Source organism: Enterobacter sp. NFIX58 (assembly GCF_900110475.1).
GTDB classification, from domain to species: domain Bacteria; phylum Pseudomonadota; class Gammaproteobacteria; order Enterobacterales; family Enterobacteriaceae; genus Enterobacter; species Enterobacter quasiroggenkampii.
Genome location: NZ_FODW01000008.1, coordinates 57672 through 104746, shown reverse-complemented (window position 1 = coordinate 104746; position 47075 = coordinate 57672). Strand labels below are relative to the sequence as shown.

Genomic DNA, 47075 nt, shown 5'->3' with positions numbered 1-47075 from the left:
CCGCTCGACTTGCATGTGTTAGGCCTGCCGCCAGCGTTCAATCTGAGCCATGATCAAACTCTTCAATTTAAGTTTGATGCTCGTGAATTAAACTTCGTAATGAATTACGTATGTTCACTCAGAGACTTGGTATTCATTTTTCGTCCGAGGACGTTAAGAATCCATGTCACTTTGAGTGCCCACACAGATTGTCTGATAAATTGTTAAAGAGCAGTGCAACGCGGCTTTCGCTCACCGTTGCGAGGTCCCGTATATTACGTTTTCCTCATACAGAGTCAAGTGATTATTTTCGCTTTTCTCTGTTGGCGTTCATCTCTGAACCCCGCTAACCCGGCGGCCTGTAAGCCGTTGTTCCGTGTCAGTGGAGGCGCATTATAGGGAGTTCTCAGACGTTGACAACCCCTCTTTTAAAAAAAACTTTCAACCGTCTCTTTTTTGCTCAAAACCGTGCTATAGCGCCAGTTTTTCGAGCGTTTCAAAGCCATAACGGCGTAAAACGGGTAAAAGTTGTTCAGTTTCTTTTGTTAACGCCATACAAAACGCGATATTCGCATCGGTAGATTTCGCATCCGGGGCTTCATGCTCCAGCAACCATGCCGTACGACGGGCAATAGCCGCTCCGGAATCCACCAGACGCGTCCCCTCCGGCAGTACCTCTAATAGCTCTTCCAGGAGTAGCGGGAAGTGGGTACAGCCCAGCACAACGGTATCCGGGGGTTCGGGCATCCTCAGCCACGGACGAAGAATACGACGCAGCTCGTCGAGTGATACCGACTTGCCATGCAGCTTCGCTTCCGCCATCTCCACCAGCTCAGCCGAACCGAGCATCGCAATCTGGCATTCATTAGCGAAACGGTCGATCAGCTCGCGGGTATAAGGACGCTTTACCGTGCCTCGCGTGGCCAGCAAGCCCACAATGCCGTTCGCTGTCAGACGCGCGGCAGGCTTTATTGCAGGAACGACGCCCACAACCGGGAACTGGAATTTTTCACGCAGGGCGGGAAGAGAAACAGTGCTCGCCGTGTTACACGCGATGACGGCCAGCGCAAGGGGATAGCGCTTTTGTACCGCAGTGACGATTTCCACCACGCGCTCGACAATAAAATCTTCGCTCTTTTCCCCGTACGGGAAAGCGACGTTATCGAAAGCGTAGATGTAATGGAGATCCGGCAGGAGATGCCGAATCTCATCATAGACCGAAAGCCCACCGACGCCGGAATCAAACACCAGCACGGTGGGACGCGGATTAGAAGGTGTAGCTGCCAGACAAGGTGTATTCCCGTCCTGCAGTTTGGTAGCCATAAACTGTCTCGTAATCTTTATCGAACAGGTTGGCTATTTTACCACGAACTGTAAGGTGTGAGGTGACAGGATACGAAACTGCGACATCCCACAGGCTTACACCGCCCATTTTTACTTTCTCAGACGGGTAAGTACCAAAGTCAGTGTCGTAACGCGTACCGAGATAGTGATAAGTCAGGCTCCAGTCGAAATCATAGATCTGCGTGTCGAGCTGATATTTCACCTGCTGCTTAGCACGACGGTCCAGAAGTTCGTTGGTTGCGGCATTGCGGGCATCCACGTAGTCGTAGCCTACAGTATGCGTCAACGGCCCCGTGTCAAACGATGCTGTCGCTTCCACACCTTTAATGCGTGCTTTACCGACGTTGTAATATTGCTGGAGATTATTATCGAAGTCGATGAGATTATCAACGTCATTACGGTAGCCGGATACGCGCCAGCTCACGCCTGCCGTCAGGCCTTCAAACGCACCTTCCCACTGTTTGCTCTCTTCTGGATCAAGATGGTCATTGCCATAGAAACCATAGAGTTGACCCAGATTCGGTGCTTTATAGGCCGTACCATAAGAAGCAACGAAGCGGTAACCCTCCACGAACTCCCAGGCCGCACTGCTTTGCCAGGTGCCATGACGACCGAACTGAGAGTTGTCATCGCTGCGAACCGCTCCTTCCAGGGTGAAGTCACCAAACTGCTGCAGCCCGGTCAGGTAGACGCCGGTGTTACGCAGGTCGTAGCCGTTGGTCACGTAGTTTGTACCCGGCTCGGTGCTCTGCTTCTGCCAGTCAACGCCCGCGCCAATGTTCCCTTGGCCAACATCAACGGAGTTGAGCCACTGGACATTGTACTGCTTGATTTCATCCAGCGTGGCTGTCGAATCGTAGCGGCCTAAATTCGGGTCGTAGTTATAGTCCTTGCTGTGGCTATAGCTGGTGAGCAGCTGTGAATGGAAGATGTCATCATTGAAGCGCAATCCTGCATCCCAGGTCTGACTATAAAGCTGGCGGGTATCGACCAGTACGTCAGGGGTAAATGAGCTGTAGTAACCGTCGTAGGCAGTACGGTTGCTGTAGCCAAAGCCGCGAACAAAACCGCTCCACTGGTCTGAGAATGCGTGATCCAGTGCGCCGTAGAGCGTTTTATTCATAAAGCCGTCGCGATCGGTCTGGGCAAGGCCACCATTGTTGCCGTCCGCAACCACATCAAACCCTTTGGTATAGGTGTAATCACCCGCAAGCGTGACGCGTGTGCTGTCGCCCAGTGTTTGCTGAGTACTGCCACCATAATTCTGGTAGCCGTGCGAGCCTACGCCAGCATTCAGCGTGGTACCGTCCTTCGCGCGAGTGGTAATAATGTTTACGACGCCGCCGATCGCGTCTGAGCCGTATACCGCCGAACGCGGTCCACGAACATATTCGATTCGCTGTACCAGGGAGATTGGGAACTGGCTGAGATCGGACGACCCCGTGACGCCCGCCTGGTTAAGGCGGATCCCATCAACAAGGATCAGGACGTGGCTGGAGTTGGTGCCACGGATAAAGAGAGAAGAGAGTTGCCCCATCCCGCCATTTTGCGCCGTATCCACGCCGGGCAGGCGACGCATAACATCCAGGAGCGAGGTTGACTGCCAACGGTCAATATCGGCACGCGTAACAACCGTGTTTGCAGCCAGAATAGTTTTTTCAGGTTGTTCAAAACGATTTGCCGTCACCACCAACGAGTCTGCGCTATCCTGCGCCCAGCCCGAAAATGCCGTGACGGACAACGCCGTCAACAGCGATACTTTTTTAATCATTGTTAAAGCATCCACAATATAAGAAGGATGCCGCAGGCCTCATCGATAGCACGCGATGATGAAACCAAATGCGACGTGATCCCGGCAGGTCTTCGGGCTAGGTGGCTATATAAGGATGAAGACTTCCCATTTTCACAGTGTCTACAACGCTCATCCCGCCAGTCTTTACCGCTGCGCGTCAGCTCCAGATTTACACTGGATTCCCTTTTCACTCTCAGGAGACCGGAAACAGAATGCTACAATTAGACACGTATGGATGTCCAGACAGCTATTGGCCATTAAATCTGGACATCCCCTGAACAATCCCTACAATCGCCGCGTAATTCTTTATCACTCAGGACGCATCATGACCCCAGAACACCTCCCGACAGAACAGTACGACGCGCAGCTGGCAGAGAAAGTTGTCCGCCTGCAAAGTATGATGACGCCTTTCAACGCGCCCGTTCCCGAGGTGTTCCGCTCTCCTGTCAGCCACTACCGCATGCGTGCCGAGTTTCGCATCTGGCACGACGGTGACGACCTGTACCACATCATTTTCGATCAGCAGACGAAGTCCCGTATCCGCGTGGACAGCTTCCCGGCAGCGAGTGAGCTCATTAACCAATTAATGACGCTGATAATGGACGGCGTGCGTAACAACCCGGTACTGCGTAACAAGCTTTTCCAGATTGACTACCTGACCACGCAAAGCAATCAGGCGATTGTCTCCCTGCTGTACCACAAAGTCCTGAACGACGAGTGGCGCGAGCAAGCAGAAGCGCTGCGCGATGCGCTGCGTGCGCAGAACATCAACGTTCACCTGATTGGCCGCGCGACAAAAACCAAAATCATGCTGGATCAGGACTACATCGACGAGCGTCTGCCGGTGGCGGGTAAAGAGATGGTGTATCGTCAGGTCGAGAACAGCTTCACCCAGCCGAACGCTGCAATGAACGTGCAAATGCTGGAGTGGGCGCTGAAGGCGACGGAAGGATCAACGGGCGATCTGCTTGAGCTCTACTGCGGTAACGGCAACTTCTCGCTGGCGCTGGCGCGTAACTTCGATCGCGTCCTGGCAACGGAAATCGCCAAACCGTCGGTTGCCGCCGCGCAGTACAACATTGCCGCCAACCATATCGACAACGTGCAGATCATTCGTATGGCCGCAGAAGAGTTCACGCAGGCGATGAACGGCGTTCGCCAGTTTAACCGTCTGGAAGGCATCGATCTGAAGAGCTACCAGTGTGAGACGATTTTTGTCGACCCGCCGCGCAGTGGCCTGGACAGCGAAACCGAGAAGATGGTGCAGGCCTACCCGCGTATTTTGTACATCTCCTGTAATCCGGAGACGCTGTGCAAGAACCTGGAAACGTTAGGCCAGACGCACAAGGTTGAACGTCTGGCGCTGTTCGATCAGTTCCCGTATACGCACCATATGGAGTGCGGTGTACTGCTCACGGCGAAGTAATGTGGCCTTGTAGGGCAGGTAAGCGAAGCGCCACCTGCCAAAAAAGCCGGATGGCGCTTCGCTTATCCGGCCTACAATGACAAAAACCTTTACTCCGGTAACTGGCTTTTACGGCTACGCATGCGCGAGCCAATCCAGAACACCAGCGCCACAGACAGTACCGCAGGGAAGAAGTTAGAGCCGATATCCGGATACTCCGCGCGCACCACCGTGCTGTACAGCAATACGCCCAGAATAAAGCAGGCGGCGGCCAGCCCCGGTAACCCCACCGGCATGGTGCGGTTCAGGTAGCGTTGATGCAGGCAGTACACCGTCAGCACCAGCGCAATCAGCGGGAAAATCGAAAACGGCACGATGGAGCTAAAAATAGCGGCGAACGTACCATTAATGGATAAGCCAGCGATCAATGCCAGCAACAGCGTCCCTTTATCCTGACCTGACTGTTTCATTACTCACCTTCACTCTTCGGTTTGATGTGCCAGTTTCTCTTGTTCACGGCGATACCAGTAGTACGCGCCTTTGGAGATCATCCTGAGCTGCAATACCAGTCGCTCTTCAAGCTGCTTGCGTTGTTCAATGCTGACATCCAGCGCTTCGGCACCTGCGCTGAAAACAATCGTCACCATCGCCTCGGCCTGTGCTTCGGTAAACGCACGCGGCATATGGTTTTCGAGTTCAAGATAGTCGGCAAGTTCCGCGATGAAGTGCTGAATTTCGCGCGCGACGGCGGCACGAAACGCCGCCGACGTGCCCGAACGCTCGCGCAGAAGCAGACGAAACGCGTTGGGGTTATTGCCGATAAATTCCATAAAGGTCGACACGGAGGTACGGATCACGCTGCCCCCTTTGGCGATACGCTGACGCGCCTGGCGCATCAGCTGGCGCAGCATCAAACCGCTCTCGTCGACCATGGTCAGGCCCAGTTCATCCACATCACGGAAGTGACGATAGAAGGACGTTGGCGCAATCCCGGCCTCACGTGCGACTTCGCGCAGGCTCAAACTGGCAAAACTTCGCTCAGCACTCAGTTGACTGAATGCGGCTTCCACCAGCGAACGCCGGGTTTTCTCTTTTTGTTGTGCTCTTACGCCCATCACGATAGTTGAATCCTTCCAAAGGCCTGATGGCACTATACCAGAGAATAAAATTAATCTGTTTGCCTGGCTTTGTGAATGATTGTTTACGTGCGGTTTGTGCTCCACTGCCGGAAAAAAGCACAACGATAATTGGGTTACTCTGGCAATGATGTTATGATTCTGTTGCTTTTATGTATAAGAACAGGTAAGCCTTGCCATGCCACATTCCTACGATTACGACGCAATAGTTATTGGTTCCGGCCCCGGCGGCGAAGGCGCTGCTATGGGTCTGGTGAAACAGGGAGCCAGAGTAGCGGTCATTGAGCGCTACCATAATGTCGGCGGCGGTTGCACCCACTGGGGCACCATCCCTTCGAAAGCCCTCCGCCACGCCGTTAGCCGCATTATCGAATTCAACCAGAACCCTCTTTACAGCGACCACTCCCGACTTCTTCGTTCCTCCTTTGCCGACATCCTGAACCACGCGGATACCGTCATTAACCAGCAGACGCGCATGCGTCAGGGGTTTTATGAGCGTAACCACTGTGAAATTTTGCAGGGCAACGCGCATTTTGTGGATGAACACACCCTGGCACTCGAATGCCACGACGGGTCGGTTGAAACCATCACCGCTGAAAAATTTGTGATTGCCTGCGGTTCACGCCCATACCATCCGGCCGACGTGGACTTCTCGCACCCGCGCGTCTACGACAGCGACTCGATTCTCAGCCTGCACCATGAACCCCGCCACGTCATTATCTATGGCGCAGGGGTCATTGGTTGCGAATATGCGTCGATCTTCCGCGGAATGGACGTCAAAGTTGACCTGATCAACACTCGCGATCGCCTGCTGGCCTTCCTCGATCAGGAGATGTCGGACTCCCTCTCCTACCACTTCTGGAACAGCGGCGTGGTCATTCGTCACAACGAAGAGTACGAGAAGATCGAAGGCTGCGACGACGGGGTGATCATGCACCTCAAGTCCGGCAAGAAGCTGAAAGCGGACTGCCTCCTGTACGCCAACGGCCGTACCGGCAACACCGATTCCCTGCAGCTGGAAAATATCGGGCTTGAAACCGACAGCCGCGGTCAGCTGAAGGTCAACAGCATGTATCAGACCGCCCTGCCGCACGTTTACGCGGTCGGCGACGTCATTGGCTATCCAAGCCTGGCCTCAGCCGCTTACGACCAGGGACGCATTGCGGCTCAGGCGCTGGTGAAAGGCGAAGCGACGGCGCATCTGATTGAAGATATCCCGACGGGCATCTACACCATCCCGGAAATCAGTTCCGTAGGTAAAACCGAGCAGCAGCTGACGTCAATGAAGGTGCCTTACGAGGTGGGTCGCGCGCAGTTTAAACATCTGGCGCGGGCGCAAATCGTGGGGATGAGCGTGGGTACGCTGAAGATTCTGTTCCATCGCGAGACGAAAGAGATCCTCGGGATTCACTGCTTTGGTGAACGCGCCGCGGAAATCATTCATATCGGCCAGGCCATCATGGAGCAGAAAGGTGGTGGTAACACCATTGAGTACTTCGTTAACACCACCTTTAACTACCCGACCATGGCGGAAGCCTATCGGGTCGCGGCACTAAACGGCCTGAACCGCCTGTTTTAACGCGCTGTCAAAATGGCCATCCATCGCACCACGGATGGCCTCTGCCAGCTGCTCATATCGGCTGCGCAGCGGTGACCCAGGGCGATAGACCAGGCCAATCGTACGACGCGGCTCTGGTTTAATGCATGGCAAGTAGACCACGCCATCACGTTTACGCTCGTGCGGTACCGCCAGCGCAGGCAGCAGCGTAATACCGCTTCCCGCCGCGACCATATTACGCAGCGTTTCCAGGCTGGTTGCGCGGAAATGGGTATCCTCATCCGCACCCGCTTCGAAGCAGAAGCCCATCGCCTGATCACGCAGGCAGTGGCCATCTTCCAGCATCAGCAGCTTTTCACCCGCCAGATCGGCCATCGGCACGCGATCGCGGTTCGCCCACGGGTGATCTTCATAGATCGCCAGCATCATTGGCTCATCGAACAGCGGCACTTCAATAAAGGCTTCACTCTCTTTTACCAGTGCCAGAATGGCGCAGTCGAGCTTGCCGCTGTCCAGTTGTGCCAACAGCTGATGGGTTTGCGCTTCGTGCAGGTACATTTCGAGTTTCGGGAACGTCTGGTGCAGCATCGGAATGATGTGCGGTAACAGGTACGGGCCAACGGTTGGGATCAGGCCAATATGCAGCGGGCCGGACATGGCCTCCCCCTGCTGGCTTGCCATTTCCTTGAGCACTTTGACCTCGCGCAGCACGGTGCGCGCCTGATCCACCAGCAGAAGACCTGCCTGTGTGAACAGAACCTTACGACTGGTGCGCTCCAGCAGCATCACGCCCAACTCGTCTTCCAGCTTGCGGATCTGGCCGCTCAGCGTGGGCTGGCTGACGTGGCAGGAATCTGCCGCGCGGCGAAAGTGACGATGCTCGGCTAACGCTACCAGGTATTCAAGATCACGAATATTCATTATTCATCCTCCGTCGCCACGATAGTTCATGGCGATAGATAGCATAGCAACGAACGATTATCCCTATCAAGCATTCTGTTGAATAATACACCACATAGACGAGGCGGCACGTGTTTGACCCTTGACGTCCCCGCACCGTCAGCGAGTTTCTCTCAAAACTCGAACAACTAAAGCCAACGTGAACTTTTGCGGACCCCGTGGTCCGCTTTTTTTTGCGTAAAAAAGCCCAACTCAGGGTTGGGCTGGGGTTTTGTAGGTCGGGTAAGGCGAAGCCGCCACCCGACGTTTCAGGCATCAAATCAGGCGGTTTTTCGCATCCGCAATCGCCTGCGTCACCTGCTTAGGCGACACGCCGCCTTTCGCCGCACGCTTATCCAGGCAGGACTGCAGCGCCAGTATTGGATACACATCATCCCCGATAACCGCGCTGAATTTCTGTAGATCGGCCAGCGCCAGATCTTCCAGCGGTTTACCCTGACGAATGGCTTCCACTACCGCTTCACCGACAATATGGTGCGCTTCACGGAACGGTACGCCCTTCGCCACCAGGTAATCCGCCAGCTCGGTCGCGTTCGCATAGCCCTGCTGCGCCGCTTCCTGACAGCGCGGACGCTTCACCTGAATGCCATCCAGCACCAGCGCGCCCATATGCAGACAGTCCAGCCAGGTGTCGAGCGCGTCGAACAGCCCTTCTTTGTCTTCCTGCATATCTTTGTTGTACGCCAGCGGCAGCCCTTTCAGGGTCATCATCATGCCGGTCAGTGCGCCCTGCACGCGGCCACATTTCCCGCGGATCAGCTCCAGCGCGTCCGGGTTTTTCTTCTGCGGCATCAGCGAAGAGCCGGACGTCACACGGTCAGACAGCTCGACGAAGCCCGCTTCGCCGGAGTTAAAGAAGATCAGATCTTCGGCAAAGCGCGACAGGTGCACCATACCGATAGACGCGTTAGAGAGCAGTTCCAGCACATGGTCACGATCGGAGACGCTATCCAGGCTGTTACGGGTAGCGGAGGCAAAGCCCAGCCAGCCTGCCAGCTGTTCACGGTCGATTTCGTAAGCGGTACCCGCCAGCGCGCCGCTGCCCAGCGGGCTGACGTCCAGACGCTTCAGGGTATCCTGCAGACGGCTTTCGTCACGCGCCAGCATCTCTACATAGGCCAGACACCAGTGCGCAAAGGTCACCGGCTGCGCGCGCTGCAGGTGGGTATAACCCGGCATCACCGCGTCCTGATTATTCTGTGCGGTCTCCACCAGCGCGGTCTGCAGCTGACGGTTAGCCGCCAGCAGTTCGCCAACGGTATCCTTACACCACAGCTTCAGATCGGTGGCGACCTGGTCGTTACGGCTCCGGCCGGTATGCAGCTTTTTACCCAGCTGGCCGACCTTGTCGATCAGTTTACCTTCCACCCAGCTGTGAATATCTTCAGCATCGCTCTGCAGAATTTGCTGCGGATCCAGACGCACTTCTTCCAGCAGATTGTTCAGCGCCTCTTCCAGCTGCAGCTGTTCCTCTGGGGTCAGCACGCCCACCGTCACCAGCGCTTTGGACCAGGCCACAGAGCCGACAATATCCTGTTCGGCCAGGCGGTAGTCGAAGCGCAAAGAGTCGTTGAACTGTTTGAACCGCTGATCCGCTGCCTGTGTAAAACGCCCACCCCAAAGTGCCATAACATGCTTCCTTAATATCTCTGAATTTCATTGCCCGGTGGCGCTGCGCTTACCGGGCCTACAAAACATTAAATCGATTACGCTAAAATACGCGTGCCAATCGGCGTGCCGTTAAACAGCGCCGGGAGCTGCTCCGCGTGACGCCAGGAGGCGATATCTACCGGGCGACCCAGCGTGCGTGCCGCATCCAGCGCGGCGTTCACTTTGACGATCATGCCGTCGGTGATGATGCCCTGCGCAATCAGCTGCTCGGCTTTCTCTGCCGTCATTTCTGCGATGCGCTGGCCTTTTCCGTCCAGAATGCCGCTCACGTCGGAGAGCAGGATCAGGTCCGCACCCAGCGTTGCCGCCAGTGCGGTTGCCGCCTGGTCAGCGTTAACGTTCATCAGCTCACCCTCTTCGGTCACGCCGATAGAGCTCACCACTGGCAGGAACCCGCCTTCCAGCAGCGTGTTAATCAGCTTAGGCGAACCCGGCTGCGCCAGTCCAACATGACCGAGCGCTTCGTCGAGCTGGGTCACTTTTACGCTGTCGCCATCGCCCAGATAGAGGCCAACGGAGGCAATGTGGTGTTTCTTCGCCCAGGACAGCAGGGTTTTGTTCGCCGTACCCGCCAGCGCACCGGTGATAATGTCAATTTGATCCGCAGGCGTCACGCGCAGGCCGTTTTTCTTGATCACCGGCAGGTTGAGCCCTTTCATCAGCTCATCCACCACGCAGCCGCCGCCGTGCACAATCACCAGTGGACGTTGGTGTGATTCGCGATAGTTCACCAGCGCGGTAAACAGACGCTCCAGCGCTTCTTCGCTGTCCAGCAGTACACCACCGAGTTTGATAATTAATGGGTTCATCATCACACCTTAAATAAGAGCCTGCGTTTCAGGGAAACCGAAACGAATATTTGCACACTGCATTGCCTGTGCGGCAGCGCCTTTCAGTAAGTTATCTTCTGCGGCCACCACGATGAGATGCTCACCCTGAACGGCAAAGCCGATATCGCAGAACGGCAGACCGACCACGTTTTTCAGCGCCGGCACGCCTTTGTCGTACAGACGTACCAGCGGTTTGTCCGCATACGCCTGCGTGAAGACCTCGCTCACCTGCTCTTTGGTCACGCCAGGCTTCAGGCGGCAGGTAATGGTTTCGAGGATCCCACGCGGGAAGCTGCCCAGGTGCGGGGTGAAAATGACGTCCACGCCCAGATGCGTCGTGATCTCAGGGTGATGACGGTGATTAAACACGCCATACGGCTGAAGGCTCACTTCGCAGAAGCTGTTAGAGATCGCCGCCTTGCGCCCTGCACCGCTCACGCCGCTGGTGGCGTTGATCACCGGCCACTGGTTCAGATCCAGCAGACCCGCGTCGATCAGCGGCTTCAGGGCAAGCTGCGCCGCCGTCGGGTAGCAGCCCGGAACGGCAATCAGATCCGCTTCTTTCAGTTTATCTGCGCTCCACTCCGCCAGGCCGTACACCGCTTTTTCAAGCAGATCAGGGTGCTGATGGGTGAAACCGTAATATTTTTCGTAGAACGCGCCGTCGTTAACGCGGAACGCGCCGGAGAGGTCGAAGACCACGCAGCCAGCCGCCAGGAACTGCGGCGCCAGGTCGTGGCTGACCTCGTGCGCGGTGGCTAAAAACACCACGTCGACGCCGTCGGTAAACTCGCTGATGTCAGACATGGGCTGCAGCGGCAGATCGACCATGCCCTTAAGCTGCGGATGCAAATCGGAAATTAACTTTCCTGCATCATTGCTTTGCGCTGACACGGTCAAAGCGGTTATGGTCATATGTGGATGGCGATTCACGTAGCTTACAAGCTCTGCGCCCGCATAACCGCTAGCGCCTACAATCAGCGTATTCAACATCGGGTTCCTTTATGCTCAACGTTAATGTATTTTTATTCACATTTATTGCATGAATATTGATACTATCACGACCTAAGGTGTGTCAACAATGAAAATGAACTTACCGCCATTTATCGAGATCTACCGCGCCCTGATTGCCACACCGTCCATCAGCGCAACGGAAGAAGCGCTGGATCAGAGCAATGAGTCTTTAATCAATCTGCTGGCGGGTTGGTTTAGCGATCTTGGGTTTAACGTTGAGGTTCAGCCCGTCCCCGGCACTCGCCACAAATTTAACCTGCTCGCCAGTACCGGAACCGGTGCGGGCGGCCTGCTGCTGGCCGGTCATACCGACACCGTGCCGTTCGACGATGGCCGCTGGACGCGCGATCCGTTCACCCTGACCGAGCACGACAACAAGCTCTACGGTCTGGGCACCGCCGACATGAAAGGCTTCTTCGCCTTTATCCTCGACGCGCTGCGTGACGTGGACGTGACGAAGCTGAAAAAACCGCTCTACATTCTGGCGACCGCTGATGAAGAGACCAGCATGGCGGGCGCGCGCTACTTCTCTGAAAACACGGCGATTCGCCCGGATTGCGCGATCATCGGCGAGCCGACGTCTCTTCAGCCGATTCGCGCGCATAAAGGCCATATCTCTACCGCCGTGCGCGTGCTCGGCCAGTCCGGCCACTCCAGCGATCCGGCGCGCGGCGTGAACGCCATTGAGCTGATGCATGATGCCATCGGCCGCATCATGGCCCTGCGTGACGATCTGAAAGCACGCTATCACTACGACGCGTTCACCGTGCCGTACCCGACGCTGAACCTCGGCAGCCTGCACGGCGGCGATGCCTCCAACCGCATCTGCGCCTGCTGCGAACTGCACATGGATATTCGCCCGCTGCCGGGCATGACCCTGAGCGATCTAGACGGCCTGCTGAATGAGGCGCTGGCCCCGGTGAGCGAACGCTGGCCGGGTCGCCTGACGGTCTCCGAACTGCATCCGCCCATCCCGGGTTACGAATGCCCGCCGGACCATCAGCTGGTTGATGTGGTAGAAAAGCTGCTCGGCCAGAAAACCGACGTGGTGAACTACTGCACCGAAGCGCCGTTTATTCAGACGCTTTGCCCGACGCTGGTTCTTGGCCCAGGCTCCATCAACCAGGCGCACCAGCCAGATGAATATCTGGAAACCCGCTTTATCAAACCCACCCGCGAACTGATTACCCAGGTTGTGCATCACTTCTGCTGGCATTAAAAACTGCCCCTCACCCTAACCCTCTCCCCTTTGGCGAGAGGGCAGGGTGAGGGGAGTAAATCCCGCGATCTTCGTCACATTTCCATAAGCATCTCTTATCTGACGCAATGCGAATTAAATTTCGTAAATTGCCCACATTTATTCGTTTGCTGAACCGTTTTCGCAGCAATTGACGACGGGGGTTTTACGTGGCTTTATAAAGGGAGATGACAAAATAATGTCCAAAAGATTTTCACATGGGCATAAACAAAAATGATGGGGTGACTGGGTTTTTATGAACGAACAATATTCCGCGTTGCGTAGTAATGTCAGTATGCTCGGCAAAGTGCTTGGAGATACCATCAAAGATGCGTTGGGGGAAAACATCCTCGACCGCGTTGAAACCATCCGCAAGCTGTCTAAATCTTCCCGTTCCGGTAACGAGGCCAGTCGTCAGGAGCTGCTCACCACCTTGCAGAACCTCTCTAATGATGAGCTGCTGCCCGTTGCGCGCGCCTTCAGCCAGTTCCTGAACCTGGCCAACACCGCTGAGCAATACCACAGCATTTCGCCAAACGGCGAAGCGGCCAGCAACCCGGAAGTCATTGCCCGCACCCTTCGTAAACTGAAAGACCAGCCCGACCTCAACGAAGCCACCATCAAAAAAGCGGTGGAGTCGCTTTCGCTGGAGCTGGTACTGACCGCTCACCCAACCGAGATTACCCGTCGCACCCTGATCCACAAAATGGTGGAAGTGAACAACTGCCTGAAGCAGCTGGATAACAAAGACATTGCCGACTATGAACGCAACCAGCTGATGCGCCGTCTGCGCCAGCTGATTGCCCAGTCCTGGCACACCGATGAAATTCGTAAGCATCGCCCAAGCCCGGTCGACGAAGCCAAATGGGGCTTTGCGGTGGTGGAAAACAGCCTGTGGGAAGGGGTACCAAACTACCTGCGCGAGCTGAACGAACAGCTGGAAGCGAACCTGGGCTACCGTCTGCCGGTTGATTTCGTGCCGGTTCGCTTCACCTCCTGGATGGGCGGCGACCGCGACGGCAACCCGAACGTTACCGCGGAAATCACCCGCCACGTCCTGCTGCTGAGCCGCTGGAAAGCGACCGACCTGTTCCTGAAAGACATTCAGGTGCTGATCTCCGAGCTGTCGATGGTTGAAGCGACGCCGGAACTGCGCGCGCTGGCCGGCGAAGAAGGCGCCAGCGAGCCGTACCGTTTCCTGATGAAAAAGCTGCGTGGTCAGCTGATGGCCACTCAGGCCTGGCTGGAAGCGCGCCTGAAAGGCCAGCGCCTGCCAAAACCAGAAGGCCTGCTCAGCCAGAACGAACAGCTCTGGGAGCCGCTTTACGCCTGTTATAAATCGCTGCAGGCCTGCGGGATGGGCATCATCGCCAACGGCGAACTGCTCGACACCCTGCGTCGCGTGAAGTGTTTTGGCGTGCCGCTGGTGCGTATCGACGTGCGTCAGGAAAGTACCCGTCATACCGAAGCGCTGGGCGAGCTGACCCGCTATCTCGGCATCGGTGACTATGAAAGCTGGTCCGAAGCCGACAAGCAGGCGTTCCTGATCCGCGAGCTGAACTCCAAGCGCCCTCTGCTGCCGCGCAACTGGGAACCAAGCAACGATACCCGCGAAGTGCTCAACACCTGTAAAGCGATCGTGGACGCACCGAAAGGATCGGTCGCTGCCTATGTGATCTCCATGGCGAAAACCCCATCCGACGTGCTGGGCGTTCACCTCCTGCTGAAAGAAGCGGGAATCGACTACGCCCTGCCGGTCGCCCCGCTGTTTGAAACTCTCGACGACCTGAACAACGCCAACGACGTGATGAGCCAGCTGCTGAACATCGACTGGTATCGCGGCTTTATTCAGGGCAAACAGATGGTCATGATCGGCTATTCCGACTCCGCGAAAGATGCGGGCGTGATGGCGGCATCCTGGGCGCAGTATCAGGCGCAGGATGCACTGATCAAAACCTGCGAAAAAGCCGGTATCGAGCTGACCCTGTTCCACGGACGCGGTGGCTCAATTGGCCGTGGCGGCGCGCCAGCGCACGCGGCGCTGCTGTCACAGCCGCCGGGAAGCCTGAAAGGCGGCCTGCGCGTGACCGAGCAGGGTGAGATGATCCGCTTCAAGTACGGCCTGCCGGAAGTGACCATCAGCAGCCTGTCGCTTTATACCAGCGCGATCCTGGAAGCCAACCTGCTGCCACCGCCGGAGCCGAAAGCCTCCTGGTGCCACATCATGGACGAGCTGTCGGCTATCTCCTGCGATCTGTACCGCGGCTACGTGCGTGAAAACAAAGATTTCGTGCCTTACTTCCGTTCAGCCACGCCTGAACAGGAGCTGGGTAAACTGCCGCTGGGCTCACGTCCTGCAAAACGTCGCCCGACCGGCGGCGTAGAGTCTCTGCGTGCAATCCCGTGGATCTTTGCCTGGACGCAGAACCGTCTGATGCTGCCCGCCTGGCTGGGTGCCGGTGCCGCACTGCAAAAAGTGGTGGAAGACGGTAAACAGAGCGAACTGGAGACCATGTGTCGCGACTGGCCGTTCTTCTCTACCCGTCTGGGAATGCTGGAGATGGTCTTCTCGAAAGCTGACCTCTGGCTGGCGGAATACTACGATCAGCGCCTGGTGAAGCCAGAGCTGTGGGCGCTGGGTAAAGAACTGCGCGAACTGCTGGAAGGCGACATCAAAGTGGTGCTGGATATCGCCAACGACTCACACCTGATGGCGGACCTGCCGTGGATTGCCGAGTCTATCCAGCTGCGTAATATCTACACCGACCCGCTGAACGTCCTGCAGGCAGAGCTGCTGCACCGTTCGCGTCTGGCGGAAGAGGAAGGGAAAGAGCCGGATCCACGCGTTGAACAGGCGCTGATGGTGACGATTGCGGGCGTTGCGGCAGGTATGCGTAACACCGGCTAATGCTTTACGCCCGGCGGCGCTGCGCTTGCACAGGCCTACGATAAGTAGGCCGGGTAAGCGTTAGCGCCACCCGGCAAATTTCGGTAGTCTCCTTATGCATTCCGATATCACCCAGATTTTGACTGACCTGGTGAACCGCACGTTACCGCTGGGTCAGATTCGTTTCTCAGCGCTGGCTGAACAGCATCCCCGAACCTCTCCCTGCCTCGGTATTATCCTTGGCACTCCCTGCGAGGCGTTTTTTTCTTTTTTTGGACAAATCACGTATCCCGCGCCTCACGCCCTGAGCATACATTTCGGTAAGCAGCAGCTTACAATCGAGTTAAAGCGTGACAATGTGCTCTTACAACAACTCCAGGTTGCCCGACGTGGTCCGCGAACGGGGGCTTTTCTTCTGCAAACGCTCAGCGAATTACAGATGCAGCCTGAGGAACAAGACACAGCAAAGCTGGTAGTTTTAAGCCTGCTCAGCCACTGCCGGGATCTGCTTGGAAGCGAAATTCACACCGACAGCCGCAGCCGGGCGCTGTTCGAAGCCGTTCGGAGCTATATCGAAGAAAATTATGCCTCTTTGTTAACTCGCGAATCCGTGGCACAGGCGTTCTACATCTCACCAAACTACCTTTCCCATCTATTCCAGAAAGTCGGCAGCGTCGGATTCAATGAATATTTAACAAAAACGCGCCTGGAACATGCGCGTCAGCTGCTGAAAGGCTACGATCTCAAAATTAAAGATATCGCCACACGCTGCGGATTTACGGACAGCAACTACTTTTGCCGTCTCTTTCGCAAGCATACCGAACGTTCCCCTTCCGAATATCGACGCCAGTACCACAGCCAGCTGATCGCCAAAAAGTAGCATTGTGATCGCTCTCTCACTTCTCTAAGGACATTACATTTGTCCAGTATTTGGCAAAATTGACCTGTATTCGCCGCGCCTGGGTGCGCCGTATCCTTTATTCACCTTTCTGACTTAAGGAAAAATAATGGAACTGTACCTGGATACCGCCAACGTGGCGGAAGTAGAACGCCTGGCGCGCATCTTTCCCATCGCGGGCGTCACCACCAACCCGAGCATCATTGCCGCCAGCCGTGAATCCATCTGGGACGTGCTGCCGCGCCTGCAACAAGCCATCGGGTCGGAAGGCACGCTGTTTGCTCAAACCATGAGCCGCGATGCCGAAGGTATGGTGGCGGAAGCCAAACGTCTGAGTAACGCCATTCCGGGCATTGTGGTGAAAATCCCGGTGACGGCTCAGGGGCTTATCGCAATTAAAGCATTGAAAAAAGAAGGGATAACCACGCTGGGCACCGCCGTTTACAGCGCGGCGCAGGGCCTGCTCGCCGCACTCGCAGGGGCGAAATATGTCGCGCCGTATGTAAACCGCGTCGACGCGCAGGGCGGTGACGGCATTCGCATGGTTCAGGAACTGCAGTCCCTGCTGGAACTGCACGCGCCGGAAAGCAAGGTGCTGGCCGCCAGCTTCAAAACGCCGCGTCAGGCGCTGGACTGTCTGTTGGCAGGATGTGAAGCAATCACGCTTCCCTTAGACGTAGCGCAACACATGCTCGGCACACCGGCGGTAGAGTCAGCCATAGAGAAGTTCGAGCAGGACTGGAAAAACGCGTTTGGTAACCTCAACCTCTAAGGGAGAACTGTTATGGACCGTATCATTCAATCGCCGGGGAAATATATCCAGGGCGCTGACGTACTGACCCGTCTCGGCGACTATCTGAAACCGCTGGCCAACCGCTGGCTGGTCGTCGGCGATAAATTTGTGCTGGGTTTTGCCGAAGAAACCCTACGACAAAGTTTTAAAAAAGCTGAACTGCATGCCGAAATCGCGCCGTTTGGCGGCGAGTGTTCACAAAATGAAATCGATCGGCTGAAAAGACTGGCCGATAGCGCCGACTGCCTGGCGGTGCTGGGTATTGGGGGCGGGAAAACGCTGGATACCGCCAAAGCGCTGGCCCACTTTATGAACGTGCCGGTCGCCATTGCGCCGACTATTGCCTCCACCGACGCGCCGTGCAGCGCCCTTTCCGTTATTTACACCGACAGCGGCGAGTTCGATCGCTACCTGATGCTGCCACACAACCCGAACATGGTCATTGTGGATACGAAAGTGGTAGCAGGTGCGCCTGCACGTCTGCTAGCCGCCGGGATTGGCGACGCGCTGGCGACCTGGTTTGAAGCACGCGCCTGCTCGCGCAGCGGTGCGACCACCATGGCCGGGGGTAAATGCACCCAGGCGGCACTGGCGCTCGCGGAGCTGTGCTACAACACGCTGGTTGAAGAGGGTGAAAAAGCGATGCTGGCGGCGGAACAGCATGTGGTGACGCCTGCGCTGGAACGCATTATCGAAGCCAACACCTATCTCAGCGGCGTCGGCTTTGAAAGCGGCGGGCTGGCGGCGGCACACGCTATTCATAACGGTATGACGGCGGTACCGGACGCGCATCACTTCTATCATGGGGAGAAAGTGGCGTTTGGTACCCTGACGCAGCTGGTGCTGGAAAATGCGCCGGTAGAAGAAATTGAAACCGTCGCGGCGCTTTGCCACAGCGTTGGGCTGCCAATCACGCTGGCACAGCTGAACATCAAAGAGGATATTCCGGCCAAAATGCGTCTGATCGCCGAAGCGTCCTGTGCGGAAGGAGAAACCATCCACAACATGCCCGGCGGCGTCACGCCGGATCAGGTCTATGCGGCACTGCTGGTGGCCGACCAGTATGGACAGCGATTCCTGCAGGAGTGGGAGTAATAAAAAAAGCCGGGTGGCGCTGCGCTTACCCGGCCTACATGGCACTTTAATTTCCAGGCCGGGTAAGGCGTAGTCGCCACCCGGCACAAGGGTTACTTCACGTCAAACCGATCCAAATCCATTACCTTCGCCCATGCGGCAACGAAGTCGCGAACGAACTTCTCATGCGCATCATCGCTGGCATAAACCTCTGCCAGCGCGCGCAGGACGGCGTTAGAACCGAAGACCAGATCGGCGCGGGTGGCGGTATATTTCACTTCACCGCTGGCGCGATCGCTTCCGGCAAACAGCTCATTGGATTCGTCGGTCGCCTTCCACTGGGTGTTCATATCCAGCAGATTCACGAAGAAATCAGTGCTCAGCACGCCCTCACGGTTGGTGAACACGCCGTTCTTGCTGCCATCAAAGTTGGCACCCAGCACGCGCAGGCCACCAATCAGCACCGTCAGCTCCGGCGCGGTCAGCGTCAGCTGCTGGGCTTTATCAACCAGCAGCGACTCCGTGGTGGACACATCCACCTGCGCACGGTAGTTGCGGAAGCCATCGGCAATCGGTTCGAGCAGGTTAAACATCTCGATATCCGTCTGATCCTGACGCGCATCCACGCGGCCCGGCGTGAACGGCACGGTGACGTACACGCCCGCCGCTTTTGCGGCCTGCTCAACGCCTACCACGCCCGCCAGGACGATGATATCGGCCAGAGAGGCTTTGTTGGTGGTGCGCTGGATAGCTTCGAGCGCCGGTAACGCGCGAACCGCCGCGGCGTTCACATCCCAGTCACGCTGAGGCGCCAGCGCCAGACGCGCGCCGTTGGCACCGCCACGTTTATCGCCGCCGCGGAAGGTCGATGCCGACGCCCAGGCCACAGAAACCAGCTCGCTGACAGACAGACCGGACGCCGCAATTTCCGCCTTCAGGCTTTCAATGTCTTCTTTGGTCGGATTGAACACCGCCTGCGGCAGCGGGTCCTGCCAAATCAGATCTTCTTTCGGCACTTCCGGGCCAAGGTAACGCGATTTTGGCCCCATATCACGGTGGGTCAGTTTGAACCACGCGCGCGCGAAGGCTTCGTTGAAGGCCTGCGGATCGTTCAGGAAACGGCGGGAAATCTTTTCGAATTCCGGGTCAAAACGCAGCGTCAGGTCGGTGACCAGCATGGTCGGCTTGCGTTTTTTCGACGGGTCGAACGGGTCGGGCATGATTTCCGGCGCATCAACGGCTTCAAACTGAATCGCCCCTGCCGGGCTGCGGGTCTGCACCCATTCGTATTTGAACAGGTTCTCGAAGAAGTAGTTGCTCCACTGCGTCGGGGTTTGTGACCAGATGACTTCCAGGCCGGAAGTAATGGCATCAGCGCCCACGCCCGTGCCGAGCGTGCTCGCCCAGCCCAGGCCCTGCGCTTCAATTGGTGAGGCTTCCGGGTCGGTACCCACGTGGGTGGCTTCACCCGCGCCGTGAGTCTTGCCGAGGGTGTGGCCGCCTGCAATCAGCGCCACGGTCTCTTCATCGTTCATGCCCATGTTGCCGAAGGTCGCGCGAATCGCTGCCGCCGCTGACAGTGGTTCACCGCTGGCGTTTGGCCCTTCCGGGTTCACGTAGATCAGGCCCATTTCGGTGGCGGCCAGAGGACGCTTCGCCAGCGCTTCCGGATCGCGGTGGGTCAGCCAGGCTTTTTCATCACCCCAGTTCACGTCCAGATCCGGTTCCCAGACGTCTTCACGCCCGGCACCGAAACCAAAGGTGCGGAAGCCCGAATTCTCCAGCGCCACGTTACCCGCGAGGATAAACAGGTCAGCCCAGGAGATTTTTTGTCCGTATTTTTTCTTGATGGGCCACAGCAGACGGCGCGCTTTATCCAGGCTCACGTTATCCGGCCAGGAGTTCAGCGGCGCAAAGCGCTGTTGACCGCGTCCAGCCCCACCGCGCCCGTCAACGGAGCGATAGGTACCCGCGCCGTGCCACGCCATGCGGATAAACAGACCCGCGTAGCTGCCCCAGTCGGCTGGCCACCACGGCTGAGAGTCGGTTAAGAGCGCTTTAAGGTCGCCTTTAAGGGCAGAGTAATCAAGTTTGCTGAATTCTTTGCGGTAGTCGAAGTCTTCACCCAGCGGGTTCGAACGATTGGAATGTTGATTAAGAAGATCGATGCGGAGTTGTTTTGGCCACCAGTCGCGGCTGCCTGTACCTGCGCCCGCGCTGTGATCGACGCCGCCCTGATGGAACGGGCATTTGCCGACTGATGCCGCTTTATTGGTCTCGTCTGACGTGCTCATCGCTATGCTCCCTTTTACAGTGTTACCGTTACGATATACGCCCTTATTGATAAGGTATAGTTGAGATAACCCACAGATTCGATAGTTAAATCCGTTTAATTTCCCATGGAAAATACATGAGTTTTGTACGTCAAAGGCAGCATTGCTGATATGGCAGGAAAATAAAACCCTTATAAATCAAAAAACCCTCCGAAGAGGGCTCTTTTTTGTTACACGCCTGGTCTAACGCCGAGCGTGTGGCATATGGCGTAACTCATCTCAGCACGGTTCAGCGTGTAGAAGTGGAAATCCTTCACCCCTTCACGACTTAAGATCTTCACCATGTCCATCGCGATGTTTGCGCCCACCAGCTTGCGTGTTTCCGGGTCATCGTCCAGCCCCTCGTACATTTTAGACATCCAAAGCGGAATACGCACATTGGTCATATCAGCAAATTTCTTCGCCTGTTTGAAGTTAGAGACCGGCAAAATACCCGGGATAATTTCAACGTCGATGCCCGCGGAAACGCAGCGGTCACGGAAGCGCAGATAGCTTTCTACATCAAAGAAGAACTGGGTAATGGCGCGGTTCGCGCCGGCATCCACCTTACGCTTGAGGTTAAGCAGATCCGCCTGGGCGCTTTTCGCTTCCGGATGAACTTCAGGATAAGCGGCAACGGAAATATCAAAGTCAGCCACGCCCTTCAACAGCCCGACCAGATCGGCGGCATACATGTCCGGCTTACCGCTGCCCGGCGGCAGATCGCCGCGCAGCGCAACAATATGCCGAATGCCGTTATTCCAGTAATCCTGGGCGATGGCACGCAGCTCGTCGCGGGTGGCGTCGATACAGGTGAGATGCGGCGCCGCTTCCAGACCGGTACGATCTTTGATGCCTTTAATGATGCTGTGGGTACGGTCACGCTCGCCGGAGTTCGCACCGTAGGTCACGGAGACAAACTTCGGTTTCAGGCTGCTGAGACGATCGATAGAACTCCACAGGGTTTGCTCCATTTCACTGGTGCGCGGCGGGAAAAATTCAAAAGAGACGTTAATCTGGCCGTTTACTTCGGCCAGGCTCTGGTTCAGTGCTTCCCGCTGGTTGGCGTGAAAAAAGCTCATACCCTACCCCTATCAATCGCGTGTCATTGTCTGTTGTGTTGTGAACTTCTATACGTTTAGACGTCCAGATGTAAAAATGACGGAAAAGCGGAGGGACGTCAATAGAAATAATCAACAATAACGGTGAGGTTTGCTCAGGGAAGATGAGGGAAATTCATGATAGGGGTGAGTGCATCAGACTGCACTCACCCTAACCCTCTCCCACAGGGAGAGGGAAATTGAGTTTTTACAGCAGCTTAGCCAGACGGTTGATGTCGGACTGGATGGCACCGGCAGTAACGTCGCGCCCGGCGCCCGGGCCGCGGATCACCAGCGGGTTATCGCGGTACCAGCGGCTTTCGATGGCGAAGACGTTATCGCACGGCAGCAGCGCCGCCAGCGGATGTTCAGGACGCACCGCCTCGACACCGACTCGCGCTTTTCCGTTGGCCTCGAAACGCGCCACGTAGCGCAGCACCAGCCCCATCTCGTTTGCGGCTTCCAGACGCTGCACCATCTGCTCGTTAAGTTCTTCGCCATTTTCAAAGAAATGGTCCACAGAACCTTCTTCACAGCCGGCAGGCACCAGCGACTCGACGCGGACGGAATCCGGTTCGATGTCATAACCGGCTTCCCGCGCCAGGATCACCAGCTTGCGCATCACGTCTTTACCGGAGAGGTCAACGCGCGGATCGGGTTCCGTTAAGCCCTGCTGCCACGCCTGATCCACCAGGTCGGTGAACGGTACGGTGCCGTCAAACTGCAGGAACAGCCAGGAGAGCGTGCCGGAGAAGATACCGCTCAGCGCCAGAATGCTGTCGCCGCTTTCAATCAGGTCGCGCACGGTGTGGTTTACCGGCAGGCCCGCACCCACGGTGGCGTTATACAGCCAGTGACGACCGGTTTTTTCAAACGCGTCGTGGATCTGGCGGTATTTGTCGGTGCTGCTTGCCCCCGCCAGCTTGTTGGCGCTGATGACGTGGAAACCATGGCTGGCGAAATCAAGATACTGATCGGCAAGCTGTTCGCTGGCGGTAACGTCCAGCACCACCAGATCGTCATACGGGTGCGCACGCATCCACAGGAACAGCGACTCTTCATCCTGCTCGACGGCTTCATCATTAAAGAAGGCAAGCGCGCGGCTGGCATCGAGTCCTTCGTAGTTCAGCAGGCTGCGGCGGCTATCCACCACGCCTGCGAGAATGAATTCGAACCCGGTACGCGCCGAAAGCGTGACCTGTTCGCGGGCAAACAGCTCCAGCCAGCGGGAACCGATGTTGCCTTTACCAAACAGCACCAGGCCGATGCGTTTTTCCGCGCGGAACAGGGAGGTATGCAGACCCTGAATCAGGCTTTCGGTTGGCCCTTTGCGCAGAACGGCCACCAGGCTAATGCCCTCTTCCGATTGCCAGGTAAATTCCACCGGCTGGCCTTTCAGCTGCTGCCAGAAGCGGTGGCAGTGCAGCGGGTTACGGGTGACGCCCGCGCCCACCATCGCCACCAGCGCCAGCCCCTGACGCAGGCGAAGCTCGCCCGGCAGACCGGCTTCATCCAGAATTTTCAGGGCGCTGTCCGCCACTTCTGCGGTATAGCAGAACTGCAGCAGCTGGCGGTCATTGTGAACACCCACGGCCAGCGGACGCACCTGGGCGCGTTTCAGGATCGTGTCGATCTCTTTATGCGCCAGCCTGAAGTCCTGGCCCGCAGGAACCTGGAATTCAATCAGGCAGATGTCGTCGTGGCTGGTGACAATACGCGCCCCGGTACCGGACGCCAGCACGCGCTCAATGCGCGTGGAGCCTTGATCCGGGGTGTAGCTGCAGCGCAGCTGGAGGTCAATATCACTGCCGGAAACCGGCTGCAGGGTGCGCGCGTGCAGCACTGGTGCGGCCAGACGCGCCAGTTCGCTGGCTTCATCCAGGCGCAGCAGCGGCAGCAGGCAGGCATCTTTTACTTTGCGCGGGTCCGCGCTGTAAACACCGGCCACGTCGCTCCAGATGGTGACGCGGGACACGCCCGCCAGCGCACCGATTTGCGTTGCCGAGTAGTCGGAGCCGTTACGGCCCAGCAGCACGGTTTCACCCGCGTTGCTGCGGCTGATAAAGCCGGTGACCACAATGCGTTTGCCCGGATGCTGCACCAGCAGCTGTTGCAGCAGCGGGTAGGACAGGCCTTCATCCACCTGTGGCTGCGCGGCGCGTTCGGCGCGCAGGAAATCACGCGCGTCGAGCCAGGCGGCGTCTACGCCCAGGTGTTGCAGAACCGCAGCCATCAGGCGCGCGGACCACACTTCACCGTGCCCCACCACTTCGGCATACACCGCATCGGTAATGCCGCTGTCCAGCAGGGCGGCCAGACGCTCAAGGTCATGCGTGAAGGCGCTGATCAGCCCGTCCGCTACGTCCGCAGGCAGCAAGCCAGCAATCAGCTCGCTCTGGTAACGACGTAAGGACTGTTGCACCTGATGCGCAGAAAGGCGATCGGTCTGGCTCAGTTTCAGCCAGCTAATCAACTGGTTGGTGGTGCTGCCCGCCGCCGAGACAACCATCATGTCACCCGGCTGTGAATATTCCGTCATGATCCCTGCGACACGCAGGTAACATTTCACATCAGCAAGACTACTACCACCAAACTTGTGCAGTTGACGACCCTTCGCCCCTGCCTGCGCTATCACACTCATGATTACCCCTTGGCTGCGATCCGGAAGCCATTTTCCAGATCGGCAATTAAATCTTCAGAATCTTCAATACCGGTTGAGATCCGCAGCAGCGTCTCAGAAATACCGGCGGCGGCACGTGCTTCGGGTGCCATTCCTGCGTGCGTCATGGTCGCGGCGTGGGAGATCAAGCTTTCAACCCCACCTAAGGATTCCGCCAGCGTAAACAATGACAGCCCGCTCAGGAAGCGACGCAGCGTTTGCTCGTCACCGTCCAGTTCAAAACTTAACATCGCGCCAAACCCTTTCTGCTGGCGCGCGGCAATCTCGTGCCCCTGATTTTCCGGCAGCGACGGGTGATACAGTTTCTTCACCAGCGGCTGGGTTTTCAGGAAGTCGACAATCGCCTGAGCATTGCGCTGCGCCACGTCCATGCGCGGCGACAGCGTGCGGATGCCGCGCAACAGCAGGTAGCTGTCGAAGGCGCCTGCGGTGACGCCAATATTATTGGCCCACCATGCCAGTTCGGTGACAACATCCGGATCTTTGGCAATCACCACGCCTGCTACCACGTCAGAATGGCCGTTCAGATATTTAGTGCATGAATGCAATACCAGATCGGCCCCCAGTGCGAGTGGGTTCTGAAGGGCCGGACTGAGGAACGTATTATCCACTACACTTATCGCTCCCGCATCCCTTGCGAGCTGACAAATTTTCGCAATATCGACAACGCGCAACAATGGATTGCTTGGACTTTCTACCAGAACCAGCTTCGGTTTCTCTGCCAGCGCCTGTTTCAACGCCTGTTCGTCGTTTTGATCGACAAACAATACGCGATAACAGCCGCGTTTCGCCAGGCTATCAAACAGGCGATAGCTGCCGCCGTAGCAATCGTGCGGCGCAACCAGCAGGTCACCTGGTTTCAGGAACACGGTGGTCACCAGGTGAATGGCGGACATCCCCGTGTTGGTTAACACAGCACCTGCGCCACCTTCCAGTTCGGCCAGCGCGCGCTGGGTCACGTCACGCGTAGGGTTGCCACGACGCGAGTAATCATGCGCGCGGGGTTCATTAAATCCGGTGAAGTTGTAAGTACTGGAAAGATGAATGGGCGGGACAACGCAGCCGTACTGCTCGTCATCATTTAATCCGCTACGCACTGCGATAGTGGCCTGTTTACGCGTCATGGTGAGGGCTTCCTGGCGAATGAGGTGAAAAGTCAGGCACCAGAGTAAACACTGAAAGTATGGACGTCAATACATCTGGACATCTAAACTTCTTTGCGTATAGATTGAGCAATGCGCAAATAGCCGTTAAAATTATATGCTTTAGTGCACGCTGCAGCGGCAATATCCGTGCCACGGTATCGTCTCTACGGTAAACTAGGCAAGATTGCGGTTCAAAACGGGTGGTTACCGGTTTTGCACCTTTAAATAAATGACTGAGAGGATTAAAGGTATCTCATGGCTGAATGGAGCGGCGAATATATCAGCCCATACGCTGAGCACGGTAAGAAGAGTGAGCAAGTAAAGAAAATTACGGTTTCCATTCCTCTGAAGGTGTTGAAGATCCTCACCGATGAACGTACGCGTCGTCAGGTGAATAACCTGCGCCACGCAACCAACAGCGAACTGCTGTGCGAAGCGTTTCTGCATGCGTTTACCGGTCAACCGTTGCCGAACGATGACGATCTGCGCAAAGAGCGTAGTGACGAAATCCCGGAAGAGGCGAAAGTAATCATGCGTGAACTGGGTATTGACCCGGAGACGTGGGAATACTAACTGCGGTGTGATCCCGCTGAGGTGACTCAGCGGGATAGTTTTAGAAGTTGTAGCCTAAACCCACGCGCAGACGCGTCTGGCGATCGTCGCTGGTGGCGGTGTTATAGCCGGAAGAGACATTGCCCACTTCGATAAACGGGATCCACGAGTCGATGTTATACGCCACGCGGAAGTTATATTCGTAATCTTCTTTTTTATTGTTATACAGGTCTTCGTTATCGGCGAATTTATAAATGCCGTTTAACTCGAACATCCAGCTATCAATATTATAACCCAGCCACACTTCCGGACGATAAACCATACGGTCATCTTTACCGTCAGCATTACGGCGAGTGTACTCCGTACGATAACGAAACGCCGTCCACCAGCTGTCATTAATATTATACTGTACGCGCAGATAAGGCTTATAGATGGCCATATCATCACCCATTTCAACGGCGACGCCCGGCTGCCATATAAAACCTTGCCAGGTAAATTGATAGCTTGCGGTATATTCGTTGCTGTTACTTTCCATATTATTAAGCGCGTCGTTAGACTGCTTGTTATCGGAGCGCGATACCGCCTCAACCGCTACGCCAAAGCCGGTGCCAAAGCGGTGTGACATGTATACACGGTCATAGTTACGCCCATCGTCGTAATACTCGTGTCGGTAATCCACATATCCCGCCTGCGCCGCGCACGATATTAACGGAAGCACAAATAAGACTTGCTTCAATTTCATAACAGTTCCCTCGAAGTAAATGCGCCCTGAAAGCCACCTTGTCGTAATGGCGAATAAGAATGTATGACGGGCGAAGTGTAATTTTACGAAACGAGAGAAACCTTTTAATTTTTGACACACTCATTAAAAGGTGGCAAAGAATTAAAGAAATGAGAGATGCAGTTCACTATCCGTTAAAGAATACATCAGACAAATATTTTAATACAATGATGCGTAATTAATTATTTTAGATAGAAATATCCAGGTGTGATTTATTCAGAAGGGATATAACAGGCACAAAAAAACCGCCCGTAGGCGGTTTTTTCTGGATGCTTATTTAGCGCCCGGGATGCTGAAACGCTTGTTGAAGCGGTCAACACGGCCACCGGTTGCAACATCACGCTGCTTACCAGTGTAGAACGGGTGGCATTTGCCGCACACGTCCAGGTTCAGATCGTGACCCACGGTAGAGCGGATCTGGATAGAGTTACCGCAAGAACAGTTTGCAGTAATCATTTCGTATTTCGGGTGAATATCTTTTTTCATGGGAGAACCTCAGTTAAGGCCGCGTCGCTCTTCCAGCCCTAACGCCAGACACCACGCGATGTTGATTGTAAGTTCTTTGGCGTAAAGTACACCAAAGGCGGCGAATCATACAGAATTTGACCAACGTATGCAAACTGATCCGCACGCCGCTTTTACTAATGTGTATACTAACGCGCCACTTTTCAAGTCAGGAAGATTCGATGCCCGTCGCTCACGTTGCCCTGCCCGTTCCGCTTCCCCGCACCTTTGACTATCTGCTGCCCGACAGCATGAACGCCAAAGCGGGCTGCCGCGTGAGCGTGCCATTTGGCAAACAGCAGCGCGTGGGGATCGTTGTCTCCGTCAGCGATAAAAGCGAACTGCCGCTTAACGAACTGAAATCGGTCGTTGAGGTGCTGGACAGCGAGCCTGTTTACTCCACCAGCACCTGGCGACTGCTGCTGTGGGCGGCAGATTATTATCATCACCCGATTGGCGACGTCCTGTTCCACGCCCTGCCAATGATGCTGCGTCAGGGCAAAAGCGCCAGCCACGCGCCGATGTGGTACTGGTTTGCCACAGAGGAAGGCCAGGCCGTCGACATCAACAGCCTGAAGCGTTCGCAGAAACAGCAGCAGGCGCTGGCGGCGCTGCGTCAGGGGAAAATCTGGCGACATCAGGTCGACGAGCTTGAGGTCAGCGAAACGGCGCTACAGGCATTGAGAAAGAAAGGGCTGAGCGACCTGGCAAGCGAAGCACCTGCCCTTTACGACTGGCGGGAAAATTTCTCCGTGTCAGGGGATCGCCTGCGTCTGAATACCGAGCAGGCCACCGCGGTAGGCGCGATTCATAGCGCCTCCGATCATTTCTCTGCCTGGCTGCTGGCGGGGGTCACCGGTTCCGGCAAGACCGAAGTTTACCTGAGCGTGCTGGAAAACGTGCTCGCGCAGGGTAAACAGGCGCTGGTGATGGTGCCGGAAATTGGCCTGACGCCGCAAACCATCGCCCGATTCCGCGAGCGCTTTAACGCGCCGGTTGAGGTTCTGCACTCCGGCCTGAACGACAGCGAGCGCCTCAGCGCCTGGCTGAAAGCGAAAAACGGCGAAGCGGCGATTGTGATTGGCACCCGTTCGTCGCTGTTCACGCCGTTTAAAAATCTTGGCGTAATCGTGATCGACGAAGAGCACGACAGCTCCTATAAACAGCAGGAAGGCTGGCGCTATCACGCCCGCGATCTGGCCGTCTACCGCGCGCACAGCGAGCAAATTCCTATTGTTTTGGGATCCGCCACACCTGCGCTGGAAACGCTGCACAACGTGCGCCAGCGTAAATACCACATGCTGCGCCTGACGCGCCGGGCGGGGAATGCCCGTCCGGCCATTCAGCACGTGCTGGATCTGAAAGGTCAGCAGGTTCAGGCGGGGCTAGCGCCTGCACTGATTACCCGCATGCGCCAGCATTTGCAGGCGGGGAATCAGGTCATTCTGTTCCTCAACCGTCGCGGGTTTGCCCCCGCCCTGCTGTGCCACGACTGCGGCTGGATTGCCGAGTGCCCGCGCTGCGATCACTACTACACCTTCCATCAGGCCCAGCGGCATTTGCGCTGCCACCACTGCGACAGCCAGCGTCCGGTGCCGCGCCAGTGCCCGTCATGTGGTTCAACGCATATTGTGCCGGTCGGTCTGGGGACGGAACAGCTGGAACAGGCGCTTGGGCCCTTCTTCCCGGACGTGCCGATTTCGCGTATCGACCGGGACACCACCAGCCGCAAAGGCGCGCTGGAACAACAGCTGGCGGAAGTGCATCGCGGTGGCGCGCGCATCCTGATTGGCACCCAGATGCTGGCCAAGGGCCACCACTTCCCGGACGTGACGCTGGTCGCTCTGCTGGACGTGGACGGCGCGCTGTTCTCGGCAGATTTCCGCTCCGCCGAGCGCTTCGCCCAGCTTTACACCCAGGTTGCCGGACGAGCAGGACGCGCCGGTAAACAGGGCGAAGTGGTGCTGCAAACGCACCACCCGGAGCACCCGCTGCTGCAAACCCTGCTGCACAAAGGCTATGACGCCTTTGCCGAGCAGGCGCTGGCGGAACGCCAGACCATGCAACTGCCGCCGTGGACCAGCCACGTCATCATCCGCGCGGAAGATCATAACAACCAGCAGGCGCCACTTTTCCTGCAGCAGTTGAGAAACCTCCTGCAGGCCAGCCCGCTGGTGGATAACCAGCTGTGGATTTTGGGCCCGGTGCCTGCCCTCGCGCCAAAACGCGGCGGTCGTTTCCGCTGGCAGATCTTGCTCCAGCACCCCTCGCGTATTCGTCTTCAGCATATCGTCAGCGGCGCGCTGGTGCTGATAAACACCTTGCCCGAAGCGCGAAAAGTGAAGTGGGTTCTGGACGTCGACCCCATCGAAGGCTGAAGCTGGATCGAAAAATTTAACGCTCCTCACACTTTTTATGAAAATTCTGTAACCGATTCCATTAACTATCTGTAAAAATGGTGATGTCAGAAGTTCGGTGTTCAGGCGAGGAGAAGACGTTGAAGTCCAGGAAAGAGGTTGCGACTGCGACCATGAAAGACGTTGCCCAGAAAGCACAGGTCTCTACGGCAACAGTATCCCGCGCATTAATGAACCCGGATAAAGTCTCCCAGGCGACCCGTAACCGGGTGGAGCAGGCTGCGCTTGAAGTGGGCTATTTTCCGCAGGCAATGGGGCGTAACGTCAAACGCAACGAGTCGCGCACCATCCTGGTGATTGTGCCGGACATCTGTGACCCTTTCTTTAGCGAGATTATCCGCGGTATTGAAGTCACCGCGGCGGAACAGGGGTATCTGGTGCTGATTGGCGACTGCGCCCACCAGAACCAGCAGGAAAAAACCTTCATCGACCTCATCATCACGAAGCAGATTGACGGCATGCTGCTGCTTGGCTCTCGCCTGCCGTTTGATGCCAGCATCGAAGAGCAGCGTAATTTACCGCCGATGGTCATGGCCAACGAGTTTGCGCCAGAGCTGGAGCTGCCGACGGTCCATATCGATAACCTTACCGCCGCGTTCAACGCCGTAAACTATCTCCAGGAGCTGGGGCATAAGCGTATTGGCTGTATCGCCGGGCCGGAAGAGATGCCGCTGTGTCACTACCGTTTGCAGGGCTACGTTCAGGCGCTGCGCCGGACCGGCGTCACCGTCGATCCGCACTACATTGCGCGCGGTGATTTTACCTTCGCTGCGGGTGGACAGGCGCTGGAGAAACTTCTGGACCTGCCTGAGCCGCCAACCGCCGTATTTTGTCACAGCGACGTGATGGCGCTGGGCGCATTATCGTATGCCAAACGCCGCGGTCTTCGCATACCGAAAGATTTATCCATCATCGGATTCGATAATATTTCGCTTTCGGAATTTTGCGATCCGCCGCTCTCAACGGTCGCTCAGCCGCGCTACCAGATCGGCCGCGAAGCGATGCTGCTTCTGCTGGATCAGCTTCACGGTCAAACAGTTAGCAGCGGATCACGGTTACTGGACTGCGAACTGATCGTCCGCGGCACGACCCAGGCATTGACTTAAAGTAAACGTCTTTCGGATACCCTTATCTGGTCAAAGCCCCGCCGCTTAAGTAACATGGCGGACTGACGAACGAATAAATACAGCGAAACGATAGTGGCACAACGAGATTATGTACGTCGCGGCCAGCCGGCACCTTCGCGACGCAAAAAGAGTAGCTCAAGAAAAAAGCAACGTAACCTGCCTGCTGTCTCGCCAGCAATGGTCGCTATTGCTGCGGCTGTAGTCGTCGCCTTTATTGGTGGCCTGTACTTTATCACGCACCATAAAAAAGAAGAGTCCGAGGCGCTTCAGGCCAGTAAAGTCGCCGGAAATGGCCTCCCTCCGAAGCCTGAAGAGCGCTGGCGCTATATCAAAGAGCTGGAGAGCCGTCAGCCTGGGGTGCGTGCGCCAACCGAACCTTCTGCGGGTGGTGAAGTGCAGAATGCGAATCAGCTGACGGATGAACAGCGTCAGCTGCTGGCACAAATGCAGGCCGATATGCGCCAGCAGCCTACGCAGCTGAACGAAGTGCCGTGGAATGAGCAGACGCCGGAACAGCGTCAGCAAACGCTGCAGCGTCGCCAGGCACAACAGCAGATTCAGCAGCAACAGCAGTGGGCGCAAACTCAGCCGGTACAGCAGCCTAAGGCACAGCCGCGGGTCACGGAACAGCCGTATCAGCAGCCGACGCGTACGGTGCAGTCTCAACCTGTCCAGCAGCAGCCTAAAACGCAGCCGCAGAAGCAGGCGGCTCAGCCGTATCAGGATCTGCTCCAGACGCCAGCGCATACCACCGCCCAGCAGCCGAAAACGCAGCAGGCCGCGCCGGTAACGAAAGAGACCGAAGCGCCGAAGCAGACGGCGGAGAAAAAAGACGAACGTCGCTGGATGGTACAGTGCGGTTCGTTCAAAGGTGCGGAGCAGGCGGAAACGGTGCGCGCGCAGCTGGCCTTTGAAGGGTTTGATTCGCGTATTACCACCAATAACGGCTGGAATCGCGTGGTGATTGGTCCGGTCAAAGGCAAAGAAAATGCCGATGGCACCCTTTCTCGTTTGAAAATCGCCGGTCACACAAACTGCATTCGACTCGCCTCCGGGGGTTGAAACCCCCAAATTCCCCCCCATCTATCATTTAATTCAGCCCTGAGCACAGGCTCAGGGCTTCTGTTTCCCGATTCTGTAACCAGGGGGTCTGCTCGTGACAACAATAGTAAGTGTACGCCGTAACGGCCATGTGGTAATCGCCGGTGATGGCCAGGCCACGCTGGGTAATACCGTCATGAAAGGCAACGTGAAGAAAGTGCGTCGTCTCTACAACGACAAAGTGATCGCCGGCTTTGCAGGCGGCACGGCGGATGCCTTCACGCTGTTTGAACTGTTTGAACGTAAACTGGAAATGCACCAGGGTCATCTGGTGAAAGCCGCCGTTGAGCTGGCGAAAGACTGGCGTACCGACCGCATGCTGCGCAAGCTCGAAGCGCTGCTGGCGGTCGCCGATGAGACCGCATCGCTTATCATCACCGGTAACGGTGACGTGATTCAGCCGGAAAATGACCTGATTGCCATCGGCTCTGGCGGCCCTTATGCCCAGGCTGCTGCCCGCGCGCTGTTGGAAAATACCGACATGAACGCGCGTGATATCGCGGTGAAGGCGTTGGATATTGCAGGTGATATCTGCATCTATACCAACCACAACCACACCATCGAAGAATTGACCTCCAAAGCGTAAGGATCTCCCATGTCTGAAATGACCCCACGCGAAATTGTCAGCGAACTGAACAAACACATTATCGGCCAGGATAACGCCAAGCGCTCCGTGGCTATCGCCCTGCGTAACCGCTGGCGTCGTATGCAGCTTGACGAAGAGCTGCGCCACGAAGTTACGCCGAAAAACATTCTGATGATCGGCCCGACCGGCGTCGGTAAAACCGAAATCGCCCGTCGTCTGGCGAAGCTGGCTAACGCGCCGTTCATCAAAGTCGAAGCCACCAAGTTCACCGAAGTGGGCTATGTGGGTAAAGAAGTGGACTCCATCATCCGCGATCTGACCGACTCGGCGATCAAAATGGTGCGCGTCCAGGCGATTGAGAAAAACCGCTATCGCGCGGAAGAGATGGCCGAAGAGCGCATTCTCGACGTGCTGATCCCGCCGGCAAAAAACAACTGGGGTCAGGCTGAACAGCAGGCGGAACCGTCTGCTGCACGTCAGGCGTTCCGCAAAAAACTGCGTGAAGGCCAGCTGGATGACAAAGAGATTGAGATCGATCTCGCTGCCGCGCCAATGGGTGTGGAAATCATGGCGCCTCCGGGCATGGAAGAGATGACCAGCCAGCTGCAGTCCATGTTCCAGAACCTGGGCGGTCAGAAGCAAAAAGCGCGTAAGCTGAAAATCAAAGACGCGATGAAGCTGCTGATTGAAGAAGAAGCGGCGAAGCTGGTGAACCCGGAAGAGCTGAAGCAGGACGCTATCGACGCGGTTGAGCAGCACGGTATCGTGTTTATCGACGAAATCGACAAAATTTGTAAGCGCGGCGGCAACAGCTCCGGCCCGGACGTGTCCCGCGAAGGCGTTCAGCGCGACCTGCTGCCGCTGGTTGAAGGCTGCACCGTCTCCACCAAGCACGGTATGGTGAAAACGGACCACATCCTGTTTATCGCATCAGGTGCCTTCCAGGTTGCCAGCCCGTCGGATCTGATCCCGGAACTGCAGGGCCGTCTGCCTATCCGCGTTGAGCTGCAGGCGCTGACCACCGAAGATTTCGAGCGTATCCTGACCGAGCCAAACGCCTCTGCGACCGTACAGTACAAAGCGCTGATGGCGACCGAAGGCGTGAACCTCGAGTTCACCGAAGACGGTATCAAACGTATTGCCCAGGCTGCATGGCAGGTGAACGAAACCACCGAAAACATCGGTGCGCGCCGTCTGCATACCGTGCTGGAACGCCTGGTGGAAGATATCTCTTACGACGCGAGCGACCTGAACGGTCAAACCGTTACCATTGACGCAGAATATGTGAGTAAACATCTGGATGCGTTAGTGGCAGATGAAGATCTGAGCCGTTTTATCCTATAATCGCGGTTACTGGATTCTCATCACGTTTAATGGGGGCTAATGCCCCCATTTTTATTGGCTAAATACTTATGACTGACATCAGCCGTACGCAGGCGTGGCTCGAAAGTCTGCGCCCTAAAACACTCCCTCTGGCCTTCGCCGCGATTATCGTCGGTACGGCGCTTGCCTGGTGGCAGGGTTATTTCGATCCGCTGGTCGCCGCGCTGGCATTGATTACCGCCGGCCTGCTGCAAATCCTCTCCAACCTCGCCAACGACTACGGCGACGCGGTGAAAGGCAGCGACAAACCTGACCGTATCGGGCCGCTGCGTGGAATGCAAAAAGGGGTGATTACCCAGGCGCAGATGAAGCGCGCGTTAATCATCACCGTGGTGCTGATCTGTTTATCGGGTCTGGCGCTGGTGACGGTGGCGTCTAAGACTCCCAGCGATTTCATTGGTTTTCTGGTGCTGGGCTTATTGGCCATTATCGCGGCCATCACCTACACCGTCGGCACGCGACCTTACGGTTATATTGGGCTCGGTGATATCTCAGTACTGGTGTTCTTCGGCTGGCTGAGCGTCATGGGAAGCTGGTACTTACAGGCGCATACGGTGATCCCTGCCCTGTTCCTGCCTGCGACCGCCTGCGGTCTGCTGGCGACAGCGGTGCTCAACATCAACAACCTGCGCGACATCGACAGCGATCGCGAGAACGGTAAAAACACCCTGGCGGTCCGTCTGGGGCCAGTGAATGCGCGTCGTTACCATGCCTGCCTGCTGATGGGGGCCCTGGTCTGCCTGGCGTTGTTTAACCTGATTTCCCTGCACAGTCTGTGGGGCTGGCTGTTTGTGCTTGCCGCGCCGCTGCTGATTAAGCAGGCCCGTTTTGTGATGCGTGAACGTAGCCCGGCCGCCATGCCGCCGATGCTGGAGCGAACCGTAAAAGGCGCACTGCTGACTAACCTGTTGTTCGTCATCGGGATTGTCTTAAGCCAGACGCTCAGTTAGCTGACAAATATCAATTAACAATTGATGATTTTGCCAACAACGCATTTCGCACGATATACTGAACACATTCGCAGCAACTGAGCGTTAAACCTATGAAATACGATACCTCCGAGCTTTGTGACATCTACCAGGAAGATGTCAACGTCGTTGAACCGCTGTTCTCCAACTTTGGTGGGCGGTCGTCGTTTGGCGGACAGATCGTCACGGTGAAATGTTTCGAGGATAACGGGTTGTTGTACGATCTGCTCGAACAGAACGGCCGCGGCCGCGTACTGGTGGTCGATGGCGGCGGTTCCGTGCGGCGCGCATTGATTGATGCTGAGCTGGCCGGTATTGCCGTGCAGAACGAGTGGGAAGGCCTTGTGGTGTACGGTTCCGTGCGTCAGGTGGACGATCTGGAAGACCTCGATATCGGGATTCAGGCCATCGCGGCCATACCGGTAGGGGCGGCGGGTGACGGTATCGGCGAAAGCGACGTGCGCGTCAATTTCGGCGGCGTGACCTTCTTCTCCGGCGACCATCTCTACGCCGATAATACCGGCATTATCCTTTCCGAAGATCCGCTGGATATCGAGTAATAAAACCGTAAGCGTGGACCATAAAAAAACCGCCAACAGCAATGTGGCGGTTTTTTTGTCCCTCGGGATTCGCGGTCCGTTGGGAAGGTTTGCAACCTTTAACCAGGATTTTTATCTTACCCTGGTTCAAATCTCAGGTAACCCCATCGACCCTTTATAAATTCCTAATTAACTATTAAAACCTTAACTACGCTGCTGCTGCTCATTATGATGCATCGTCCCTTTCCGCCATCTCGCACATGGGCATCGGTCCAGGGAAAGGTGTATTCACAACCGTAAAGCAACCTTTAACCGGGCTTGTGTCCACCGACTTATCACCGGTGGTGAACGGTGGAGCGGTTAGCAGCAGGGACCGCATAATGAAACGCTATTTATGTATCGCGTTCATTGTCGCCAGCGTACTCGTTGTAAAGAGTGATGAACCGAATGTGTTCGTTGCTTTTGCTATGACAGCGCAGGACAAGTAGCGTTAAGGCCGCCTCTGGCGGCCTTTTTTATAACTGGCATAAAAAAAGCCGGGTAGCGGCATCGCCTTACCCGGCCTGTTCAGTTCATCCCAATGGGAATCAGACTTCTTCCATACGTCCCAGCAGCGCCTGCAGGCGATCCTGCCAGCCGTTCTGCTGTTCGCGCAGCTGGTTGTTTTCGCGCTCCAGTTCTTCGCGGCCGTGCTGCGCGTTCTGTACTTCCTGCGCCAGGCTGTTGTTCTTCTCTTTCAGCTCTTCAATTTCCATCTGCAGCAGGGTGATGGTGTCAATCGCCTGCTGTACTTTCGATTCCAGTTTCTCAAACACTTCTAAAGACATGATGCTACCTCTCCTGAATTGCAAGGCGACGCTTTAACATAAACGCGCACGACATATACCGTCGATTGTATGGAGCGCGGCGCTCTGTGTCCAGCGACACACCGCGCAGATCGCGGTTTGCAACACTTTTAGGTCTGGTCCTGGTGCGTTCGCGTCATATCCCCCTAAATTGTTAACTCATTCGTTAATGAAATGATTCAGCTCTCATTCCTGTACCGATCCTGTACTGCTGTAAAAATGTGCTTTATGGCGCGAAAACGCTCATTTTATTGACACAGACCACACATTTTGATTTCGATATTTCTCGTTTTTGCTCGTTAACGATAAATTAACACTATGTCTACAGGGCATCGTGGCTGTCACGGGCGGCCATGCTAACAATAAACATCAATTTCTTCAGGATTCCGATTATGAGTCAGACATCAACCTTAAAAGGCCAGTGCATTGCCGAGTTCCTTGGTACCGGGTTGTTGATATTCTTCGGAGTGGGCTGTGTCGCTGCACTGAAAGTGGCGGGTGCCAGTTTTGGTCAGTGGGAAATCAGTATCATCTGGGGTCTGGGCGTGGCGATGGCCATCTACCTGACTGCAGGGGTTTCTGGTGCACATCTTAACCCGGCGGTGACTATCGCACTGTGGCTGTTCGCGTGCTTCGACGGACGCAAAGTTGTTCCTTTCATTCTTTCTCAGTTTGCCGGCGCGTTTTGCGCAGCGGCGTTAGTTTACGGGCTTTATTACAATCTTTTCATCGACTTCGAACAGACGCATCATATGGTGCGCGGCAGCGTCGAAAGTCTGGATCTGGCAGGCATCTTCTCAACCTATCCAAACCCGCATATCAATTTTGTGCAGGCGTTCGCAGTTGAAATGGTGATTACCGCTATTCTGATGGGCGTTATCCTGGCGCTGACCGACGACGGAAACGGCATTCCGCGCGGCCCGCTGGCCCCACTGCTGATTGGCCTGCTGATCGCGGTGATTGGCGCTTCCATGGGCCCGCTGACCGGCTTCGCGATGAACCCGGCACGTGATATCGGACCTAAAGCGTTCGCCTTTATCGCAGGCTGGGGCGACGTCGCCTTCACCGGCGGCAAAGACATTCCTTACTTCCTGGTACCGCTGTTTGCGCCAGTTGTCGGGGCTGCGTTGGGTGCGTTTAGCTACCGCAAATTAATTGGTCGCCATTTACCGTGCGACACCTGTGTGGAAGAGGAGAAGGAAACGACTTCTACCGCACAACAAAAAGCTTCGCTGTAATCTGACTACGGGACACATACCATGACCGAAAAAAAATATATCGTTGCGCTCGACCAGGGCACTACCAGCTCCCGCGCTGTCGTAATGGATCATGACGCGAACATCGTCAGCGTGTCACAGCGCGAATTTGAGCAAATTTACCCTCGTCCAGGCTGGGTCGAACACGACCCAATGGAGATCTGGGCGTCACAAAGCTCCACGCTGGTCGAAGTGCTGGCGAAAGCCGATATCAGTTCCGACGAGATTGCCGCGATTGGTATCACTAACCAGCGTGAAACGACGATTGTCTGGGAACGTGAAACCGGTAAGCCTATTTACAACGCCATCGTCTGGCAGTGCCGCCGTACCTCTGAGATTTGCGAACAGCTGAAGCGCGACGGCATGGAAGAGTACGTGCGCAGCGCCACCGGCCTGGTGGTTGACCCGTATTTCTCCGGCACCAAAGTGAAATGGATCCTCGACCATGTGGAAGGTTCACGTGAGCGTGCAAAGCGCGGCGAGCTGCTGTTTGGTACCGTTGACACCTGGCTTATCTGGAAGATGACCCAGGGACGCGTTCACGTCACCGACTACACCAACGCCTCGCGTACCATGCTGTTCAACATCAACACCCTGGAGTGGGATGACAAGATGCTGGACGCGCTGGATATCCCACGCGCGATGCTGCCTGAAGTGCGCAAGTCTTCTGAGGTATATGGCCAGACCAACATCGGCGGTAAAGGCGGCACCCGTATTCCTATCGCCGGTATCGCCGGTGACCAGCAGGCGGCGCTGTTCGGCCAGCTGTGCGTCAAGGAAGGGATGGCGAAGAACACCTACGGCACCGGCTGCTTTATGCTGATGAACACCGGCGAGAAAGCGGTGAAATCAGAAAACGGTCTGCTGACCACCATCGCCTGCGGCCCGCGCGGTGAAGTGAACTATGCCCTGGAAGGTGCGGTGTTCATGGCCGGCGCGTCTATCCAGTGGCTGCGTGACGAGATGAAGCTGATCAGCGATGCGTTCGACTCCGAGTACTTCGCGACCAAAGTGAAAGACACCAACGGCGTGTACGTGGTGCCTGCGTTCACCGGTCTGGGCGCACCGTACTGGGACCCGTATGCACGCGGCGCGATTTTCGGTCTGACGCGTGGCGTGAATTCTAACCATATCATTCGCGCCACCCTGGAATCCATCGCCTACCAGACGCGCGACGTGCTGGAAGCGATGCAGGCGGACTCCGGTATTCGTCTGCACGCCCTGCGCGTGGACGGCGGTGCGGTCGCGAATAACTTCCTGATGCAGTTCCAGTCCGACATTCTGGGCACCCGCGTTGAGCGTCCTGAAGTGCGTGAAGTGACGGCGCTGGGCGCGGCGTACCTTGCCGGTCTGGCGGTAGGCTTCTGGCAGAACCTGGACGAGCTGCAGGAAAAAGCGGTGATCGAACGCGAATTCCGCCCGGGCATCGAAACCACCGAGCGTAACTTCCGCTACAGCGGCTGGAAGAAAGCGGTCAAACGCGCCCTGGCGTGGGAAGAGCACGACGAGTAAGACAAACGTATCCCTCTCCCCTTTGGGGAGAGGGGACTTAAAACCCCCCTCCCACTCTGTGATAAACTTCGTGCAATTCCTTTTGATTGCACGAGTACCTCATGAAACGTGAACTTGCTATCGAGTTTTCCCGCGTCACCGAAGCGGCCGCCCTTGCAGGCTATAAATGGCTGGGTCGTGGTGACAAAAATACCGCCGACGGCGCAGCCGTCCATGCCATGCGCATTGTGCTTAACCAGGTCAACATCGACGGCACTATCGTGATCGGCGAAGGCGAGATCGACGAAGCGCCAATGCTCTATATCGGTGAAAAAGTCGGTACCGGCAAAGGTGATGCTGTGGATATCGCCGTCGACCCGATCGAAGGTACGCGCATGACGGCAATGGGTCAGGCCAACGCCCTCGCGGTGCTGGCCGTAGGCGATAAGGGCTGCTTCCTTAACGCGCCGGATATGTACATGGAAAAGCTGATTGTCGGTCCTGGCGCAAAAGGCGCAATCGACCTCAGCCTGCCGCTGGACGAGAACCTGCGCAACGTCGCCAGCGCCCTGGGCAAACCCCTTAGCGAACTTACCGTGACGATTCTGGCAAAACCGCGCCACGACGCCACCATCGCGCAGATGCAAAAGCTCGGCGTGCGCGTGTTTGCCATTCCGGATGGTGACGTTGCCGCCTCGATCCTGACCTGCATGCCGGACAGCGAAGTGGACGTACTGTACGGCATCGGCGGCGCACCGGAAGGCGTAGTCTCTGCGGCAGTGATCCGCGCGCTGGACGGCGATATGCAGGCTCGTCTGCTGCCCCGCCACGAGGTGAAAGGCGACAGCGAGGAGAACCGCCGTATCGGGGAAAACGAGCTGGCACGCTGCGAAGCGATGGGTATCGAGGCCAACAAAGTGCTGGCACTACATGATATGGCCCGTAGCGATAACGTGGTCTTCTCGGCGACCGGTATCACCAAAGGCGATCTACTGGACGGCATCACCCGCAAGGGCAATATGGCGACCACCGAAACGCTGCTGATCCGCGGCAAATCGCGCACCATTCGCCGCATCCAGTCTATCCACTATCTCGACCGCAAAGACCCGGACGTACAGACGCACATTCTGTAAAACCGTTTGATCGATAGAGCTTTCCGGCCCAAATGGGCTGGAAATCTCCCCGTTAAGTACGGAAGATAGAACAGAGAAACAGCACAGGAGAAGATCATGGCGGACTGGGTAACAGGTAAAGTCACAAAGGTACAGTTCTGGACCGATGCGCTATTTAGTCTCACCGTGCATGCTCCCGTACATCCGTTTAAAGCCGGGCAATTTGCGAAGCTGGGGCTGGATGTCGACGGCGAGCGCGTGCAGCGCGCCTACTCTTACGTTAACGCGCCTGATAACCCGGATCTCGAGTTCTACCTGGTCACCGTTCCTGACGGTAAACTCAGCCCGCGCCTTGCCGCCCTTAAGCCCGGCGACGAGGTGCAGATCGTGAGTGAAGCAGCAGGCTTCTTTGTGCTCGAAGAGATCCCGGATTGTGACACGCTCTGGATGCTGGCAACCGGCACGGCCATCGGTCCTTATCTCTCTATTTTGCAGTACGGCAAAGACCTCGAGCGCTTTAAAAACATCGTGCTGGTGCACGCCGCGCGCTACGCTGCAGATCTGAGCTACCTGCCGCAGATGCAGGCGCTGGAACAACAGTACGGCGGAAAGTTAAAGATTCAGACGGTGGTCAGCCGTGAAACCGTAGCAGGAACGCTGACCGGCCGCGTGCCGGCGCTTATTGAGAGTGGTGCCCTGGAAGAGGCGGTGGGTTTGCCGCTGAACGCTGAAACCAGCCACGTCATGCTATGTGGCAACCCGCAGATGGTACGGGACACGCAGCAGCTTCTGAAGGATACCCGGCAGATGACGAAACATCTTCGCCGCCGGCCAGGCCATATGACCGCCGAACACTACTGGTGATCAGCGGTATTTCACCTCAACGGTATCTTTACCGTATTTGTTTTCGCTCTGGGTGCCGATAAACGCACCCAGATCGACAATCATCATCACGAAGATGACCGACGGCAGCAGCCTGCCCACAACCCACGGCAGGATGGACGGCAGCATCGCCCAGTTTCCCGCCACCAGCATCCACGCCAGAATAATCAGAAATGCCCACGCGCCGGAACGACCGCGATCGTGCAGGCGTTTCACGACGACAGCCGCCGTTGGCCAGAGCAGGCAGACCAGCGCGAAGGCCGCCGTTTGCGTGCTTAGCCATGCGTTATAGGCAACGAAAAACAGAAGCAGCATGGCGACAACCCACGTCACCATCCAGATCCAGAAATCACGGCGTCCAATACGCCCTTTGAATGAAAACAGCCACTGCTGTATGGTCATGTAAGGTTCCTTATTATCATATCGCGCGCATTTTACCCTGGAGTTGTGACCTTTTGACAAGCCGACCAGATATCGTTTTAATCATGAGCACTTACGGCCAGGGGCAATGTTGATGAAAAGTTCGACACATTCTCTTTTCCTGTGTTTAGCGCTGCTCAGCGCGGGCTTTACCCTGCACGCCGCCGAAACCACAGCCCCGACCACCGCACCGTATCTGCTGGCGGGCGCACCGTCGTTCGATCAGTCCATCAGCCAGTTTCGTGAAGCCTTCAATCAGGCCAACCCCACGCTGCCGCTGGATGAGTTTCGTGCCATTGATGGCCCCCGCGACACGCCTACTCTGACCCGTGCGGCAAGCAAGATTAACGAGAATTTGTATGCCTCCACGGCGCTCGAACGCGGGACGTTAAAAATCAAAAGCATGCAAATCACCTGGCTGCCAATACAGGGGCCAGAGCAGAAAGCCGCGAAGGCAAAAGCGCTGGAGTATATGAGCGCGGTCCTGCAGGCGTTTACCCCTGCGCTGACGAAAAAGCAAAGCCAGCAAAAGCTGCAAAAACTCCTCACCGCCGGTAAAAACAAGCGTTACTACGCCGATACCGAAGGCGCGATCCGCTATGTTGTGGCGGACAACGGCGAAAAAGGACTGACCTTCGCTGTTGAACCGATTAAGCTGGCATTATCTGACACCCTTGGCGGGGCGAATTAATGACAAAAAGCAAAGCCTTTCGAGGGAAAATCTCTATACTGATTCACAGACCATGCTGCCCGACAGGGTGGCCATATTCCTTAATTCGCTTATTGAGCGTGGAGAATTGAAATGCGACATCCTTTAGTGATGGGTAACTGGAAACTGAACGGCAGCCGCCACATGGTAAACGAACTGGTTGCGAACCTGCGTAAAGAGCTGGCTGGCGTGACGGGCTGCGCGGTTGCTATCGCTCCGCCGGATATGTATCTGGATCTGGCTAAACGTGCCGCTGACGGCAGCCACATCATTCTGGGCGCGCAGAACGTTGACGTTAACCTGTCTGGCGCGTTCACCGGTGAAACCTCCGCTGAAATGCTGAAAGATATCGGCGCGAAATACATCATCATCGGCCACTCCGAGCGTCGCACCTACCACAAAGAATCCGACGAGTTCATCGCGAAGAAATTCGCCGTGCTGAAAGAGCAGGGTCTGATCCCGGTTCTGTGCATCGGTGAAACTGAAGCAGAAAACGAAGCGGGCAAAACCGAAGAAGTGTGCGCACGTCAGATCGACGCAGTGCTGAAAACCCAGGGCGCGGCAGCGTTCGAAGGCGCGGTAATCGCTTACGAGCCAGTCTGGGCGATCGGTACCGGCAAATCAGCAACCCCTGCGCAGGCTCAGGCGGTTCACAAATTCATCCGTGACCACATTGCGAAAGCTGACGCCAAAGTGGCTGAGCAAGTGATCATCCAGTACGGCGGTTCCGTTAACGCGTCTAACGCTGCTGAGCTGTTCACCCAGCCAGACATCGATGGCGCGCTGGTTGGCGGTGCATCCCTGAAAGCGGACGCTTTCGCGGTGATCGTTAAAGCGGCAGAAGCGGCTAAACAGGCGTAATTGCCTTTGTGGCGGGTGGCGCTTGCGCTAACCCGTCCTACAGTTCTGTAGGCTCGGTAAGCGTCAGCGCCACCGGGCTTTTTTACAGCCGTCCCAGCAGGCTAAACCACAGATAATCCAGCGGCAGCAGCACCAGATACGTCGCTATCGCCAGCGCCAGACAGAGCACCATCCCCGCCCTGGCAGGCACCTTTCCTAGCCCCATCGCCACCACGATCGGCGACGCCTGATACGGCAGCAGCGGCGTGGAATAGCCGAGCACCTGAATCATGATCACCGACAGCAGCGGGAAGCCGGTCGCATCCGAGAAGCTTTGCGCCAGGGTGGTATACAGCGCAGGAACGCCGTTGGCGGTCATAATGAAGTTGAGTGCGGTGGTGATCCCGGTCAACGCCAGGAAACTGGTGAACGGTCTATCTGCATCCAGCGGCATAATGCGGAGCAACGCCTCGCCCACCGCCGTTCCGATACCGGTTTGCGTCACGACGATCGCTAGCCCCAAAATACCAGCAACGTAGATACAGGTACGCATATTCACCCCCGCAGAAAACTCCTCCCCGGTGATAAAACCGATACGCGGTAGCATAACGATGATCGACGCCGCCAGCCCCGTCCAGGCGGGCCCCACGCCGTGCCAGCTCTCCGTCACCCACATCCCCAGCACCACCGCCAGCAGCCAGGCGAGACGCTTTTCGTCCCGCCCCATAGGCTCAGACGGCGCCTGTTCCTTCGGCGGTTTTGGGCTGCCGGGAAAAAGCCAGCAGATCAGGCCAATCAGAATCAGGCCTTTGAGAATGCCCAGCACCGGCGTGTGCAGCAGCAGATACGGGACATAGTTCAGATGGATGCCGTACGAGCCTTCCGCCGCACCGCTCATCACCAGGTTAGGCACATTAGCGGGCAGAATCGTCGCCGAAAGCTGGAACGTCCCGAACCCTACCGCCAGCGCCAGACCAAACCAGGCGCGGGAGCCGTCGGCGATACCGGCGCGTTTCGCCATCGCCGCGACAATCGGCATCAGCAGCGCAATACGTCCCATGTTCGACGGCATCACAAACGCCAGCGCATAGCTCAGCAGCACCACGCTCGCTACCATTAATACCCAGGAGTCGGTGAGCTTTGCCGACAACGCCCGGGCGGCCCGGTCTGCCAGACCGGTTTTACGGATCGCCACGCCGAGCACGAATCCGCTGAAGACCAGCCAGAAGGCCGACGAAGCAAAACCGCCGAAAATCACCTCCGGCGGGGCAATCTTCGCGGTCATTGCCGCCGTAAAGAACAGCAGTGCGGTGATGAATTCCGGCAACAGCGACGTCGCCCAAAGCACGATAGTGACGCCAACGATCAGTGAAGGCAGCAGCAGAGGATACGTTGACCAGAGCGACATACCTGTCTCCTGTAGAATTTTTCAGCAAGTCTACGGCGACAGGCAGGGCGAGTAAACGCTATTTATGGTGGGGTCAATTTAGAATAGCGCATTGATGATCCTGCAGTTCCTCAGCGGACGCGCGGTTAAGCATCAGCAGGTTACGTTCGGTTGCCAGCAACACAAACGAACCATCGGACTGCTGCGCCATCGCCAGGGCAAAGCGCCCCATATGGTCGCGCGCTTCCGGAAGCTCTTCAGCCAGCATTATGAACGGGCTGCGCTGCACCAGCTCATTCTCCGTCACCCGACGAGCAAGATACTCATGCCCTTCCAGCCCGCCGGGAAGCGGCAGCCACTGGGTGCTGATTTCTCCCTGCGCGGCGTTGAGTTTCTCGCGCACGTCCGGGCGCAGACAGGAGATATGAATATGAAAATGGTTCTGCGTGCGCCCTGTCGGCGAGTTAATCGTCAGCGAAATGGCGCTATCGGGCACCTCGGATCCGCGCTTCAGGGTCATAAAGCTGCGCGACTGCCAGGCCAGCCAGAAAAAGTTCGGCGTGTGCGCTTCGGTCAATAGCGGGCTCTCGGTGCCGTTGATGCGATATGTCGGCATCAGCAGATATTGCAGCGGCCCGTTGCGGTCTTTAAAGACCACATAGCCTGCATCCGTTTTCACCTGCGCACACGGTGCCGGGTTACGATTCTGGATCTGATTCGGCACGCACTGGTCGAGAACGATATGTCGCAACGCATTCGGATTACCCGCTTTCATCCAGTACACGCCGCCAGCGACAAGGGCGATGACAATGAGGATCAATAAGATAATTTTTTTCACAACGCGTTCCCTGTTTTCAATAGAGGCAAAAGAGTAACGCAAAATGATGACCAAATAAAAAACCCGGCGGATTTCTCACGCCGGGTTACCGTGTCATTGGCTAATGGTTAGCGCTGGCTGATCTGATCGAACGTGCCGCCGTTAGAGAAGTGCTCTTTCTGCGCTTTCGTCCAGCCACCGAACTCATCATCAATGGTGAAGAGTTTCAGTTTAGGGAAGACGCTTTCGTATTTCTTCGCCACCGCCGGATCGCGTGGACGATAGAAGTTTTTCGCCGCAATTTCCTGGCCTTCTGGCGAGTAGAGATACTTCAGGTAGGCTTCTGCCACCGCTTTGGTGTCTTTCTTCTCAACCACTTTATCGACAACAGAGACGGTCGGCTCAGCCAGAATCGATTCGCTTGGGGTCACGATCTCGAACTTGTCTTTACCCAGCTCGTTAGTGGCCAGCAGGGCTTCGTTTTCCCATGCGATCAGCACGTCGCCAATCCCGCGCTCGACGAAGGTGTTGGTGGCGCCACGCGCGCCGGAGTCCAGCACCTCAACGTTTTTATACAGCGCTTTCACGAATTCCTGCGCTTTGGCCTGGTCGCCATTGTTGTGGTGCAGCGCGTAGCCCCACGCACCCAGGTAGTTCCAGCGAGCGCCGCCAGAGCTTTTCGGGTTAGGGGTGATGACGGACACGCCTGGCTTAATCAGGTCATTCCAGTCATGGATCTGTTTCGGGTTGCCTTTACGGACCAGGAAAACGATGGTTGAGGTGTATGGCGCGGAGTTATCCGGCAGGCGTTTGATCCAGTTTTTGTCGATACGGCCACGCTCGGCGATCGCGTCAACATCGTAGGCCAGCGCCAGGGTCACCACGTCAGCTTCGATGCCGTTAATAACGGAGGTCGCCTGCTTGCCAGAACCACCGTGAGACTGGCGAACCACGACATTGTCGCCGGTTTCCTGTTTCCAGTGTGCCGCAAACGCTTTGTTGTATTGCTCGTACAGTTCACGCGTCGGGTCGTATGACACGTTCAGTAACTGGATGTCCTTAGCCAGAACGCTGGTCGATGCCAGCAATAATGTTAAACCCACGCCCCATTTATTCATCGCCCAGCTCTCTTGTGTAGTGTTTTGATGAATGCAGCGTGCCAGAAAGCGAATCGAGGATTAAAGAATAAAAAAAGATTGGCTATAACGTAGTGGAATAAAAAAGCGTGCACGCATAAAAAAGCCGGGTGGCGGCTACGCCTTACCCGGCCTACGAGTCGTGCTTTTGTAGGCCCGGTAAGCGCAGCGCCACCGGGCAACAGAGCCAATCAGTACAGTTTTTTCGCGCAGTCCAGCCAGTCACCTTTGAACGGACGCTTCATGTTTTCAATCGCGTCGATGATGTCATGGTGAACCAGTTTTTCGTTCTGAATACCGACGCAGCGGCCGCCGTGGCCCTGCAGCAGCAGTTCGATTGCGTACGCGCCCATACGGGACGCCAGAATACGGTCGTACGGGCCAGGGGAACCGCCACGCTGGATGTG

At 56.4% G+C, this 47075-nt stretch carries 41 protein-coding genes, 1 rRNA gene and 1 riboswitch (1 of these 43 only partly in view); of the genes, 21 read left to right on the top strand and 21 right to left on the bottom strand.

The features are described 5' to 3' along the window. The 3 genes from BMW97_RS21970 to btuB all read right to left on the bottom strand — a co-directional run. Positions 1-69: ribosomal RNA gene (locus BMW97_RS21970) — 16S ribosomal RNA — on the bottom strand; the annotation flags it as partial. Positions 70-450: 381 nt separating this feature from the next. Further along, entirely contained in the window at positions 451-1302 is an 852-nt protein-coding gene (gene murI, locus BMW97_RS21960; RefSeq protein ID WP_045909133.1) for a glutamate racemase, read from the bottom strand. After that, positions 1247-3094, bottom strand: coding sequence for a TonB-dependent vitamin B12 receptor BtuB (gene btuB, locus BMW97_RS21955; RefSeq protein WP_045909132.1), 1848 nt, complete (start codon positions 3092-3094; stop codon positions 1247-1249). Before btuB ends, murI begins: the two co-directional genes overlap by 56 nt. 65 nt (positions 3095-3159) lie before the next feature. Continuing rightward, positions 3160-3336, bottom strand: a riboswitch (cobalamin riboswitch). A 104-nt stretch (positions 3337-3440) separates the two neighbouring features. Between btuB and trmA the strand changes: the two genes are divergently transcribed. Continuing rightward, positions 3441-4541: a tRNA (uridine(54)-C5)-methyltransferase TrmA gene (trmA, locus tag BMW97_RS21950; protein ID WP_045909131.1), complete on the top strand. Its 1101-nt coding sequence runs from the start codon at positions 3441-3443 to the stop codon at positions 4539-4541. An 89-nt stretch (positions 4542-4630) separates the two neighbouring features. Here trmA and BMW97_RS21945 read toward each other — a convergent pair whose 3' ends face one another. After that, on the bottom strand, positions 4631-4990 hold the full coding sequence (locus BMW97_RS21945) for a YijD family membrane protein (protein ID WP_008501783.1): 360 nt from the start codon (positions 4988-4990) through the stop codon (positions 4631-4633). 9 nt (positions 4991-4999) lie between these two features. Beyond that, on the bottom strand, positions 5000-5638 hold the full coding sequence (fabR, locus tag BMW97_RS21940; protein WP_008501784.1) for an HTH-type transcriptional repressor FabR: 639 nt from the start codon (positions 5636-5638) through the stop codon (positions 5000-5002). Positions 5639-5834: 196 nt separating this feature from the next. On the opposite strand from fabR, the gene sthA reads away from it, so the two are divergent. After that, on the top strand, positions 5835-7235 hold the full coding sequence (gene sthA, locus BMW97_RS21935; RefSeq protein ID WP_008501785.1) for a Si-specific NAD(P)(+) transhydrogenase: 1401 nt from the start codon (positions 5835-5837) through the stop codon (positions 7233-7235). Here sthA and oxyR read toward each other — a convergent pair. From oxyR to argC, 4 genes are all read right to left on the bottom strand, one after another. Further along, positions 7209-8135 (bottom strand): DNA-binding transcriptional regulator OxyR, encoded by a 927-nt coding sequence (gene oxyR, locus BMW97_RS21930; protein ID WP_044597477.1) that lies wholly within the window; start codon positions 8133-8135, stop codon positions 7209-7211. The genes sthA and oxyR overlap by 27 nt on opposite strands. A gap of 294 nt (positions 8136-8429) precedes the next feature. Next, positions 8430-9803, bottom strand: a complete 1374-nt coding sequence (argH, locus tag BMW97_RS21925) for an argininosuccinate lyase (RefSeq protein WP_045909130.1) — start codon at positions 9801-9803, stop codon at positions 8430-8432. A gap of 77 nt (positions 9804-9880) precedes the next feature. Then, the gene (argB, locus tag BMW97_RS21920; protein WP_086374972.1) at positions 9881-10657 is read right to left on the bottom strand and encodes an acetylglutamate kinase; all 777 of its coding nucleotides are present in this window, start codon (positions 10655-10657) and stop codon (positions 9881-9883) included. Between the two features lie 6 nt (positions 10658-10663). Next, positions 10664-11668, bottom strand: coding sequence for an N-acetyl-gamma-glutamyl-phosphate reductase (argC, locus tag BMW97_RS21915; protein ID WP_045909128.1), 1005 nt, complete (start codon positions 11666-11668; stop codon positions 10664-10666). Positions 11669-11756: 88 nt separating this feature from the next. On the opposite strand from argC, the gene argE reads away from it, so the two are divergent. The 5 genes from argE to BMW97_RS21890 all read left to right on the top strand — a co-directional run bounded on the left by argE (position 11757) and on the right by BMW97_RS21890 (position 18599). Then, positions 11757-12908: an acetylornithine deacetylase gene (argE, locus tag BMW97_RS21910; RefSeq protein WP_045909127.1), complete on the top strand. Its 1152-nt coding sequence runs from the start codon at positions 11757-11759 to the stop codon at positions 12906-12908. A 274-nt stretch (positions 12909-13182) separates the two neighbouring features. Beyond that, the gene (ppc, locus tag BMW97_RS21905; RefSeq protein WP_045909126.1) at positions 13183-15834 is read left to right on the top strand and encodes a phosphoenolpyruvate carboxylase; all 2652 of its coding nucleotides are present in this window, start codon (positions 13183-13185) and stop codon (positions 15832-15834) included. Between the two features lie 94 nt (positions 15835-15928). Next, positions 15929-16693 carry a helix-turn-helix transcriptional regulator gene (locus tag BMW97_RS21900; RefSeq protein ID WP_045909125.1) on the top strand — a complete coding sequence of 255 codons (765 nt, stop codon included), beginning with the start codon at positions 15929-15931 and terminating at the stop codon, positions 16691-16693. Positions 16694-16820: 127 nt separating this feature from the next. Then, positions 16821-17483, top strand: a complete 663-nt coding sequence (gene fsa / locus BMW97_RS21895) for a fructose-6-phosphate aldolase (RefSeq protein ID WP_045909124.1) — start codon at positions 16821-16823, stop codon at positions 17481-17483. A gap of 12 nt (positions 17484-17495) precedes the next feature. Further along, positions 17496-18599: a bifunctional L-1,2-propanediol dehydrogenase/glycerol dehydrogenase gene (locus tag BMW97_RS21890; protein WP_045909123.1), complete on the top strand. Its 1104-nt coding sequence runs from the start codon at positions 17496-17498 to the stop codon at positions 18597-18599. A 92-nt stretch (positions 18600-18691) separates the two neighbouring features. Here the strand turns inward: BMW97_RS21890 and katG are convergent, their stop codons facing one another. From katG to metB, 4 genes are all read right to left on the bottom strand, one after another. Then, positions 18692-20872, bottom strand: a complete 2181-nt coding sequence (gene katG, locus BMW97_RS21885; protein ID WP_045909122.1) for a catalase/peroxidase HPI — start codon at positions 20870-20872, stop codon at positions 18692-18694. Positions 20873-21081: 209 nt separating this feature from the next. Continuing rightward, positions 21082-21972, bottom strand: a complete 891-nt coding sequence (metF, locus tag BMW97_RS21880; RefSeq protein WP_024909186.1) for a methylenetetrahydrofolate reductase — start codon at positions 21970-21972, stop codon at positions 21082-21084. 226 nt (positions 21973-22198) lie between these two features. Continuing rightward, positions 22199-24631, bottom strand: coding sequence for a bifunctional aspartate kinase/homoserine dehydrogenase II (locus tag BMW97_RS21875; RefSeq protein WP_008501797.1), 2433 nt, complete (start codon positions 24629-24631; stop codon positions 22199-22201). A gap of 2 nt (positions 24632-24633) precedes the next feature. Further along, on the bottom strand, positions 24634-25794 hold the full coding sequence (gene metB, locus BMW97_RS21870; protein ID WP_045909121.1) for a cystathionine gamma-synthase: 1161 nt from the start codon (positions 25792-25794) through the stop codon (positions 24634-24636). Positions 25795-26070: 276 nt separating this feature from the next. On the opposite strand from metB, the gene metJ reads away from it, so the two are divergent. After that, the gene (metJ, locus tag BMW97_RS21865) at positions 26071-26388 is read left to right on the top strand and encodes a met regulon transcriptional regulator MetJ (RefSeq protein WP_003862042.1); all 318 of its coding nucleotides are present in this window, start codon (positions 26071-26073) and stop codon (positions 26386-26388) included. A gap of 40 nt (positions 26389-26428) precedes the next feature. Here metJ and BMW97_RS21860 read toward each other — a convergent pair whose 3' ends face one another. Beyond that, on the bottom strand, positions 26429-27109 hold the full coding sequence (locus tag BMW97_RS21860; protein ID WP_028015662.1) for an oligogalacturonate-specific porin KdgM family protein: 681 nt from the start codon (positions 27107-27109) through the stop codon (positions 26429-26431). A 312-nt stretch (positions 27110-27421) separates the two neighbouring features. Further along, positions 27422-27634, bottom strand: a complete 213-nt coding sequence (gene rpmE, locus BMW97_RS21855) for a 50S ribosomal protein L31 (protein WP_003862040.1) — start codon at positions 27632-27634, stop codon at positions 27422-27424. A 200-nt stretch (positions 27635-27834) separates the two neighbouring features. Here rpmE and priA point away from each other — a divergent pair, with 200 nt between their 5' ends. From priA to rraA, 7 genes are all read left to right on the top strand, one after another. Next, positions 27835-30030 (top strand): primosomal protein N', encoded by a 2196-nt coding sequence (gene priA / locus BMW97_RS21850; RefSeq protein ID WP_045909120.1) that lies wholly within the window; start codon positions 27835-27837, stop codon positions 30028-30030. A gap of 119 nt (positions 30031-30149) precedes the next feature. Next, positions 30150-31175: a DNA-binding transcriptional regulator CytR gene (cytR, locus tag BMW97_RS21845; protein WP_021242811.1), complete on the top strand. Its 1026-nt coding sequence runs from the start codon at positions 30150-30152 to the stop codon at positions 31173-31175. A 93-nt stretch (positions 31176-31268) separates the two neighbouring features. Continuing rightward, positions 31269-32258 (top strand): cell division protein FtsN, encoded by a 990-nt coding sequence (gene ftsN, locus BMW97_RS21840; protein WP_032635441.1) that lies wholly within the window; start codon positions 31269-31271, stop codon positions 32256-32258. A gap of 94 nt (positions 32259-32352) precedes the next feature. Then, positions 32353-32883: an ATP-dependent protease subunit HslV gene (gene hslV, locus BMW97_RS21835; protein WP_008501802.1), complete on the top strand. Its 531-nt coding sequence runs from the start codon at positions 32353-32355 to the stop codon at positions 32881-32883. Between the two features lie 9 nt (positions 32884-32892). Then, positions 32893-34227 (top strand): HslU--HslV peptidase ATPase subunit, encoded by a 1335-nt coding sequence (gene hslU / locus BMW97_RS21830; protein ID WP_023309685.1) that lies wholly within the window; start codon positions 32893-32895, stop codon positions 34225-34227. A gap of 68 nt (positions 34228-34295) precedes the next feature. Further along, positions 34296-35216, top strand: a complete 921-nt coding sequence (menA, locus tag BMW97_RS21825) for a 1,4-dihydroxy-2-naphthoate polyprenyltransferase (protein WP_008501804.1) — start codon at positions 34296-34298, stop codon at positions 35214-35216. A 92-nt stretch (positions 35217-35308) separates the two neighbouring features. Beyond that, entirely contained in the window at positions 35309-35794 is a 486-nt protein-coding gene (rraA, locus tag BMW97_RS21820; protein WP_023309687.1) for a ribonuclease E activity regulator RraA, read from the top strand. Positions 35795-36360: 566 nt separating this feature from the next. Here rraA and zapB read toward each other — a convergent pair. Next, positions 36361-36600, bottom strand: coding sequence for a septal ring assembly protein ZapB (gene zapB, locus BMW97_RS21815; protein WP_010436935.1), 240 nt, complete (start codon positions 36598-36600; stop codon positions 36361-36363). 410 nt (positions 36601-37010) lie between these two features. Here zapB and BMW97_RS21810 point away from each other — a divergent pair, with 410 nt between their 5' ends. From BMW97_RS21810 to fpr, 4 genes are all read left to right on the top strand, one after another. After that, the gene (locus tag BMW97_RS21810) at positions 37011-37856 is read left to right on the top strand and encodes an MIP/aquaporin family protein (RefSeq protein WP_014885705.1); all 846 of its coding nucleotides are present in this window, start codon (positions 37011-37013) and stop codon (positions 37854-37856) included. Between the two features lie 21 nt (positions 37857-37877). Next, positions 37878-39386 carry a glycerol kinase GlpK gene (gene glpK, locus BMW97_RS21805; protein ID WP_014885706.1) on the top strand — a complete coding sequence of 503 codons (1509 nt, stop codon included), beginning with the start codon at positions 37878-37880 and terminating at the stop codon, positions 39384-39386. Positions 39387-39487: 101 nt separating this feature from the next. Further along, on the top strand, positions 39488-40498 hold the full coding sequence (gene glpX, locus BMW97_RS21800; protein WP_045909119.1) for a class II fructose-bisphosphatase: 1011 nt from the start codon (positions 39488-39490) through the stop codon (positions 40496-40498). Positions 40499-40594: 96 nt separating this feature from the next. Further along, a complete protein-coding gene (fpr, locus tag BMW97_RS21795; RefSeq protein WP_045909118.1) occupies positions 40595-41341 on the top strand; it encodes a ferredoxin--NADP(+) reductase in 747 nt (248 codons plus the stop codon). Here fpr and BMW97_RS21790 read toward each other — a convergent pair whose 3' ends face one another. Continuing rightward, positions 41342-41761, bottom strand: coding sequence for a DUF805 domain-containing protein (locus tag BMW97_RS21790; protein ID WP_023293600.1), 420 nt, complete (start codon positions 41759-41761; stop codon positions 41342-41344). A 112-nt stretch (positions 41762-41873) separates the two neighbouring features. Here BMW97_RS21790 and BMW97_RS21785 point away from each other — a divergent pair, with 112 nt between their 5' ends. Then, positions 41874-42470: a DUF1454 family protein gene (locus BMW97_RS21785; protein ID WP_045909117.1), complete on the top strand. Its 597-nt coding sequence runs from the start codon at positions 41874-41876 to the stop codon at positions 42468-42470. 111 nt (positions 42471-42581) lie between these two features. Next, the gene (gene tpiA, locus BMW97_RS21780) at positions 42582-43349 is read left to right on the top strand and encodes a triose-phosphate isomerase (protein ID WP_003862019.1); all 768 of its coding nucleotides are present in this window, start codon (positions 42582-42584) and stop codon (positions 43347-43349) included. Positions 43350-43431: 82 nt separating this feature from the next. Here tpiA and BMW97_RS21775 read toward each other — a convergent pair whose 3' ends face one another. From BMW97_RS21775 to pfkA, 4 genes are all read right to left on the bottom strand, one after another. Next, positions 43432-44736, bottom strand: a complete 1305-nt coding sequence (locus BMW97_RS21775; RefSeq protein ID WP_045909116.1) for an SLC13 family permease — start codon at positions 44734-44736, stop codon at positions 43432-43434. Positions 44737-44809: 73 nt separating this feature from the next. After that, positions 44810-45553: a CDP-diacylglycerol diphosphatase gene (locus BMW97_RS21770; protein WP_045909115.1), complete on the bottom strand. Its 744-nt coding sequence runs from the start codon at positions 45551-45553 to the stop codon at positions 44810-44812. 107 nt (positions 45554-45660) lie between these two features. After that, a complete protein-coding gene (locus BMW97_RS21765) occupies positions 45661-46650 on the bottom strand; it encodes a sulfate ABC transporter substrate-binding protein (RefSeq protein WP_024909198.1) in 990 nt (329 codons plus the stop codon). A gap of 209 nt (positions 46651-46859) precedes the next feature. After that, positions 46860-47075, bottom strand: partial view of a 6-phosphofructokinase gene (pfkA, locus tag BMW97_RS21760; RefSeq protein ID WP_008501816.1) — the 3' end only. It continues 747 nt past the right edge of the window; 216 of the gene's 963 nt are visible here — the last part of the coding sequence; its start codon lies beyond the right edge, outside the window — the gene reads right to left on this strand; its stop codon occupies positions 46860-46862.

Bases quoted from the DNA above. Each gene is read 5' to 3' on its own strand.
- murI (WP_045909133.1), bottom strand. From the start codon at position 1,302: ATGGCTACCAAACTGCAGGACGGGAATACACCTTGTCTGGCAGCTACA.
- btuB (WP_045909132.1), bottom strand. From the start codon at position 3,094: ATGATTAAAAAAGTATCGCTGTTGACGGCGTTGTCCGTCACGGCATTT.
- trmA (WP_045909131.1), top strand. From the start codon at position 3,441: ATGACCCCAGAACACCTCCCGACAGAACAGTACGACGCGCAGCTGGCA.
- BMW97_RS21945 (WP_008501783.1), bottom strand. From the start codon at position 4,990: ATGAAACAGTCAGGTCAGGATAAAGGGACGCTGTTGCTGGCATTGATC.
- sthA (WP_008501785.1), top strand. From the start codon at position 5,835: ATGCCACATTCCTACGATTACGACGCAATAGTTATTGGTTCCGGCCCC.
- oxyR (WP_044597477.1), bottom strand. From the start codon at position 8,135: ATGAATATTCGTGATCTTGAATACCTGGTAGCGTTAGCCGAGCATCGT.
- argH (WP_045909130.1), bottom strand. From the start codon at position 9,803: ATGGCACTTTGGGGTGGGCGTTTTACACAGGCAGCGGATCAGCGGTTC.
- argB (WP_086374972.1), bottom strand. From the start codon at position 10,657: ATGATGAACCCATTAATTATCAAACTCGGTGGTGTACTGCTGGACAGC.
- argC (WP_045909128.1), bottom strand. From the start codon at position 11,668: ATGTTGAATACGCTGATTGTAGGCGCTAGCGGTTATGCGGGCGCAGAG.
- argE (WP_045909127.1), top strand. From the start codon at position 11,757: ATGAAAATGAACTTACCGCCATTTATCGAGATCTACCGCGCCCTGATT.
- ppc (WP_045909126.1), top strand. From the start codon at position 13,183: ATGAACGAACAATATTCCGCGTTGCGTAGTAATGTCAGTATGCTCGGC.
- BMW97_RS21900 (WP_045909125.1), top strand. From the start codon at position 15,929: ATGCATTCCGATATCACCCAGATTTTGACTGACCTGGTGAACCGCACG.
- fsa (WP_045909124.1), top strand. From the start codon at position 16,821: ATGGAACTGTACCTGGATACCGCCAACGTGGCGGAAGTAGAACGCCTG.
- BMW97_RS21890 (WP_045909123.1), top strand. From the start codon at position 17,496: ATGGACCGTATCATTCAATCGCCGGGGAAATATATCCAGGGCGCTGAC.
- katG (WP_045909122.1), bottom strand. From the start codon at position 20,872: ATGAGCACGTCAGACGAGACCAATAAAGCGGCATCAGTCGGCAAATGC.
- metF (WP_024909186.1), bottom strand. From the start codon at position 21,972: ATGAGCTTTTTTCACGCCAACCAGCGGGAAGCACTGAACCAGAGCCTG.
- BMW97_RS21875 (WP_008501797.1), bottom strand. From the start codon at position 24,631: ATGAGTGTGATAGCGCAGGCAGGGGCGAAGGGTCGTCAACTGCACAAG.
- metB (WP_045909121.1), bottom strand. From the start codon at position 25,794: ATGACGCGTAAACAGGCCACTATCGCAGTGCGTAGCGGATTAAATGAT.
- metJ (WP_003862042.1), top strand. From the start codon at position 26,071: ATGGCTGAATGGAGCGGCGAATATATCAGCCCATACGCTGAGCACGGT.
- BMW97_RS21860 (WP_028015662.1), bottom strand. From the start codon at position 27,109: ATGAAATTGAAGCAAGTCTTATTTGTGCTTCCGTTAATATCGTGCGCG.
- rpmE (WP_003862040.1), bottom strand. From the start codon at position 27,634: ATGAAAAAAGATATTCACCCGAAATACGAAATGATTACTGCAAACTGT.
- priA (WP_045909120.1), top strand. From the start codon at position 27,835: ATGCCCGTCGCTCACGTTGCCCTGCCCGTTCCGCTTCCCCGCACCTTT.
- hslU (WP_023309685.1), top strand. From the start codon at position 32,893: ATGTCTGAAATGACCCCACGCGAAATTGTCAGCGAACTGAACAAACAC.
- menA (WP_008501804.1), top strand. From the start codon at position 34,296: ATGACTGACATCAGCCGTACGCAGGCGTGGCTCGAAAGTCTGCGCCCT.
- rraA (WP_023309687.1), top strand. From the start codon at position 35,309: ATGAAATACGATACCTCCGAGCTTTGTGACATCTACCAGGAAGATGTC.
- zapB (WP_010436935.1), bottom strand. From the start codon at position 36,600: ATGTCTTTAGAAGTGTTTGAGAAACTGGAATCGAAAGTACAGCAGGCG.
- BMW97_RS21810 (WP_014885705.1), top strand. From the start codon at position 37,011: ATGAGTCAGACATCAACCTTAAAAGGCCAGTGCATTGCCGAGTTCCTT.
- glpK (WP_014885706.1), top strand. From the start codon at position 37,878: ATGACCGAAAAAAAATATATCGTTGCGCTCGACCAGGGCACTACCAGC.
- glpX (WP_045909119.1), top strand. From the start codon at position 39,488: ATGAAACGTGAACTTGCTATCGAGTTTTCCCGCGTCACCGAAGCGGCC.
- fpr (WP_045909118.1), top strand. From the start codon at position 40,595: ATGGCGGACTGGGTAACAGGTAAAGTCACAAAGGTACAGTTCTGGACC.
- BMW97_RS21790 (WP_023293600.1), bottom strand. From the start codon at position 41,761: ATGACCATACAGCAGTGGCTGTTTTCATTCAAAGGGCGTATTGGACGC.
- BMW97_RS21785 (WP_045909117.1), top strand. From the start codon at position 41,874: ATGAAAAGTTCGACACATTCTCTTTTCCTGTGTTTAGCGCTGCTCAGC.
- tpiA (WP_003862019.1), top strand. From the start codon at position 42,582: ATGCGACATCCTTTAGTGATGGGTAACTGGAAACTGAACGGCAGCCGC.
- BMW97_RS21775 (WP_045909116.1), bottom strand. From the start codon at position 44,736: ATGTCGCTCTGGTCAACGTATCCTCTGCTGCTGCCTTCACTGATCGTT.
- BMW97_RS21765 (WP_024909198.1), bottom strand. From the start codon at position 46,650: ATGAATAAATGGGGCGTGGGTTTAACATTATTGCTGGCATCGACCAGC.